This window comes from Candidatus Rokuibacteriota bacterium, assembly GCA_030647435.1.
Taxonomy (GTDB): Bacteria; Methylomirabilota; Methylomirabilia; order Rokubacteriales; family CSP1-6; genus AR37.
In genome coordinates, this window is sequence record JAUSJX010000060.1 from 1 (window position 1) to 56,973 (window position 56,973).

Annotated in this window: 53 protein-coding genes and 3 tRNA genes (1 of these 56 only partly in view); 37 read left to right on the top strand and 19 right to left on the bottom strand. The window is 64.6% G+C overall.

Features of this window, described 5'->3' with window-relative positions; genetic code table 11:
* The 4 genes from Q7W02_10670 to Q7W02_10685 form a co-directional block, all read left to right on the top strand.
* A partial coding sequence (locus Q7W02_10670; GenBank protein MDO8476632.1) for a DUF222 domain-containing protein occupies nt 1–968 on the top strand: 968 nt, incomplete at its 5' end.
* Between the two features lie 269 nt (nt 969–1,237).
* Nucleotides 1,238–1,408: a hypothetical protein gene (locus tag Q7W02_10675; GenBank protein ID MDO8476633.1), complete on the top strand. Its 171-nt coding sequence runs from the start codon at nt 1,238–1,240 to the stop codon at nt 1,406–1,408.
* Between the two features lie 175 nt (nt 1,409–1,583).
* A complete protein-coding gene (locus tag Q7W02_10680; GenBank protein MDO8476634.1) occupies nt 1,584–2,921 on the top strand; it encodes a Rieske 2Fe-2S domain-containing protein in 1,338 nt (445 codons plus the stop codon).
* Between the two features lie 8 nt (nt 2,922–2,929).
* Nucleotides 2,930–3,706 carry an SDR family oxidoreductase gene (locus Q7W02_10685; protein ID MDO8476635.1) on the top strand — a complete coding sequence of 259 codons (777 nt, stop codon included), beginning with the start codon at nt 2,930–2,932 and terminating at the stop codon, nt 3,704–3,706.
* Nucleotides 3,707–3,769: 63 nt separating this feature from the next.
* Here Q7W02_10685 and Q7W02_10690 read toward each other — a convergent pair whose 3' ends face one another.
* Together Q7W02_10690 and Q7W02_10695 are read right to left on the bottom strand one after the other, a co-directional pair.
* Complete coding sequence (locus Q7W02_10690) at nt 3,770–4,606, bottom strand: alpha/beta hydrolase (protein ID MDO8476636.1); 837 nt, start codon at nt 4,604–4,606, stop codon at nt 3,770–3,772.
* Between the two features lie 40 nt (nt 4,607–4,646).
* Nucleotides 4,647–6,056: an amidase family protein gene (locus Q7W02_10695; protein MDO8476637.1), complete on the bottom strand. Its 1,410-nt coding sequence runs from the start codon at nt 6,054–6,056 to the stop codon at nt 4,647–4,649.
* Between the two features lie 195 nt (nt 6,057–6,251).
* Between Q7W02_10695 and Q7W02_10700 the strand changes: the two genes are divergently transcribed.
* From Q7W02_10700 to Q7W02_10720, 5 genes are all read left to right on the top strand, one after another.
* Complete coding sequence (locus Q7W02_10700; GenBank protein ID MDO8476638.1) at nt 6,252–7,844, top strand: ABC transporter substrate-binding protein; 1,593 nt, start codon at nt 6,252–6,254, stop codon at nt 7,842–7,844.
* Nucleotides 7,845–7,898: 54 nt separating this feature from the next.
* Nucleotides 7,899–8,840 (top strand): ABC transporter permease, encoded by a 942-nt coding sequence (locus Q7W02_10705; GenBank protein MDO8476639.1) that lies wholly within the window; start codon nt 7,899–7,901, stop codon nt 8,838–8,840.
* A 26-nt stretch (nt 8,841–8,866) separates the two neighbouring features.
* Nucleotides 8,867–9,697, top strand: a complete 831-nt coding sequence (locus tag Q7W02_10710) for an ABC transporter permease (protein ID MDO8476640.1) — start codon at nt 8,867–8,869, stop codon at nt 9,695–9,697.
* Nucleotides 9,698–9,750: 53 nt separating this feature from the next.
* Nucleotides 9,751–9,824, top strand: a tRNA-Gln gene (locus tag Q7W02_10715).
* Nucleotides 9,825–9,845: 21 nt separating this feature from the next.
* Nucleotides 9,846–9,921: transfer RNA gene (locus Q7W02_10720), tRNA-Glu, on the top strand.
* Nucleotides 9,922–11,641: 1,720 nt separating this feature from the next.
* Here Q7W02_10720 and Q7W02_10725 read toward each other — a convergent pair.
* Together Q7W02_10725 and Q7W02_10730 are read right to left on the bottom strand one after the other, a co-directional pair.
* On the bottom strand, nt 11,642–11,932 hold the full coding sequence (locus Q7W02_10725; protein MDO8476641.1) for a hypothetical protein: 291 nt from the start codon (nt 11,930–11,932) through the stop codon (nt 11,642–11,644).
* A gap of 176 nt (nt 11,933–12,108) precedes the next feature.
* Entirely contained in the window at nt 12,109–12,453 is a 345-nt protein-coding gene (locus tag Q7W02_10730; GenBank protein ID MDO8476642.1) for a helix-turn-helix domain-containing protein, read from the bottom strand.
* 400 nt (nt 12,454–12,853) lie between these two features.
* Here Q7W02_10730 and Q7W02_10735 point away from each other — a divergent pair, with 400 nt between their 5' ends.
* The 8 genes from Q7W02_10735 (at nt 12,854) to Q7W02_10770 (ending at nt 17,732) form a co-directional block, all read left to right on the top strand.
* Nucleotides 12,854–13,447 (top strand): hypothetical protein, encoded by a 594-nt coding sequence (locus Q7W02_10735; GenBank protein MDO8476643.1) that lies wholly within the window; start codon nt 12,854–12,856, stop codon nt 13,445–13,447.
* A gap of 215 nt (nt 13,448–13,662) precedes the next feature.
* Nucleotides 13,663–14,214 carry a hypothetical protein gene (locus tag Q7W02_10740; GenBank protein ID MDO8476644.1) on the top strand — a complete coding sequence of 184 codons (552 nt, stop codon included), beginning with the start codon at nt 13,663–13,665 and terminating at the stop codon, nt 14,212–14,214.
* On the top strand, nt 14,211–14,375 hold the full coding sequence (locus Q7W02_10745; GenBank protein MDO8476645.1) for a hypothetical protein: 165 nt from the start codon (nt 14,211–14,213) through the stop codon (nt 14,373–14,375). Before Q7W02_10740 ends, Q7W02_10745 begins: the two co-directional genes overlap by 4 nt.
* Nucleotides 14,368–15,090 (top strand): hypothetical protein, encoded by a 723-nt coding sequence (locus Q7W02_10750; protein MDO8476646.1) that lies wholly within the window; start codon nt 14,368–14,370, stop codon nt 15,088–15,090. Before Q7W02_10745 ends, Q7W02_10750 begins: the two co-directional genes overlap by 8 nt.
* A 3-nt stretch (nt 15,091–15,093) precedes the next feature.
* The gene (locus Q7W02_10755; GenBank protein MDO8476647.1) at nt 15,094–15,399 is read left to right on the top strand and encodes a hypothetical protein; all 306 of its coding nucleotides are present in this window, start codon (nt 15,094–15,096) and stop codon (nt 15,397–15,399) included.
* 22 nt (nt 15,400–15,421) lie between these two features.
* Complete coding sequence (locus Q7W02_10760) at nt 15,422–16,543, top strand: tetratricopeptide repeat protein (GenBank protein MDO8476648.1); 1,122 nt, start codon at nt 15,422–15,424, stop codon at nt 16,541–16,543.
* 123 nt (nt 16,544–16,666) lie between these two features.
* Nucleotides 16,667–17,116, top strand: a complete 450-nt coding sequence (locus Q7W02_10765) for a hypothetical protein (protein MDO8476649.1) — start codon at nt 16,667–16,669, stop codon at nt 17,114–17,116.
* Between the two features lie 187 nt (nt 17,117–17,303).
* Complete coding sequence (locus tag Q7W02_10770) at nt 17,304–17,732, top strand: hypothetical protein (GenBank protein ID MDO8476650.1); 429 nt, start codon at nt 17,304–17,306, stop codon at nt 17,730–17,732.
* Between the two features lie 171 nt (nt 17,733–17,903).
* Here the strand turns inward: Q7W02_10770 and Q7W02_10775 are convergent, their stop codons facing one another.
* The gene (locus Q7W02_10775) at nt 17,904–18,212 is read right to left on the bottom strand and encodes a hypothetical protein (GenBank protein MDO8476651.1); all 309 of its coding nucleotides are present in this window, start codon (nt 18,210–18,212) and stop codon (nt 17,904–17,906) included.
* Between the two features lie 579 nt (nt 18,213–18,791).
* On the opposite strand from Q7W02_10775, the gene Q7W02_10780 reads away from it, so the two are divergent.
* The 4 genes from Q7W02_10780 (at nt 18,792) to Q7W02_10795 (ending at nt 22,705) form a co-directional block, all read left to right on the top strand.
* Nucleotides 18,792–19,496, top strand: coding sequence for a haloacid dehalogenase type II (locus tag Q7W02_10780; protein ID MDO8476652.1), 705 nt, complete (start codon nt 18,792–18,794; stop codon nt 19,494–19,496).
* Nucleotides 19,497–19,586: 90 nt separating this feature from the next.
* A complete protein-coding gene (locus tag Q7W02_10785) occupies nt 19,587–20,249 on the top strand; it encodes a hypothetical protein (protein ID MDO8476653.1) in 663 nt (220 codons plus the stop codon).
* 17 nt (nt 20,250–20,266) lie between these two features.
* On the top strand, nt 20,267–21,304 hold the full coding sequence (locus Q7W02_10790) for a DNA methyltransferase (GenBank protein ID MDO8476654.1): 1,038 nt from the start codon (nt 20,267–20,269) through the stop codon (nt 21,302–21,304).
* 108 nt (nt 21,305–21,412) lie between these two features.
* Nucleotides 21,413–22,705, top strand: a complete 1,293-nt coding sequence (locus Q7W02_10795) for an asparagine synthase-related protein (GenBank protein MDO8476655.1) — start codon at nt 21,413–21,415, stop codon at nt 22,703–22,705.
* On the opposite strand, the gene Q7W02_10800 is transcribed toward Q7W02_10795, so the two are convergent.
* The 6 genes from Q7W02_10800 to Q7W02_10825 form a co-directional block, all read right to left on the bottom strand.
* On the bottom strand, nt 22,689–24,797 hold the full coding sequence (locus tag Q7W02_10800; protein ID MDO8476656.1) for a hypothetical protein: 2,109 nt from the start codon (nt 24,795–24,797) through the stop codon (nt 22,689–22,691). The genes Q7W02_10795 and Q7W02_10800 overlap by 17 nt on opposite strands.
* Nucleotides 24,798–25,915: 1,118 nt before the next feature.
* Nucleotides 25,916–27,706, bottom strand: a complete 1,791-nt coding sequence (locus Q7W02_10805) for an ATP-binding protein (GenBank protein ID MDO8476657.1) — start codon at nt 27,704–27,706, stop codon at nt 25,916–25,918.
* On the bottom strand, nt 27,703–28,731 hold the full coding sequence (locus tag Q7W02_10810; protein ID MDO8476658.1) for an SIR2 family protein: 1,029 nt from the start codon (nt 28,729–28,731) through the stop codon (nt 27,703–27,705). Before Q7W02_10810 ends, Q7W02_10805 begins: the two co-directional genes overlap by 4 nt.
* Before the next feature lie 195 nt (nt 28,732–28,926).
* Nucleotides 28,927–29,451, bottom strand: coding sequence for a hypothetical protein (locus Q7W02_10815; protein ID MDO8476659.1), 525 nt, complete (start codon nt 29,449–29,451; stop codon nt 28,927–28,929).
* 67 nt (nt 29,452–29,518) lie between these two features.
* Nucleotides 29,519–30,550 (bottom strand): hypothetical protein, encoded by a 1,032-nt coding sequence (locus Q7W02_10820; GenBank protein MDO8476660.1) that lies wholly within the window; start codon nt 30,548–30,550, stop codon nt 29,519–29,521.
* A gap of 300 nt (nt 30,551–30,850) precedes the next feature.
* Nucleotides 30,851–31,066, bottom strand: a complete 216-nt coding sequence (locus Q7W02_10825; GenBank protein MDO8476661.1) for a tyrosine-type recombinase/integrase — start codon at nt 31,064–31,066, stop codon at nt 30,851–30,853.
* A gap of 737 nt (nt 31,067–31,803) precedes the next feature.
* Here Q7W02_10825 and Q7W02_10830 point away from each other — a divergent pair.
* From Q7W02_10830 to Q7W02_10850, 5 genes are all read left to right on the top strand, one after another.
* A complete protein-coding gene (locus Q7W02_10830) occupies nt 31,804–32,562 on the top strand; it encodes a nucleotidyltransferase (protein ID MDO8476662.1) in 759 nt (252 codons plus the stop codon).
* The gene (locus Q7W02_10835) at nt 32,559–33,275 is read left to right on the top strand and encodes a hypothetical protein (GenBank protein MDO8476663.1); all 717 of its coding nucleotides are present in this window, start codon (nt 32,559–32,561) and stop codon (nt 33,273–33,275) included. The genes Q7W02_10830 and Q7W02_10835 overlap by 4 nt, the downstream gene beginning before the upstream one ends.
* 232 nt (nt 33,276–33,507) lie before the next feature.
* Complete coding sequence (locus Q7W02_10840) at nt 33,508–34,800, top strand: HEPN domain-containing protein (GenBank protein ID MDO8476664.1); 1,293 nt, start codon at nt 33,508–33,510, stop codon at nt 34,798–34,800.
* A 53-nt stretch (nt 34,801–34,853) separates the two neighbouring features.
* The gene (locus Q7W02_10845) at nt 34,854–35,360 is read left to right on the top strand and encodes a winged helix-turn-helix domain-containing protein (protein MDO8476665.1); all 507 of its coding nucleotides are present in this window, start codon (nt 34,854–34,856) and stop codon (nt 35,358–35,360) included.
* The gene (locus Q7W02_10850; GenBank protein MDO8476666.1) at nt 35,347–35,871 is read left to right on the top strand and encodes an IS630 family transposase; all 525 of its coding nucleotides are present in this window, start codon (nt 35,347–35,349) and stop codon (nt 35,869–35,871) included. Before Q7W02_10845 ends, Q7W02_10850 begins: the two co-directional genes overlap by 14 nt.
* A 443-nt stretch (nt 35,872–36,314) precedes the next feature.
* Here the strand turns inward: Q7W02_10850 and Q7W02_10855 are convergent, their stop codons facing one another.
* From Q7W02_10855 to Q7W02_10880, 6 genes are all read right to left on the bottom strand, one after another.
* Nucleotides 36,315–39,200, bottom strand: a complete 2,886-nt coding sequence (locus tag Q7W02_10855) for a GAF domain-containing protein (protein MDO8476667.1) — start codon at nt 39,198–39,200, stop codon at nt 36,315–36,317.
* The gene (locus Q7W02_10860; protein ID MDO8476668.1) at nt 39,197–40,867 is read right to left on the bottom strand and encodes a response regulator; all 1,671 of its coding nucleotides are present in this window, start codon (nt 40,865–40,867) and stop codon (nt 39,197–39,199) included. The genes Q7W02_10855 and Q7W02_10860 overlap by 4 nt, the downstream gene beginning before the upstream one ends.
* A complete protein-coding gene (locus Q7W02_10865; GenBank protein MDO8476669.1) occupies nt 40,867–41,322 on the bottom strand; it encodes a response regulator in 456 nt (151 codons plus the stop codon). The genes Q7W02_10860 and Q7W02_10865 overlap by 1 nt, the downstream gene beginning before the upstream one ends.
* 1,365 nt (nt 41,323–42,687) lie before the next feature.
* Complete coding sequence (locus Q7W02_10870) at nt 42,688–43,389, bottom strand: PIG-L deacetylase family protein (GenBank protein ID MDO8476670.1); 702 nt, start codon at nt 43,387–43,389, stop codon at nt 42,688–42,690.
* Nucleotides 43,386–44,564, bottom strand: coding sequence for an MFS transporter (locus Q7W02_10875; protein ID MDO8476671.1), 1,179 nt, complete (start codon nt 44,562–44,564; stop codon nt 43,386–43,388). Before Q7W02_10875 ends, Q7W02_10870 begins: the two co-directional genes overlap by 4 nt.
* A gap of 29 nt (nt 44,565–44,593) precedes the next feature.
* Entirely contained in the window at nt 44,594–45,082 is a 489-nt protein-coding gene (locus tag Q7W02_10880; GenBank protein MDO8476672.1) for a MerR family transcriptional regulator, read from the bottom strand.
* A gap of 446 nt (nt 45,083–45,528) precedes the next feature.
* Between Q7W02_10880 and Q7W02_10885 the strand changes: the two genes are divergently transcribed.
* Together Q7W02_10885 and Q7W02_10890 are read left to right on the top strand one after the other, a co-directional pair.
* Nucleotides 45,529–46,722: an IS4 family transposase gene (locus tag Q7W02_10885; GenBank protein ID MDO8476673.1), complete on the top strand. Its 1,194-nt coding sequence runs from the start codon at nt 45,529–45,531 to the stop codon at nt 46,720–46,722.
* Between the two features lie 530 nt (nt 46,723–47,252).
* Nucleotides 47,253–48,587, top strand: coding sequence for a methyltransferase domain-containing protein (locus Q7W02_10890; protein MDO8476674.1), 1,335 nt, complete (start codon nt 47,253–47,255; stop codon nt 48,585–48,587).
* A gap of 386 nt (nt 48,588–48,973) precedes the next feature.
* Here the strand turns inward: Q7W02_10890 and Q7W02_10895 are convergent, their stop codons facing one another.
* Both Q7W02_10895 and Q7W02_10900 read right to left on the bottom strand, forming a co-directional pair.
* Nucleotides 48,974–50,125 (bottom strand): transposase, encoded by a 1,152-nt coding sequence (locus Q7W02_10895; protein MDO8476675.1) that lies wholly within the window; start codon nt 50,123–50,125, stop codon nt 48,974–48,976.
* A gap of 2 nt (nt 50,126–50,127) precedes the next feature.
* Entirely contained in the window at nt 50,128–51,000 is an 873-nt protein-coding gene (locus Q7W02_10900; GenBank protein MDO8476676.1) for a site-specific integrase, read from the bottom strand.
* 303 nt (nt 51,001–51,303) lie between these two features.
* Here Q7W02_10900 and Q7W02_10905 point away from each other — a divergent pair, with 303 nt between their 5' ends.
* From Q7W02_10905 to Q7W02_10945, 9 genes are all read left to right on the top strand, one after another.
* Nucleotides 51,304–51,630 carry a GYD domain-containing protein gene (locus tag Q7W02_10905; protein MDO8476677.1) on the top strand — a complete coding sequence of 109 codons (327 nt, stop codon included), beginning with the start codon at nt 51,304–51,306 and terminating at the stop codon, nt 51,628–51,630.
* Between the two features lie 75 nt (nt 51,631–51,705).
* The gene (locus Q7W02_10910) at nt 51,706–52,092 is read left to right on the top strand and encodes a nuclear transport factor 2 family protein (GenBank protein MDO8476678.1); all 387 of its coding nucleotides are present in this window, start codon (nt 51,706–51,708) and stop codon (nt 52,090–52,092) included.
* Nucleotides 52,093–52,140: 48 nt separating this feature from the next.
* Nucleotides 52,141–52,545, top strand: a complete 405-nt coding sequence (locus Q7W02_10915) for an ester cyclase (protein MDO8476679.1) — start codon at nt 52,141–52,143, stop codon at nt 52,543–52,545.
* A gap of 215 nt (nt 52,546–52,760) precedes the next feature.
* On the top strand, nt 52,761–54,311 hold the full coding sequence (locus tag Q7W02_10920) for an N-acetylmuramoyl-L-alanine amidase (GenBank protein MDO8476680.1): 1,551 nt from the start codon (nt 52,761–52,763) through the stop codon (nt 54,309–54,311).
* Nucleotides 54,308–55,048 (top strand): ribonuclease PH, encoded by a 741-nt coding sequence (gene rph, locus Q7W02_10925; GenBank protein ID MDO8476681.1) that lies wholly within the window; start codon nt 54,308–54,310, stop codon nt 55,046–55,048. The genes Q7W02_10920 and rph overlap by 4 nt, the downstream gene beginning before the upstream one ends.
* A 25-nt stretch (nt 55,049–55,073) precedes the next feature.
* Nucleotides 55,074–55,658, top strand: coding sequence for a non-canonical purine NTP pyrophosphatase (locus tag Q7W02_10930; protein MDO8476682.1), 585 nt, complete (start codon nt 55,074–55,076; stop codon nt 55,656–55,658).
* Between the two features lie 39 nt (nt 55,659–55,697).
* Nucleotides 55,698–55,774 (top strand) — tRNA-Pro (locus Q7W02_10935).
* A gap of 101 nt (nt 55,775–55,875) precedes the next feature.
* A complete protein-coding gene (locus Q7W02_10940) occupies nt 55,876–56,286 on the top strand; it encodes a hypothetical protein (protein ID MDO8476683.1) in 411 nt (136 codons plus the stop codon).
* Between the two features lie 261 nt (nt 56,287–56,547).
* Nucleotides 56,548–56,973, top strand: the 5' portion of a protein-coding gene (locus Q7W02_10945; GenBank protein ID MDO8476684.1) for a carbonic anhydrase. It continues 48 nt past the right edge of the window; only the first 426 of its 474 coding nucleotides appear in the window; its start codon is at nt 56,548–56,550; its stop codon lies off the right edge, out of view.

Here is a 56,973-nt window from a genome sequence, read left to right on the forward strand (position 1 = left end):
ATGTCGAGCGGATCGTGCGCGGCTGGCGGCGGGTGGATCGGCGGGCCGAGGCGCGGGAGAGTGCGCTGCGGCATGCGGGCCGGGCGCTGCACGTCTACCAGGATGAGGACGGCATGGTGGTCCTCAGGGGGCGGCTCGAGCCGGAGGTCGGGGCGCTGCTCCTGCAAGCCCTCGCAGCCGCGCGCGAGGCCCTCTACCAGCGGGCCCGGGTACCGGACGGGGCGGTTGGGCCCGGCGACGTTTCCGCGGAAACGCCCACGCTGGCCCAGCGGCAGGCCGATGCCCTGGCCCTGCTCGCCGAGACGGCCCTGCACCATGGGCTCGATCCCGGCGCCCCGGGGGAGCGCTACCAGGTGGTGGTCCACGTCGACGCCCCCGTGCTGGCCGATCCGGATCAGCCCGGCCAGTCCGTCCTCGAGGACGGCGCGCGCGTTTCCGCGGAAACGTCCCAGCGCCTGGCGTGTGACGCGAGCCGGGTGGTGATGCGCCATGATGATGCCGGGCGCCTGCTGGAGATCGGGGCCCGGACCCGGACGATTTCCCCCGCCTTACGGCGAGCGCTCCAGCATCGGGACCGGGGCTGCCGCTTCCCGGGCTGCGGTGTCCGCTTCGGCCAGGGGCATCATCTCCGCCACTGGGCCCACGGGGGCCCGACCACGCTGTCGAACCTCGCCCTCCTCTGCCGCCGGCATCACCGCGCCGTCCACGAGGAGGGCTATCAGGTCGCGCGCGGCCCCGACGGCGCGCTCCGCTTCCGGCGGCCGGACCGCCGCCCGCTGCCTGAGGTGCCACCGCCTGCCGCGGTGCCCGGTGATCCCGTCGAGGCTCTCCGCGCGTGTCACGACGCGCTGGGCCTGCGCCTCGACGCGCGCACGGCATGCCCCGGCTGGCTCGGGGAGCGGCTGAATGTGGGCTGGGCCATCGACGTCCTGCACCCTCTCGCCCAGAGACCGAGCCCATGCCGATAATCCGAACAGGCATTGCCCGGGGTGCTGCTCGAGGCGGGTGGGGCGACGGCGGAGAAGCTGCTGTGCCAAGGCTCGGTCCACGCGCGGATGATGAGGTCGTGCGTCTCGCGATAGCGCCAGCGTACAGAGGCAGCCGCGGCTCCACGCGGACGCCGTCCGGGTCGTGGACGAAGACCGATCTCCCGTTGCGCCGTTCCAGGGGTCCCTTGACGATGTCGATCCTGGCTTGGTGCAGGTGCGCGACGAGGTCGTCGATCGAGGCGGCCTCCATGGCGAGGCAGAAGTGGTCCACGCCGACGGCAGTCTCGGGAGCGGCCGGGACGAAGTCGGCCCGCGCGAAGAGATTGAACTCCTGGCTCCCGGCCTGGACGACGGCCGACCGCAGCCCGTCGGCGTTGGGCCCGGACCTTCGCAGCACCATGAGCCCGAGCGCCTCGTAGCAGCGAAGGCTCCTGTCCATGTCGGTCACCTTGAGGCCGACATGATCGAGGCCCGTGGGGCGAGCCATCGGGAGGTCTCCTCGTCGCAGGGGTGGAGTCATGTCGTCATCCCGACGTCCAGGTGTCGCATGGTATTCTGCCGACACGAGTATCCAGCCCCAGGAGGTTCTACCCAATGTTGACCAGGGAAGAGAACGAGCTCCTCACGAGGACGGGACCGGGGACGGCGATGGGCGCCCTCCTTCGGCGGTACTGGATTCCCGTCGTCCAGTCCGGCGAGCTCGAGGCCGGCGGCCGCGTCAAGCGGGTCAGGCTTCTCTGCGAGCCCCTGATCGCCTTCCGGGGCAAGAGCGGCCGGCCCGGGCTCATCGGCGAGTTCTGCCCTCACCGCTTGGCGTCCCTCTACTTCGGGCGCGTGGACGACGACGGGATGAGCTGCGTCTACCACGGCTGGAAGCTGGGCGCGGATGGTCGCTGCCTCGAGATGCCCAGCGAGCCGCCGGAATCGAGCTTCGCGTCGAAAGTTCGCCACGTCGCGTATCCGTGCGAGGAGCGGGGCGGGGTCATCTGGGCGTATATGGGAACGGCGGGGGGGCCCGCGAGCCCGCCGCCGCCGCTGCCGCAGCTCGAGTGGACCCTCCTGCCCGAGTCCCACACGCTCATCTCCAAGCGCGTCCAGGAGTGCAACTGGTTCCAGGCGCTCGAGGGCGGGATCGACTCGAGCCACATCTCGTTCCTCCACGCGCCGATCAGCCACACCGACACGGAGATCGCGCGCGAGCTCGACCGGGCGAGCTTCGGTATCGGCGAGGCCGTCCAGACGGCCGACCGCGCCCCGCGCTTCGAGGTGGCGGACACTGACTACGGGGCGCTCATCGGCGCGCGCCGGTCGTGGCCGGACGGGCAGCACTACTGGCGCGTGAGCCAGTTCCTCATGCCGTTTTACACGATGCCGCCGACCGACCGCGACGAGAAGATGACCCAGTCGCACATCTGGGTGCCCATGGACGACACCAACGTCGTCAACTGGATGGTCACGTGGCACCCCGACCGCGCGCTCACGGACGAGGAGCGGGCGCTCCACATCGCGGGCAAGGGCGCGCACGTCTGCGATTACGCGCCGGCGACGTCGGACGCCTACGGCGACGTGCGCACCGCGGCCAACCGCGACAACGACTACGGGATGGACTGGGAGGCGCACCGCACCCGCATGTTCTGCGGCATCCCGGGCTTCGGCGTGCAGGACCAGGCCGTCCAGGAGAGCCAGGGGCCCATCGTGGACCGCACGCAGGAGCGGCTGGGGACCAGCGACACGGCGATCATTCATGTCCGCAGGCGGCTCATGGGCCTGGCGAGGGCGCTCCACGAGCGAGGGGAGCTGCCCGCCGAGGCCAGCCCGGAATCCTTCTGCGTGCGCTCGACCTCCTTCCTGCTGCCCGCTGGGGCCAATTGGGTCGAGGGCGCCATGGGGCGCGTTGTCGTCAAGCCCGGCGGCCACCTGACCCTGGCCTGAGCGCACGCATGGCTTCGCGCATGGCCGGCCGCGTCACCATCGTCACGGGCGGGGGAGGCGGCATCGGAGAGGCGACGGGCCGGCTGTTCGCCGAAGAGGGCGGGCAGGTCGCCCTCGTGGACAGCGACAGGGCCGCTGTCGAGGCGGCCGCGGCCGGCATCGCCAAGGCGGTGCCCGGCGCGCGCGTGTCGGCGATGGTCGCCGACCTCAGCAGCGAGGCGGAGGCTCGGCGCGTCGTGGATCACACCCTCGCGGCTTTCGGCGCGCTGTATACCCTGGTCAATGTCGCCGGCGTCAGGCTCTACACGCCGCTGGCGGCGGCTGATGCTGCGGGCTGGGAGTACATCCTCGGCGTCAACGTTCTTGCCACGGCGTACTGCTGCAAGGCCGCGCTGCCGTCGCTGCGGCTCGGCGGGCGCGGCTCGATCGTTAACGTCTCGTCCGTCTACGGCGTCAAGGGACGGGCAGGTATGGGCCAGTACGACACGACCAAGGCCGCCGTGCTCGGATTCACCCGCGCGCTGGCCGTCGAGGAAGCGCCCCACGGCATCCGCGTGAACGCGGTGTGCCCGGGCGGGACGATCACGCCCTTTCACATCCGCCGCGCCGCCGCTCAGGGCGTCTCGGAGGCCGAGTTGCGCGCGCAGCGCGCGGAGGACAACCTCCTCGGGCGCTGGGCGGAGCCGCGGGAAGTCGCCTACCCGATTCTCTTCCTGGCCTGCGACGAGTCCTCCTACATCACCGGCGCCACGCTCATGGTGGACGCCGGCAAGTCCATCCTTTAGTAAGCAGTCGGGCGTGGGGCCGGCGCGCTCGTCATTCGCTACAAGCTCAGGAAGTACGGGCTGTCATAGGACGAGGCACCAGCCCTCGATGGCTTGGCGCATGGCCTCGGGCTGCTCGGTCGGGATCCAGTGCCGCGCTTGCAGGCAGACCACCCGACAGCCCTCGAGCCGCTCCACCAGACGCAGGGTGACCGCGGGGTCGGTGAAGCCGCCGCCAGGGGTGACGAGGGCGAGCGCAGGGGTGCGGATCGCCTCCATCTCGGGGGTCGGGCCGGTGAGCGCGATGAGGTCCTGCAGGTAGACGGCGGTCGCCGTTGTGCGCAGGTCGAGCAGGGGAGAAGCGTAGCGCGCGAGAGCCTCGGTCGAACCGGCCTCGGCCATGAGCGCGCGGGTCTCGCGGTCGAGCGCCTCGAGATCGAGGGGCGCGAGCCTTCGGCGGTGAACGCCGAGGGCGTTCACCGCGAGCACGAGGCGGGCAAGCAGGATACAGAGCCGACGGAAGCGGACGAGCCGCCGCATGCCTCCGATCAGGGCCTCCTGGAACACGGGCTCGATCAGGATGAGCCCCGCCGCGCGACCGGGCTGGCGGACGGCGAACTCGGTGGCGATGCCGGCCCCGAGGCAGTGCCCCGCGATCACCGCTCGAGGGTAACCCTCGGCGGTGAGGACGCCGGCCAAGTCGGCGCACCATTCGGCCATCCCGATGTGCCCGCGGTGAAGCGAGAGACCGTGGCCGCGGAGATCGAGGCGCAGAAGGTCCCACGAATCCCTGAGCGTGGTCCGCCCGACGAACTCCGTCCACCGGGTCATGTTGCTGCCAACGCCGTGGAGCAACACCAGGAGCCGGCGCGGCGCGCCCGGCTGCCAGAGCCGGTACCCGATGGCCGCGCCGTCGGGCATCGTTAATCTCCTGAGTGTGTCTCCAGTGCGATCGATCGCGTTATCCGACCGGGTCGATGGGCGTGGGAAGGCCGCGCTGGGCTTCGATGACCTCGGCGGCGTCGAGGCAGAGGTCCTCGCGGTAGCGCCCGCCGATCACCTGCACGCCGAGCGGCAAGCCGCCCCAGAGGCCCGTCGGCACCGAGACGGCTGGAAGCCCGAGGAGGTTGACCGCCACCAGCAGCCGCTGGGCTCGCAGGACGTCCCGCGTCCTCTCGAGGCTCTCGACGTCGAAGCCGACGGTGAAGGGCGGCTCGGTCGAAACCGGGCCGACGACGAGCGGGTAGCGCTCGAAGAAGAGCATCCAGTCGCGCACGTGCTTGCTCCGCTCGCCGAGGGACTTGAGGTAGGCGTCGAGCCCCAGGTCCGGCCCCTGCTCGAGCGTGAGCTCCGTGCACCGGATGACGTCGGCGTCTCCGTGCTTGAGGATGTAGGGCAGGGTGACGTGGCGTAGCTCGGCGCAGATGAGCGCGGCCCAGCAGGCGGCGGCTCCGGCGACGTCGGGCGGGTCCACCTCTTCGACGGCATAGCCCGCTTCGGCCAGGGCGTTCCCGGCGGCGCGAACGGCCGCCGCGACGTCGGGATGGACGCCCTGCTTCCCGGGATCCACGGAGAGCGCGACGCGGATCGGGCGCACGGTGGGAGGACCCTCGAGCGGCGCCGGTACCCACCACGGATCGCGCGGGTCGCGCTGGGCCATCGCGGCCAGGCCGAGGCGCACGTCGCGCACCCGCCGCGCGAGCGGACCCTGGACGGACATGAGCTGGAGCGCGGGCGGGCGCTCCTCCGTCGCCGTCTGGTTGTAGGCCGGGACGCGGCCGAGCGTGGGACGGATGCCGGCGACGCCGCAGCAGTAGGCCGGATACCGGACCGAGCCGCCGAGGTCGTTGCCGTGGGCCAGGGGAGCGATGCCGCTCGCCAGCGCTGAGGCCGCGCCGCCGCTCGAGCCCCCGGGTGTGCGCTCGCGCGCCCAGGGGTTGAAGGTGCGGCCGCGGAGCGCATTGTCCGTGTGCCACCGGAGGCTGAAGCCGGGCGTGTTGGTGCGCCCGATGATGACAGCGCCGGCCCGCGCCCAGTTGGCGACGGGCGGGCTGTCGCTCTTGGCGATCACGTCCTTGAACGCGACGATACCGTTGGTAGTAGCCTGGCCGGCCTGGTCGATGTTCTCCTTGATCGTGACCGGGACGCCGTGGAGCACCCCCACGACCTCGCCGCGCTTGACCGCGACGTCGGCGGCATCGGCGGCGCCCAGCGCCTGTTCACCCAGCACCCCGGTGACGGCATTGATCGCGGGGTTGACGGCCTCGAGACGCCCGAGCACCGACTGCACCGCCTCCCGGCTCGAGATCGTCCGCATCCGGATGGCGGCGGCCAGCTCCACAGCGTCCCAGCGCCACAGCTCGCGTTCCATCGGCATGCCTCCTCAGGGGTGGCCCGCGCGGGGCGCGCGAATGAGCGGTATGGTACCACCCGGGGGCCGGAGGCGCGGCCGCGTTGACAAGACCGACAGGCCTGTGGTTCCCTCTTCGCTGTCGGCAGGAGGATGGACGGCGTAGCCCACCCCCCGGCGTGAGCCCAACGTTTCGAGCGTTCCAAGGAGGAGCCCATGAAGTTCCTGCGCCGTTCTGCAGCCGCGTGTGCGGCCGTTTCCGTGCTGTGGTGTCTCGCCGGCGCTCCGCAGCCCGCGGGCGCTCAGACCGTCCTCAAGGTCGTCATGCACTCAGACCTCAAGATCGTGGACCCGATCTGGACCACCGCCTACATCGTCCGCAACCACGGCTACATGGTCTACGACACCCTCTTCTCCACCGATGCCAAGGGCGAGATCAAGCCCCAGATGGTCGGCAAGTACAACATCAGCGCGGACAAGCTGACGTACACCATGACGCTCCGCGACGGGCTCCTCTGGCACGACGGCAAGCCGGTGACGGCCGAGGACTGCGTCGCCTCGATCAAGCGCTGGGCCCAGAAGGACACGATGGGGCAGAAGATGATGTCCTTCGTGAAGGACCTCGTCGTGGTGGACGCCAAGACCTTCAAGATCGTCCTGAAGGAGCAGACGGGACTGGTGCTGCCCGCGCTCGGCAAGCCCAGCTCGAACGTGCCGTTCATGATGCCGAAGCGCGTGGCCGACACGCCCGCGAGCGAGCAAATCTCGGACTTCACGGGCTCGGGCCCCTTCGTCTTCAAACGGGACGAGTGGAAGCCCGGCGACAAGACCGTCTACGTCAAGTTCGCCCAGTACAAGCCGCGGAGTGAGGCCGCGTCGGGCCTGGCCGGCGGCAAGGTCGTCAAGCTCGATCGTGTCGAGTGGCGGGCGATCAGCGACCACCAGACGGCGATCAATGCCCTCCTGGCGGGCGAGATCGACTATATCGAGTCGCCCCCGCACGACCTCCTGCCGGTGCTCAAGAAGGACGCCAACATCAATCTGGTGACCGGCAACCCGCTTGGCAACCAGTACGCGTTCCGCTTCAATGTGCTCGCCAAGCCTTTCGACAATCCCAAGATCCGGCAGGCGGTGATGATCGCCTTCAACCAGAAGGACTTCCTCGAGGCCGTCATCGGCGATCCGGCGTATTACAAGGTCTGCAAGGCGCTCTTCCCGTGCGGCTCGCCGAACGAGTCGTTCAAGGGCATGGAGGGCTTCCTCGACTCGAACTTCGAGAAGGCCAAGGCGCTGCTCAAGGAGGCGGGCTACGACGGCACGCCCATCGTGCTCATGCACTCGACGGACCTGGCCGTGCTGGCGAACCTCGCGCCGGTGGCCAAGAACCTCATGGAGAAAGCCGGCTTCAAGGTAGACATGCAGTCCATGGACTGGCAGACGCTGGTGGCCCGGCGTGCGAAGAAGGACCCGCCGGCGCAGGGCGGCTGGCATGCGTTCCTGACCTCGTGGGTCGCCGCGGACCTTCTGAACCCGATCGGTTCGGGCTTCATCAACGCTTCTTGCGACACCGCCATGTTCGGCTGGCCCTGCGACAAGGAGCTGGAGTCGCTGCGGGACCAGTACGCCCGCGAGACCAACCCGGCCAAGCTCAAGGGCATCGCCGAGGCGGTGCAGGTACGGGAGACGCAGTATCCGACGCATATCTGGCTGGGGCAGTGGTACGGGCCTGCCGCCATGCGAAAGAACGTCACAGGCCTGATCCTGGCGCCTGCGACGGTGTTCTGGGGCATCGAGAAAACGGGCCGCTGAGCGACCCCGTGCGCCCCGCCGGCCGTTAGCGCGACCGGCGGGGCGCTCCGTCCCATGCTGGGCTATATCGTCCGCCGTATCCTCGCCACGATCCCGGTCGTCACGGTCGTGGCGGTCTTTGTCTTCCTCCTCCTCCGCCTCACGGGTGGCGACCCCGCCGCCATCATCGCGGGTGACAGCGCCACCACACAGCAGGTGGCCGAGATCCGGGTCAAGCTCGGTCTCGAGCGGCCCATCGTCCAGCAGTTCGCCATATGGGTCGGCCGAGTCGCCCAGGGTGATTTCGGCGAGTCCTTCTTCTTCAAGAAGCAGGTCGCCGAGCTGATCCGGGACCGCCTCGAGCCCACGGCGGCGCTGGCGCTCTGCACCGTCCTGCTCGCGGTGACTGTCGCCGTGCCGCTCGGCGTCGTCGCGGCCGCCCTGCGAGGGACGTGGATCGACCGCGCGGTGATGGGGTTTGCTGTGCTCGGCTTCTCGGTGCCGGTCTTCGTGATCGGCTACCTGCTCATGTACCTCTTCGCCATCCAGCTCGCCTGGCTGCCGGTGCAGGGGTACCAGCGGCTCGCCGAGGGATTCTGGGGCTTCCTCCAGCGGCTGATCCTGCCGAGCGTCACGCTGGCCGTGATCTACATGGCGCTGATCGCGCGCATCACGCGCACCAGCGTTCTCGAGGTGCTGGGCACCGACCACGTCCGCACGGCCCGCGCGAAGGGCCTGGGCGAGGGCGCCGTGCTGCTGCGCCACGTGCTCCGCAACGCCGCCGTGCCCATCGTCACCGTCATCGGCCTCGGCGTGGCGTTCCTGATCGGCGGCGTCGTCGTCACTGAGTCGGTCTACGGCATCCCGGGCCTCGGCCGGCTGACCGTGGACGCGGTGCTGGCCCGCGACTACCCGACCGTCCAGGCCGTCATCCTGCTCTTCTCCGTTGCCTACGTCCTGATCAATCTCCTCGTGGATCTGACGTACACTTTTCTCGACCCGAGGATCCGGTATTGAAAGCGGTGCAGAACCGGAGTGTGCTGATGGGCGGGGCGATCCTCGCCGTCATCCTGCTGATCGGCCTCACGGCGCCGTTCCTCGGCACGCGCGATCCCGCGCAGATCGACCCGGCCTCGCGCAACAAGCGTCCCGGGGCCGTTCGCGTTCTGACGGGCGCCGACGGGCGCCAGGTGTCGACGACCTACTGGATGGGCACGGACAGCCTCGGGCGCGACATCTACAGCCGGGTGCTGTACGGCGCCCGCGTCTCGCTGCTGGTCGGCGTCACCGTGGCCCTCATCAGCGTCACCGCCGGTCTCGTGATCGGCCTCCTCGCCGGCTATCTCCGCTGGCTCGACGGTTTCGTCATGCGCATCATGGACGGGCTCATGGCGGTGCCCGCGATCCTCATCGCCATCGCGCTGGTGTCGCTCTCCACGGCTGGTCTGCGCGCCGTCATCGTCGCCATCGTCATCCCGGAGGTGCCGCGCGTGGTCCGGCTCGTGCGCTCGGTCGTGCTGTCGATCCGCGAGGAGCCCTACGTGGAAGCGGCGATCGCGCTCGGCGCGCGCACGGTCCCGCTCATCGTGCGCCACGTCCTGCCAAACGCGCTGGCGCCGCTCATCGTCCAGGCGACCTACGTCTGCGCCTCCGCGATCGTGATCGAGGCGATCCTGTCCTTCCTGGGCGTCGGGATCCCGCCGGAGACGCCGACCTGGGGCAACATCATGGCCGAGGGGCGCGCGCTCTTCCGCCTCTTCCCCCACAACATCTTCTTCCCGGGCATCTTCCTGGCGGCGACGGTGCTCGCGGTCAACATCATGGGCGACGGCCTGCGCGACAGCCTCGACCCGAGGCTGCGCAAGCGGCTCTGAGGGGCTGGCTTCTTGACAGGCCCGAAGGGGCCGTCATACACTGCCCGAGGGCTTGGGAGATCGTCTAATGGTAGGACGCGGGGCTCTGGACCCCGTAGTGGAGGTTCGACTCCTCCTCTCCCAGCCAACCGCCTCGTCCCGCCGACGTGGCCCCATCGTCTAGAGGCCCAGGACACGGCCCTCTCAAGGCTGAAACACGGGTTCGAATCCCGTTGGGGCCACCATAGGAAGTGGGCCACGTGCTGGCCGCCAGCAGCCCGCCGAACGTGCCGTCGCCGGTGAACGCGTAACCCCGCGTCCCGGCGACGAGCACGGGCGTGCAGTCGACGCGATCCACCAGAAGTGTCTGGAGCGCCTCACGCGCCTGTGCACCATGACGGCGGAGCACGCCCCGCATATCGTCCGCGCGGGTGCGTAGCTCGCGGGCCACGTGGTCGCGATCTACCGAGATGACCGCCGTCGGCTCCGGTAGCGTGGCGAGCTGCTCTTCTAGGATTTTTCTTCGAGTCTCCTCACCGCGGAGCGTGCTGAGCAGGGCCTCAGGGGCAGCGTCACCGGGGCTCCCGTGCGCGATGGCATCGGCAAGCCGCTGTTCCCGACCCCGCGCCTCGGCGATCTCGCTCTCCAGCATCGGCCGCCGGTCTGCTGTCTCCGCAGCGGTCTCCGTCAGCCGCGCAAACGCCTGCGCCACGGCGGCCTCCACCAACTCGGCATCGAGAGCATGGACCATGGCGCCCAGTACGGCCTCGTCGAGGATCGCTTGCGGGAGATGAAGGTTGTTCGAGCAGATGGCCGGGCCCCGCTTCGAGTTGTGGGCGCACCCGTAGAAGTAGCCCCGACGGCGGCCGTGGTGACGGCTCATGGCGATGATCGGCCCGCCACACGAGGTGCAGCGGGCGAGCCCACTCAGCAGGTACGGCGACGGCGGCGTCAGCTGCGGAAGGGGCTCCGCCTCGGTCAAGGCCCGGATCTGGGGAACAAAGACGCTCGCCCGGCGATCGAGCGCCGCATGCGCGGCCTCCCAGAGGTCCTCCGAGATGATCCGGCAATCAGGCAGCTCAACGTCGACCAGGTCTGCGGGCGGCCGCGTCTCCTGCGTCTTCGTCCCCCGCCGGTGGGCCTTCTTGGTGCGATTCCAGAGGCCCCGGCCGCGGTAAAGCTCATTGTGGAGCATCTCGCGGATGGCGGTCGGCGCCCAGCCATGCTCACCACCGCGGGGAGGGGAGACCCCTTCCTCATTGAGCTGCTTGGCGATGCGCGTGATGCCCCAGCCCGCGGCCGACAGCTCGAAGATGCGGCGGACCACGGCGCCCTGCGCCGGATTAATCACCCGCCGCGCTGGTGGCCGGTGTGCCCCACCGCCCAACCCGGGCGTGCTGGCCCGGACGTTGTCGTAGCCGTAGACCTTGCCGCCGGTGACAAAGCCGCTCCGCGCCAAGCGCGACAGGGCGTCGTGCGTCCGCTGCTGCCCCCGCTCCCGCTCCATTTCGGAGGCGAAGCTGTGGAGCGAGAGAAGGATCTTCTCGGTGGCCGAGTCGAGCGTGCGCTCCCGATCGTCGAGGTAGTAGAAGATCCGTACTCCGGCATCGAGGATCTGCTTGATGACGTAGGCCGTCTCGATCTGCTCCCGCCCGAGCCGGCTTTCCTCACTCATGATGAGCACCTGGAAGGGCGGGTGCGGCCGGAGCGTGTTCAGGAGCCGCGTCAGTCCCGGTCGCTTCCGAAACTCGGCTCCACTGATCCCATCGTCCACGAAGATGTACTCATCCCGGACGACCCAGCCGTGCGCCAGCGCATAGGCCCGGGCATGCTCGGTCTGCCGGGTCACCGACCGCTGCTCGTCTGTTACGCCGACCTGTTCCGTCGACTTTCGGGCAAGGACGGCGGCCACCACCGGGCCGGCCGCTGCCAAGGGGCGGGGACTCGACCGACCCGTCCGTGCACTCATGTCGAGATCTCCTCGGGACCGGGCTCATACGGGGGCGTCACCACGTCTCGAATCAAGGCCGAGGCGAGCGCGTCCACGACGGCCGTGCGCACGGCGTCGGGCCAGAACTGCGACGGCACAAACGTCACGGGGCGTGCCCTGTACCGCGCCGGCACCTGCCACGCGCCCAGCGGTCCGAGGACGATGGCCGAAGCACAGACAAGGCTCACATAGATGGACGACACCGGTATGGGAGCGCCATAGATGTCGTCCGCCCGTCCACCGTAGATGCTCTCCTGTATCTGCATGGGTATCTCCTCCGTATGTCCGTGGTATCTCCCATATCCTATAGGGGATACACTCTGCCATCCCATAGGGGGAGGGATCCCCGTCGAGACCCCCCGGTCAGGACCCCCTGTCAGGACCCCCTGTCAGGACCCCCCGCTACACCCCGTCGGGCCAGTGATGGCCGCACGCGGAGATCTCACTCCCTCAGCCGCCGCCGACCCTTCCGGCCAGGCCGCGATGCCTCCTCCTTCAGGTACGCCTTGATCGCGGCCAGGGAAACCCGGATATCGCGACCGCGCTGGATCGCGTCGAGCCGCCCATCCCAAATCGCCCGGTAGACCGAAAAGACATGCCGCACGCCCAGGGCCGCCGCAGCTTCCGGGACATCCAGCCAGTCACTTGGGCCAACCTCACGTTCGTAGACCTGCCCGCGCCAGACTCGTTCAATGCTGCCGCCCGACCTCGGCCCCGGGGGATTGTCCCAGTAGAACGTGATCCGCGGCCGTCCGGCGACCGGTCGGGGTGCCCGGCGTCGCGCCATGGCCCATATGTATACATCAAAATAACTCGAACGCAAGCCTCGCAGGACATATGTATCTCCGTGACACGCCTTGGGTCGCCCGCACTTGGGCCGGTGGGATGCGCTACTTCAAGGCTCTGCCGGCTGGTTCAAATCTGGCTGGTTCAAATCGCGGGCTGGATTTGAACCAGCGACCTTTGGGTTATGAGGGGAATCCCTAGCGCGACGGCACCCAACGCCCCCCAAGCAAATCCGCGAAACGCCTAGCTCTCAACGCTATCTGCTTGGGGTGTGATTGGGCAGTGTTGGGCGTCGCTTTCGGACAGTTTTCGGACACCCTCTGACTCTGCTAGACTCCCCGTCGGTGTGCCGATAGTGGCACTGAGGCCCTCAAACGCCCGCCTCGCAATGGAAGGTGTTGATGAGCAATCGGCGCGCTCAGTTGTTGGGACTCTTCACCGGCTACCTCCTGCTTTCCGTGTTGGTGATGGCCTGCTCGCGGAGCGGGGATATAACAGGAACCATCTTTGTAACCATGAAATCTGGGGATGTTAAGCGGGGTGCAGATGTTGAAGTAGTCCTTATTGCCCGCTCAGAAAAGTTTGACCAAGAATGGACGCGATTGAAGAAGGAATCTCGTGAAGAGTCCTCGAAGGCACAGGCAGGTTATGACGCCGCGTACCAAGCATACTCAAGCTTGAGGTATGACAGTGGCTTCTTGAAGTCCTACGGCGACAATTGGGCCGCCTGGGCCGCCAGGCTCTCTGAAGTACGAGCCACGTATCTCGCCCGTGCTCGCCCGATTCTAGCGGCCGCGGTGGCGAAGTCCACCCGCACTGACGTCAACGGCACCTATGCCTTCAGGACGGTGCCGAGAGGTAAATACTATTTGTATGCGGAATATAAAGTCTTCGATAACGAACTTAGCTGGCTCGTACCAGTTGAGATCACTGGCGAAGAGCAGAAGATGGACCTGTCAAATAGCAACTCCGGCGCACTCCTTTCTACGCGCTGAAGGTCCGGTCGGGCGTCCAGCCCTTGCGTTCGGCATACAGGGGAATCTTTAGCGCGGTGCCGCCCAGAGCGCCCCAGAGAAACTCGCGAAACTCCTGACGCCCGCCTTTTCGGCTATGGGCCGCTCTGGGCCTTGTTGGGGCCTACTCTCGGAGAACTCTCGGAGAGTTTCTGACTCTGCTAGACTCCCGCCCAGCCTGTAAGGAGGGCTCCGGTATGAAACCGACCCGATCAGCCGCCTTCCAGCAGCTTCGAGAATTCCTCGAACACGACATAGAGCACACACTGGCGATGGGCCACGGCGGCAATTACATGGCCGCCCTGGTCTTGATGGTCGGTGCCGAAGCCCTCAGTCTCCTCGTGGACGGCGACGAAAATGATGTCCCGATCAAGCTGCTCGCGCGGAACGAGGTGGATAAGTTTATGGCCCTAGACGTGATGACCGCGCTTCGCGACGGCATCGCGCACACGTACGAGACCAAGTACGTCAAAGTCGGGGCCGAGTTGATCGAGATGGTGGTGAGTTGGGGGGAAAGGCAGCATCTCACGCTTCGGGTTGACCCCCTCGGCTTGTATGTCAACGTCCGCACTCTGTGGGGTGATTTGCGTGAAGAGTTAGGGGCCGTCGAGGCACGTCTCAAAGCTAATGCGGAATGGGCCGGACAAGTGCCCAAGAAGTCTCCGGGGTGGATCAGAGAGGCGACGAAGGATTCCCGTCCGGGCTGGGAGAAGCTACTTCAATCTTACGGGAAGGGGGTCCAACCTTGAGGGCCGCCATCTACACCGGATTCCTCTTCGTCATCCTCTGCACCCTGCTCGCCGTCGCCACGTCGGCCTCGGCGGAGTGTACGTGGTTGCTATGGCAGGAGGACCAGGACAATATCCATCCTTCGACGGCCAAGAAGCTGATGGTCGGTTGCCGTGCCTGACCCACGCTCCCTCCTGCCCTTCGCGGAACTTGCAAAGCCGAGAACACCCGCCGAATTGGCTGCGTGGGTAGACGAGACAATCGCCGCGATCGCCGAAGTTGCGGACGCAAGAAAACCCGCCCTGATGCACCAAGGACCCTTCAAGAAGTTCTATGAGGAGATTTATCCGCTGAATCTGTTCGTCAAGCACCGCTACTCGGGCCGGGAAGACATCCTAGTCACTCCCAATCCAGACAACCGATCTTTCGACGCCGTAGTCCGTGACGGCTCCGTCTCGCCACCATTGAAAGTCATGGTGGAGATAACGCAAGCGTGGGACCCTCAAGCGCATCTCCGCATGGAGTATTTCGTGACGCACGGAGGCGTACGCCTGTGGTCGCCCGTCATCAGTTCGGGCAACAAGCGGAACCGGAACACTCACGTCGAGCTAATGGCCGTTGATCGTGAGGAGCACGTGCGACGCGAGTGCGCCTGGATCAAGGAGGCAGCTGAGGGCAAAGCAAGCAGAACCGACCACTACGGTCCCTCCCATGTGCTAGTCATCGCCTTCGACGATTGGTGGAAGCCCAGTGATGGGGACATCGGCGAGCTGAGAGTATTCGTCACCGAGCATGTCCTTCCCTTGCCTCTGAACTTTTCGGCGCTGTACATTCTTGGGATGTCGGGTAGAACGTACCTACCATTCTCCCTGACCAGCTCGGGCGGCAACGGCTAAGCGATGAAAACACTCCATGTCCTCATTCTCGCCGGGTCCATCCTCGGCGCGTCGTGGATACTCAAGCCTGTCCCACTGGAACAGGTGAGTCAGGCTGAGCTACAGCGCCGGGAGGAACTTGAGCGGTTGATTCAGGAGCGATCCCTTGACGCGAAGCTAAGGAACTGTGCCGCTTCTCTAGGGAAGACCGTTGAGACTCTTGATCGGGACGACCCGAAGCAGGCGACGGCCTTTGACAAGTGTGTGTGGCCGGAGGAGTCGCGAGGTCCCATCCGCAGAATGTGGGACAAGATTTGCGGCCTGCGGTGAGCGACCTAAAAAGGAACAATCTATGACCACCCGCAAGCCCTACATCGTCGTCACCCTGCTCTTCTGCATCCTCGCCGTCGCGACCTTGGCCCATGCTGGATGGGAGGAGGGCCAGAAGGCCTTTGCGCGGCGCGACTACAATTTGGCCCTCCGAGAATTTCTGCCCCTCGCCAAGGGAGGGCACGCGGAGGCTCAGCTAAATGTCGCCTTCATGTATAACCAGGGTCTCGGAGTCCCTGTTGACCATGTTGTGGCTATTCAGTGGTACCGGAAAGCCGCTGAACAGGGATTAGCAGAGGCCCAAGCGCAACTGGCCGCCGTCTATTCGCTGGGCCTCGGGGTCCCGCGGAACTACCCTGAAGCCGTCAAGTGGTCCATCAAAGCCGCCGAACAAGGACACCCGCAGGGCCAGTTCAACCTCGGTGCATTCTATACGTACGGACTTGGTGGGCCGAGAGACTATAAGAAGGCAGCATTCTGGACCCGCAAGGCCGCCGAGCAGGGTGATGCTGCGGGCCAGTTTAATCTCTCTGTGCTCTACGAGGACGGGCTGGGCGTTCCTCGAGACAAGGTTGAAGCCCTGATGTGGCTCTTGTTAGCTCCGCAGCAGGTCGGGGATCCCTCTATCAGTATGCCGGCCCGTGGCGCGCCCGATATTGCTTCTCAGGCTCAGGCCGCTGGCAAATCCTTGGCGGCTCGAATGAGTCCTGCTCAGATCGCTGAGGCGGAAAGGCGCGCACGGGAGTGGAAGCCGAAACCGGAGGCGACCCTGAAAACGGGCCTCCCCCTCTCTGCTCAGAGCGAAGGGCAGCAGCCAACAATCTCGGAGAAACTCGAAGAGCGCTACTTCACAACTCTTGACGATTGGGTGGCACGCGGCGGTCCAATCGACGACGTTCAAAAGACGGTGGTCCCGACGTGCGGGAAACTCGTGATGTGGACAGGGTCAGCAAGCGAGAAGATCGGTTTCTTGGCATCACAACGGGACGAGTTCGATTTCCGCGTCGACGTCTGCATGACGATGACCGTAAACCGCGTTCACAAGCAGCCCAACTTTGAGAAGCCGGAACTAGTCGAGTCTATCTGTGACAAGAGCGGCATCCTGCTCTTCACCAAACTCTGCAGGCGAAGCGGCTTGCGGTAGGTGCAAGGAGGAGGCATGAGCGAGCGCGCCTTCCATCACACGAAGGAATGACGGAGCCACCATGCGGACCCGCGTAGGCGTTGGAAAGGACATGCAGCGATGAAAGGTTGGCGCAGACAGGCGGTGCTTTACCACCTCTACGACATTCTCGTCGTGAAGTATTGGGCCTGGATCCTCTTGGGGTGTGTCCTCCTCGGCCTCGCGGCGACGGGCTATGTGGCATGGGGATGGGCACTCTTCGGGGTCGCCCTCATTTGGTACTGGATGAGTAAGAACTACGGGGCGAGGCAGTCGAACCACCTGAGCTTTTACATCGTCTACCTTCTGCTGGACGACGACATTCGTGAAAAACAGAAGAAAAGATTCCGTGAGTGGATTCGCTCGGAGAAGGCCCCGGGCGCGATGGCTTTGTCCATGCGGGCTATAGCCGCCATTCAACGGTCCGCCGACGTATTTGCCGTAGGTGACCCTCAGCAAGGCGTGGGCGGCTCGGCCCTTCAATCCCACCACATGATCTGGAGGGTAAAGAATGAGCCCGATACCGTCGACCCGCGCGGGCCGACGGGGAAGTAAGCAAGCCATGCGGCCCCATGCGCCGGTTGAAGTCGCTGTCCTAGCCTTCTTCGAAGAGCATCGGCGTTGCGGTGCGCTGGATAGCGGCGTCGCGGGCACACGAGTCTGGGTGCAGCGCCTTCATGGTGCACCCGCTTCGCGGTGTACCAGCCTTTAACGAATTGCGGTGACAGGAGCGGCGAAACCCATGTTCATCAACTCATTCGTGAGCGCGATTCTCGTGGTGCTCGTCGCGGGCGGCTGCGAGCAGGCCTGGACATCGAAGGCGACCGTGCTCGGACGCTGGATCGAAACGCCAGAGAGTCTGCGCGTGAAGTGGCAGAATGACCCATATTCGCATGAAGTTGAACTGTTCAAAGACGGCACCGGCGCTTCGATCCTGAGAAACCAGGAGTACATGAGCGGGCCACACGTAGTCCGGGCGGGTGAGGTTACAGAGTCTTTCACGTGGTCACTGTCCGACGATGGCAAACGGATCAAGACGGAGACCCAGGTGCGCGGCCAGGCCCCGGGGGTTCGGCGGGTGGTCGTGCAGCGAATCGTCAAGCTAACCGGCAATGAACTTCAGGTCGACGAGGTCGGGATGCTCAAGGGCAGCTTTGTGAGAGGCCAGTAAGCCTCTCCATCTTTCATTTTACGGGAACGATTCATTACCTGAAGATGCTAGGCGGGCTAGGATCAACGACGTGGTACTCCTGCATTCCTCCCCAACGCCCAAGGGGCTAGCCGACGCCCGGCTAGCCCCTTGGTGCTTCCGCTGCAACCTGTGGGCCTTAGTCCTCTCGAATCAGGAACTCTTCAGGATTCGCGCGAGCGTCTCCCGGTCGAGCGGAATATCGACTAACTCATTCCCCACCTGCACTCGAATGCGCCCCAGCTTCAAACGTTTTGGAGTTTTTCCTGTCCTTTTCATCTTCGCCATATCCGCAAGTCCCTTCATGTACCAGCGTGCGGCGCGCTTGCCTCCTCGATGCCGGATCACGTCCGCAACTTCGGAGGCGTAGGGGACGCCTCGTGGAACTAACCCATCCTCCCGCAATTCCTTGCACACGTGCTTCACACCAATCACGACATGACCCATTGGCGAAACGCTCATCGTTTCCTCCTGCGAGTTTGTTCGCTTCAATTGGGCGGACGACCCGCCCGTCACTAGTTTCGGACAGTATTCGGACACCGGAAGCACAAAGGGTTGGCCGATGACCGGCCAACCCTTTGTAAACAATGGTTGCGGGGGCCCGCAATCACCGAAAGCGAACAACCTGACCTTCGGGGTCGACCTCGTCTGACAGGTAGTGTGATAAGTGTCACGACGTGCGGGTCTGTAAAGTGCCACGACCTCCGGGTCGGGATGATCGTGGAAGACTGACGACCGGGGGAGAGGCCAGGGATCACGAAGGCCCCGGGAAGCATGACACCAGCCCATGGTGGCCGAGGTGCGTCGGGGCCGGTCGATGCGTCAGGAGGCGCAATACCGCTGCCACGTCGTCGCTTCTACGAGTGACCCGCAGGTCGTGACACATGCACACAAGCCATCTTCCAAGTGACCCGGAGGTCCTGACACCTGGCCGTTTGCTGTTAGAGGCGTGACACCGTGCCCGTCGGCGCGACGCGTCGCGTGATCGCATCATTTATATGTGCTGAACCTCATGTCCTGAACCCGGCGCATACTCCTGGCGTGGCGACGATCGACTTCGCGAGCAAGCAGGTCCTGAGCTTCGACTGCTACGGCACGCTCATCGACTGGGAGACCGGCATCCTGGCGGCGCTGCGACCGATCCTCTCGCGTCACGGCGTGACCGTCGACGCCGACCGCATGCTGACGCTGTACGGCGAGATCGAGTCGACGGCCGAGCACGGCCCGTACCGGCCGTATCGCGAGGTGCTCACGGCGGTCGTGTCCGAGCTGGGCACGCGGCTGGGGATCACGATCTCCGGCGCCGACGCCGCGCGCTTCGCGGACTCGGTCGGCGACTGGCCCCCGTTTGCCGATACGCGCGCCGCGCTGGCCGCGCTCAAGCACCGCTTCAGGCTGGCGATCATCTCCAACGTCGACGACGACCTCTTCGCCCGCACGAATCAGCAGCTCGGCGTCGAGTTCGACTGGATCGTCACCGCACAGCAGGTCGGCAGCTACAAGCCGTCGCCCAACAACTTCCACCACGCGCTGGCGCGCTTCGGCCTGCCGAAGGCCGCGATCCTCCACGTCGCGCAGAGCCTCTTTCACGATCACGTGCCGGCGAAGCAGCTCGGCCTCGACACGGTTTGGCTCAACCGCCGGCACGGCAAGGCCGGATTCGGCGCGACGCCGCCGGCGACGGCACGGCCGGACCTCGAGGTCCCGGATCTGGCGACGCTGGCGCGCCTGGCGAACGCGACGTAGCGCCGAGCATCGCTGTCGCGCCGCTCATTGCTTGACGAGGGGGCGGCCGTCGCCCTAGGCTCTCGCAACCAGGGAGGAGCGCCCATGCCAATGCTGCCGCTGATCCTGCTCGTGCTCGCCTTCATCGCGGCGCCGCTCGGCGACACCGCGTTCGCGCAGTCGAAGTACAAGGAGGCGCCGATCCTGGCCGAGCAGGTGAAGGCTGGCAAGCTGCCGGCGGTGGACCAGCGGCTGCCGAGCGAGCCGCTCGTCGTGCCCACGGTCGAGCGCACGGGGCAGTACGGCGGCGTGTGGCGCCGCGCGTTCCTGGGCCTGGCGGACGCCAACAACTACGTGCGCGTGGTCTACGACGCGCTGGTGCGGCACTCGCCCGAGCGCGTAAGTAACATAAAGCCTGTTCTCCGACGCGGCGTCCCCGGCGGAGGTCACGCTCCTCAAACACACCCTCGCGAGTCAGCCGATCCGGGGCAGGCCGCAGCGGCTGATTGCCGATCCCGGCTACGACAGCAATGCCGTGCGGCGCCTCCTCAAGCGGCGCCACATTCAGCCGATCATCCCCGCCCGCCGGAACAATACGCAGGCCACGGACCAAGACGGTGGTTGCCTCCGCCGCTATCGGCGGCGCTGGATTGTCGAACGCACGATCGGCTGGCTCGGCAACTTCCGCAGACTGACGGTGCGCTATGTCCGACGTCAGCGGAGAGGACGCCGCTCTCTCCTGATCTTTATCGTGCTAGACTCGTGGGCGCCTAACGCTCTGACTAGTTAAGATGCCTTTTCAATATCTGCGCCCCGAGAAGATCGCCGCGCTGTCCGTCCGCCAACTCGGGCGCTACAAGGACGCGGCGTTTGACCACTGGCGATCGAAGGGCTTCCCTTATCCGAAGCTGTCCCGAAGCCAACTCGAGCAACAGTACCGTCAGTTCGCGATGTCGTGCCGTTCGGTTTTCGGCCGCGGCCGCTCCATCACCTGGTCGCCCCTCGGACTCGGCATAGCAAATTTCTTTCACCCGCACATGTGGGCGGTCAAGTGCCAGTACTTCCGCAGTCCAGTGCAGGTGTTTCGCAACGACACTCTACTTGCTCACTGCATAGACCGGTCGCTTCGCATCAACACCGACCGCACGCCTCTGAACGCGAACAACATGAGGGTGATGCTTGCAACGTTTTCCAACACCAAGCGAGTTTCGAATTTTCGGCCGACTGCGGCCCGCGCTCTGTACCAGCGCTATTCGCGAGATGGAGACATCATCGTCGATCCCTCTGCAGGTTTCGGCGGCCGGCTGCTGGGCGCGTTGCCCCTGGACCGCGAGTACATCGGCATAGAGCCCAACACCCAGTCCGTGAAAGGGATGAGCCGCCTGCTCGACGCTCTCTCCGGCCATCCGCTCACCAAAGGCCGCGGACGCGTCCTCCAAGGTCGTTGTGAAACGTTGTTGCCTAAGTTGCCGGGACGCTATGCCGCCATGGTGATCAGCTCGCCACCCTACTTCGCGCGGGAACGATACGGTCGCGGCCGGGAACAGAGCTGGGTTCGCTATCCTGAGTACGAAGAATGGAAAACCCACTTTCTCGCCTCACAGATGCGCGAGATTCACCGCATCCTCCAGCCGGGTGGGTTTTACTGCCTGAACGTCGAGAACACGGAGACACACGCGGTTGCCGATGACGCAATTGCGATCGCGCGACAGTTCTTTCGACCTTTCTTCGTGTACAAGCTCATGATTGGGTGTGTGCCCTATCATCGGAACGGACAGCGCGGCGGGCATCGATCGGAGCGACTTCTAGTCTTCCAGAAGGGCCGTTAGACTATGTGCGGTTTGTTCGTCTCAACGTGCCCGCTCAGTGCCGCGGCCCACGTACGCGTCACGCATTTCGTTCAGAGGCGCGGAACGCTACCGGTCCGCTGGCACACGATGCCGAACGGCCACGTTCTGGCTCACTCTCTTCTGCCGATTCGCGGCCGGGCGCCTCGTCACCAGCCAGCGGTAGGCCGCCGCGGAGTTCTCGCGTTTACGGGCGAGCTCTGGGATGTGACGCAGAACCGTTCAGATACCGATGTGGTCCTCGCTCGACTTGAATCGATCGGCCCCAGGAAAGCATTCAGATCGTTCCACGGCAACTGGGCGATCGTCTACCTATCCAGCCATGACGGCTACATCCATTTCGCAACGGATCGGCTTGGTGAGCAGCCTCTTCACTTTGCCTACGACGGCACCCGTCTCAGTGTCGCTACCGAGATCAAGACCCTCGTGGCTGCCGGGCATCCGTTCGAAGCCGTCAGGCCCGTCGTTCCGGGCATTCACTACACATACTCGGGAGAGCTTTTCGAAACCACGTACAAACCTGGCGGCTCCGACGCGAAGTACAAGAGCTTCTGCAAACGCGTGCTCCGCAGACGTATTGCTGAGGCTGTCCGTTCGCAAGCCGCGGCGCACGACCCTCGTCACGAAGTGGTGATTCTCCTCTCCGGCGGTATCGACTCGACGATCATAGCTTTCGAGGCCGCCAAGTCGGGAGTCACGCGCGCCTTTACCGTTGCTGTCGACGCCCGTGCCCCAGACGCAATCAACGCGGCGCGAGTGGCTCGCGAGTTGGGGCTCGACTGGGAGCTCGTGCTTGCACCCCCAGCGTCGCCCACCAGTGCAGTCGCTTGCGCGGAAATCGCTAATCGCAGCATCGTCGAAGAGCTCTGCATGCACCTCCATCTCGCCGCTCGCCTGCAGGAGCTCGGCATCCACATTGCGTTGACGGGATCCGGGGCCGACGAGCTCTTCGTGGGCTATGGCCATCTCCTGGGGCGTGTCCCTCACCACGCTCTTCAGGAACGCTTCCTGTCGACGTACTACCGCTTCGATCTGCGGGCCGTAAACAAAATCTACGGCGGGTACCAGGTAGAGGTCAGAAACCCATTCCTGTCGAGACACCTGGTCGAATACGCTCGTAGAATTCCAGGAGACGTGCTGATCGGTCCGTCGCGCGCACTCAAGTGGCCGCTCCGCGAGACATATCGCGACGTACTGGGCGCGTTCTCGACACGCCCAAAGCTCATCGCTCGAGAAACCATGGGCGTTAAATCGCTTTTCCAGAAGCGGTTTGGACTCTCACCCTACATCTACCGTCCACTGCTGAAGTCGCTGCTGCGCAGCAGCGCGGCAACCCTTCGCGCGATCTCGTGCGCACCGACGCGAATCAAAACAAAGCGGTGACCAGCGCATGGGTAGCCAGATTCGAGGCGGCCACTTCCTTCTCGGCGGTTGCGATGCGGACGGCCCGATCCTTCGCCCACCAAGTCGTGTGGCTGTCATAAAACGCCTTCGCATTCTTCAGCGACTCGAGCGAATTCTTCCGCTCGAGGAGGAACTCGGCCTCCTTCTCTTTCGCCTCGGTTTTGCTGGAGTGAAAGCCGCGGATCTTTTGGATGGCCCATACTGCTTTTGCCCAATGCAGTTCCCCGGGATCATCCGAGCGCGCGTTATGGAGCAACTGGTCGATTTCTGCGCGTTTTGCATCCCTCCCGTCCCCCGACAACGCCGACCACTCCCACATTGCTACTCGCGCTGACACCAGCAAGAGACCCTCATCATCGTCCCGCAGGGCCAGTGCCTTGTCGACATGCTCCCGCGCGAGTTTCAGATCGTTCCCCGAACCCGCCGGTTTTGCCGCCAGTCTTCCGTAGATCTGCGCGAGCTTGTAGTGACCCCAGTAGTCGTTCGGTTTCAACTTGAGGGACTGCTGGAAGTAATCCGCGGCCGTCGAGAGGTCGCTCAGGGCCGAGCTGAACGACGGCTCCGCATAGATTGCCCCCAGATTCTGCAGCACGGTGTACTGCCGCGGCTGTGCCGCGTTCGCCGACTCCAATTCGCGGATTGCTTGATCACACTCGGTCCGGAACTGCGCCTCATTTGGCGCCTCAAGCAGCGCCTGACGATATCGTGTATATCCCTGCGCGCTCATGATCAAGCGTTGCAAGGCACGCCGCTCCGCTGTCGCGCTGTGCGCGCCCGACGTCCAATAGGGAATCGCATGTTGATCCGCGTCCTGCGCCTCTGTGAGAAATGCGCGGTGCGTGCTTGCAACCGCCGCAACGAATTCCTGAAGCGGCATCGTGGCCGTCTTGATGGCCTGTTGTGAAGCTGCGGCACGGGCCTCATTCAACGCGTCAATGGTCGCTCCACTGACCTTTTGCTTACGCTCAACGAATGTCACCAGATGACCAGTAACGTCTGCGAGTTGCGCCGCGGCGTATGCGGCGAGACTCTGCACCTTGCGTGCCTCGTGCGCGCCAGCGGAACCCGCCTGCAGGTCGCCCCGAATCAGCCCGCGCAACGCACGAAGGTGCTTCAAAGACGTTGCGGCTCCATCAAGGGTATATCTGAAGAAGTGCGACTGTGACCGGTTGAGCTCGAGCTGATACCGTCGCGCCTTCTCATCGGGGCTCAGGCCTGCCAGCAACTGCTTGTCGAGCGGTGCGTCCGTCCGGAGCAACCGCCCGTAGATGCGTATGGCCTGCTCTTCCTTTCGATCCTCGGCGAGGGCGAGGGCCAGCAGGGTCAGCCCCTGCTCGAATTGCGGCATCTCTTGCTCGACGATCCGAAGATTCTCAATTGCTGCCACGAGATCGGATTGCTTCTGGCCCTCCTGATAAAGCCGCATACGCTCGGCCCCGCGAACGAAGGCCTCCAGCGATTGAGCGTCTGGGAACTCGGACGCCTTCCCCGGCGTCTGCTCGCCGAGATCGAACAGTACGCGGAAGACCGCCGCGTCAATGAGCACACTCTTCGCGTCATCGCCCTTCGATGCCTCGAACGGCTGCGAGAGTCGCCACTCGCGCTTCGTCTTGCCGTGCAGCTGCAATCGCAAAACGACGTAGTGAGTCTGACCGCTGGTCTCCCCTTCGACGGAGAGCAACTTGTAGGGCGGATTCAGGAACTTCTGCATCACCCCGAAGACATCTCCCGCCTTTACCCCGGCAATGGAGACATTCAGATCGGCGAGTTTCTGCTCAGCCCGCCAAAGATGGTCCGGCAGGAAGAGCACTTGCTGCGCTTGGTCCTTGCCGGCAGGGAGAGTGGCCCACTGTGAAAATCGCTCACGGAACGTGTGCGCCAGCGCATCCTCCGATTTGCCATCCCAATACACCTCGTGTACGTAAATCTCCGGCGGGGGGCTGATGTACTTCAGCAGGACACGGGCAACGTACCAGGTAACGGCCAGTCCGATGATGAGTACTAGCAGCAGCGCAAGGACATACGGAATGGTTCTGAGAACGGCCGCAATCGATTCGATCACTTCTGACATGACCCATCCCGCCTTGGCATTCCTTCTTATTATCATCTCATTTTGTCTGGTAGCAAAGGAGCGTCAATCGTACCTACTTTGCCGAGAGTCAACCACTGTGATTGCCCGGGAGCAGCGAATGCAACCATCGTGTCGCAATCGAGGCGTGAAGGAGATAGTGCAGAATGCGCGAAGCGTGGCGTCGTCGTGCCGAGCGTAGGAAACATTAAGGCCCCCCCTGAACTTCGCCCGGTTTCGTGGACACCCCGGATCGCACGAAAGTACGGGAGGAATCGTGTCACCCGCCCCGGCGGCTGCGCCCACGGCGCCTCTGCCCCAGCCACCGCCAGCCCCAGCGCCACGGCTATGCCCGGCGCCATAGCGTATCGGACCCACTGTCGCGCTATGCCTTCAGTTGTTAGAAGACATTTCAAAACCGTTCCTCGGGTGTTCTGACGATGCCGAGGGCCTTGATTTTATGGGTTGCCCCGGTACCGCTGCCGAGGCCGCACGCGGTTTTCAAATGGCTTCTAGTGAAATCACGAGCATTCCTCCTCCGACGCCCCGTTGCTTTTCGACCCTCTTCCAAAGTCTGCACCGTCGATTTGGCAAGATCATATACCCTTCCTTTGTCCGTGGGCGGTCCGCGTACTGCGTGTCTTGGTTGCGTCACACTTTTGTCGGGATTCAGCCCATCACTCCAAGCCGGAACTCCAGCGTCTCCTGCCGACCTGGTGTCGCCTACGTGTCCACGAATCAAGTGATTCTTGAACTCGCTGGCTGGATCCGCTAAGCCTCGTAACTCCAACCCTCGAGTGCAGCCAAAGCCCGGCAGTCATATGAACGCCGGGAGTCCTTGGTCGTAGACTTCAAAATCCTCCAGGACATCCGGTCGGCAAGTGCCTGTCCCTACAAGGGTCTGATTGTGGTTAAAATCGGAGGTCTAAAGGAAATGATTGTAAATAACGGCTAACGACTGACGGCTCAGCGGCGCGCGCACGCGCGTCCGCTGCAACCGCTGGTTCGACGGCTACCCAAAAATGGATCGAGAGGATGGGAAAGCTGATGCGGATCCTGCAAGACCGATACTTCGAGGCGCCGAAGCCAACGCCCAGCACCCCCAGCGGCAAGCTGGCGCTTCAAGCGAGCGTTCCCGCTGTGCGAGATTGCCGGCGCAGCGTTTCGACTGCTGCCACAACTGCGGCAGAGTCCGGAGCCTTTTCGCCCCACTCCTGCCAGAAGTTGCGGGTCTGGCTCAGCGGCTCGATGGTTGGGAACTTCAGCTTGATTCGGGCGGGTAGGAGGATCGCGTCGCCCAGTAACAAGGCTTCGCCGGTGTCGAGCAGCGGCAAGCCATCGAGGACACCCGCCAGGGAATCAGGCATGAGGCGACGGACGACATTCTGGTCCTGATCGTTGGTCAAGCGCAGGATAAGGAAGTTATTGCACTGGCTGAGGATGGTTCGGCTCACGTCCGAGGGGCGCTGGCTCACCACAAGAAGGGAGACGCCGTATTTTCGGCCTTCTTTAGCGATGCGCTCGAAGGAGTAAAGGGCCTGTTTCTCGACTGCGTCCGCGTCTTCACGGACCGGCAAGTACAGATGGGCTTCGTCGCATACGAAGACGAACGGCGTCCGCTTGTCCGGCTGCATCCAGAACTGAACATCGTAAAGGAGTCGTGCGAATACGCCCGTGACAACGGGGAGCACGTCCGACGGCACTTCGGAAAAGTCCACCACCTTGATGCCGTGTTTTCCCTCGCCCGGGGCAAGCAGCTTTGCGATTTGCTTCGCGAGCCAGTGGTACTTGAGAGCAGCCTCTGGCGGCTTGAACATGAAGCCATACCGGCGGTCCTCCGCTTTGGCTTCGAGGCGGGAGATGAACCGCGTCAGTTTCCCGTTCCAATCTCCTTTGATCTCCGCTTTCGTCGTCCCAGGCTTCGTGCCCGTGTCGTCTTCTCGCAGCATTACGAGGAGATCGGTGAGCCTGTAGGGCACGGGCGAGTCCACGGTGAATGTTGCACGGACCGTCTCCTGCTTCTCGTCCTTCAGGGTCTTGTCCTTAAAGTCCCGCACATGAGTTGTAAATCGTGCTGCCTGGTTTGGCGCGTTCTGATCGCTGCGGTCCAAGATCATCGAGAGCATTTCGTCCCGGTTCAGGAGCCAGTACGGTAGGAAGAGTGCGTTTTCCGGTGGCTTGGCGAGATCACCCGGACCTGCGATCTTGAACCCGGCGGCAATAGGGATTGGCATTGTGCCGTCCTCACGAGCGGGCGGGTTCGCGAGCGAGGCGTACTCGCCGTGCATGTCGAACACGATGATGTTCGCGTGCTTGCGGGCGTGTGCACGTTCCAGGATCAACGACACCGCGCAACTCTTGCCCGAGCCGGTACTGCCAAGGATCGCCGCGTGCCTCTGAAAGAAGCGATCGCCGTTCGCGATCGCGGCGGCTGAGCGGTCGATGGCGAAGTAGCCGAGCTCGAGCCGCTGCGTCTCATCCAGGTCCTTGCCCAGTAACCCCATGAAACGCTGAAGGTTGCCGCCCTCGATGAGAAAACAATCGCGATCGATTTGTGGGAACGAATCAGCGCCCCGCTTGAACCGGTTGCGGACAGTTCCCTCGATGGTGCGGTAGGTGCCGAGTAGGACGGCCCGGAGCGAATCGTCCGGCACGACCTCCACCGCGAGCGTCGTGGGTGCCATCGGATCAGGCGACGCTGTCTGCTCACGGAGCTGCCGGGTGACACGCTCCGTCATGCCAATCAGGAACTCCTGAGCGATCGTCCCCTGAATTGCGACAAGGCTCCCGACGGCAGCGCGTGGCAAGAGTGCGGCGTTTTCCACCGCGATGAGTACGCGGCTTGTGTCCACGGAGGCGACCTTGCCGAGCTTGCTCGGCGCGTCAAACGTCAGAATGGGTGCATCGCTCATGTCAGTAGCTCCTTTGCCAGAACGCCCAGATCCCACAAGTCGTGCCCCTGATGCTCGAACCGGAGTCCCTTTGTCACCATCGCGACTCCCGCCCATGCCGGCGGTTTCGAGAGGCAAACGCAGCGCGGCGATTCCTCCGCCAGCTTCGCGACCTTCGAGCTCGCCGATTGATTCAAGATCAGCGTGGGCGTGCCGTCCTGAATCCGTTTTACGAGATGGGTTTGCAGGTGATCGTCGTTGAAGCCGTACCCCACGACCAGTAGACGCCCGGCCCGCTTGATGTAGTCGTTGGCCAAATCGCGATGCTTGTCAAAGGGCGAGTTGTAGCCAGCCCGGTACTTGTTGACGCCGGGAGTGATCATGAGACGTTCCGCGTCCAGATCCAGACTGCAACGACGCGCGTCGTTGCCGGATTGGTACCAGTCAAAGCTCCCATGCGGCTTCAGGACGATCGCACGCGGGAAGTGGTCGAGGACGGTGGTCTTGGCGCGTGTTGTGATGCCCCGGCATGATCCCATGCAACTTCGGGCATGGTCGAACGCCCCCGCGTAGTGCCCGACGGCTGTGGTGTCTACATGGAAGCCCGCCATCTCGCATGCCACCTCGATGAGCCGATCATAGTTGGGTGTCAGGATCGGCAGCCCATTCGTCGGCTTCAACACCTTGGCCAGGAATGTCGTCAGGCGAAGGGAGCGATCGCCTCGGAGCACCGCACTCATGACTTCGCGTTCCTTCGGCATCAGGAGTTCGCACGTCCCTTGTGCGATCCAGACCTCAAGCGTGTCGGATGGCGGGTGCTTAAGCAGCGCCGCTTCCAATCCTTCCTCGGCAACCAGCACGGCCTTGATCTGATTCCACAGTGTCGCGTCGGTTCCCGTCAGCACGCTTCCGGCGTTGCTGAGATGCGTTGCAAGCGCGGGCATTCCCGGGATCCCCTCAGCGGCGGACAGCCCGGACCCGATCACCAACGCGAGACCGTCGGTGAAGTGCTCCTGCACGAATGTGACCAGTGCGCCGTAGTCCATCTTCGTACTCAATGTCGCGACCGTCTCAAGAGCAGCATCCTGCCAACTCGCGCCTCACAAGTCTCGACGAAGCCAACCAGGCGTAGAGCGACGTTCCTTGCGGTTGTTCTGTCCCTCGCACGCTTGGGTTCATCGGGGCGACAGCAGAAAACGAAGCATCACTCTTGAAGCGTTCGGTGCAAGGCGTGGTTAGGCTCATCTGTTACGGCCTTTGGGCGGTTGGAGTTGATAGATTCTGCAACCATATCTTGTCTTCCTGAGGTCTGCGTATACTGCCTTGCCACGTTCCTCGAAACGACCGGTGGTTAGTTCTAGAACCTGAACGTGCGACTTGCGCCCGAAGACACATAGCAGAGCCATCGAACCTGGCTTGGCAGCAAGGAAGGCCCGAAGCTTGTCAACATCACGCTTTATGTCTGGCTTCTTTGATTTGACCCACTTAACTTCAATCGCAAGACGGAGCGAATGTTTTACGGCATAGAAGTCGAGGCGCTTCTTGTCACCTTGGTCCGGTTGCTCAATCCCTGGACACTTGTATTCGCACTTCACGGTGTAGCCTCGAGCCATCAGGATGCGGAGTATCGGCTCGTAAAGGGCGTATTCGCTGAACGCTTGATTCATCTCGCATGCCGCGAGGTAGCTTACGTAGGCGCTGAGCCCGCGCTTGACTCGGAAGAGGACATTCGTTGGCTCGGAGTTCTTGCCCGTGGTCGTTGTCATGTTCGCGAGGCCTAATGTTGTCGCTCAGCGGCCGGCGCGCCGGTCCGCTGAATCGGCTGGTTCGGCACTACGGAGTCCCCGTGATGTTCCACGCAAGCCATTTGAACGCCTGTTCCACCATTATCGCTCCGGAGACCGCCGACACGACACTCAGACTCACGCAGCTCCAGAAGAATTCCCATCCCACACGCAGGCGGCTAATGTGCCGTCGCATGACAAGCGCGGCGTTCATCCACCAGATGCCCCAAAAGGCAACTACAAGGAAGGCGAGAAGGAGTAAGTACGCGGGCCCGGTTCTCCAACTGTCCATGGTCCAGCAGACCGGCGTGCCTACACCTATGCCAACGCTGTACCAGCGGCGCACCAATCTTCGATGGCTAAGCTCAGGCTCAGTCGTCGTGGGGCTAGAACGAAAGTCGAAGATCATCGCATGGTATTGATAGCCAACAACCGTTCCGAGAACAAAGGTGGCTGACGCCATCAGCAAGGCGGCCACGAGCGCTCGTGCCGTTCTCGCCACCAGTTCCGGGACGTTCTTTCTTATCGTTGTGACGTTTGGACCGTCCGCTACCAACGAGGGCTGCGCGGAGGACTTCGTCTGTATCGTCGCTTGCTTGTCGGCGTTTCTGTCGACCCCAATGGTGGGCGGTGTCTTTGTCTCCCTGGTCGATAGCGTCTCCATTGTGCTTCTAGACGCAGCACCGTGTTCAAGAGAGCGCAGGCCACCGTAAAAAACCGTGACGCTGCCGGTAAGGAATGCGGCAAGCGAAAGCCACATGAAAAGGATGCTCCAATGGCAGACACACGGTTCTCGCAGCTTCTTCCCGAAGATTTCACAAGGAGGTGGCCGATATTGGTGTTGTTCATAAAGCAGGGAGCAAATGCGTCGGAGTCGGTTGTGGACGACGGCAGCAATCAAGCCTGCCTGAAAGGTGAGCAAGGCGTAAAGAATCCCACGCGCAAGCCACTCGTAGCGCGGCTTATCGAGCACGGTCGGGAGAAAGGCCAATAGAGCAACGGTCGCACCACCGTTGATCAGAAGCAGCCCTTTGACATTCTCTGTGTCGATTTGGGCGCGTATCTCTAATCCCTTCGTCATGTCAGCACCGAACTACAATTCGGCCACTGGATAGGCTGACCTGCATAATAGGGCAACCCCTGCCAGCCCCTGCCGCGTCTACCGGTCGAGGGACTACCGCGTCGAACAGCGCCCGGCGCTTTCGTTGCCGCCCTTTGCCCGTGTCCGGAGCGACCCTCGCCGCTCCGGATAGGCTGCAGAGCGCTACAGCCTATCCCGCTGCATTTACCCCGCAAGGCCGCCAGGCGGCTCATGGGCCGACCATCCGGTCTGCCGTGCTCCGGATGCTGGCGGGCCTGCGGTTCCGGACGTGCGTGTAGGTCATGGTGTGCCGACGTCGCGGTGCCCCAGCAGCTCTTGGAGCGTGCGGATGTCGTGTCCGTCCTCGAGGGGATGCTTCACGAACGAGTGGCAGAGGGTGTGGGGCTGGCGCGCTTGGGGAAGACCCCCCTGCCAGACCGCCGCGTGCCTGAGTGCACGCTGCAGGACGGTCTCGTGCAGGTGGTGGCGGGGACGCTGCCCGGTGACCCAAATCAAGGTGGACCCCGGGGCGGCTGGACTCGCCCTCGACTGCGTATACCGCCGATCGCGGACGGGCCATGCCGGCGCCCTCCTTTAGGTGTGGACGCGGGCCGACTATAGCTTGCGGCGGACGGAGTGGCAAGGAGCGGCACCAGCTGTATGCGAGCCGGGATGCGGGGCTCGGGTGGGGGGCTGGTGAAGCCGCTCCGCATGGCCGGACAAAGCTCTCGCGAGGACCGCCGGTCCCACCCGTTGGGGCGACGAAGGCTCTCCGGCGAACTGAGGCTATGCTGTTACCTTGAAGCGGAAGTCGAATGACCTGTTTGCCGGCAAGTGGTTGCGGGCCCCTGATTTGAATCAGCGAGGGGCAAAGAATGTGGCACCCCATTCTAGGGGACTGAAAGTCGCGTTTGAATCCCCGCTCGAGGATCCTTAGGGGCTTGGGCACGTGATTCTGGCGTTCCGAAAACCTCGGAGCCTGGGCCGCGTCGCCGCAGTGGAGTTGTGTGGACTTGGGGAAGACGGAAGGGCCGTGCAAGAACCACTTGATTGATGGACGAGCCGAATCCCGACTGGAGTTTCGGTCGAAGGTGTTGCCAACGGCTTGGTTGGTAACACCGGCTGGTACCCAACAGGGTTCTACTTGACGTTTCACCTGCCTCCGTCGTAGCGTGCCAACGATGCCATATGGGCGCCACCGGTCGACAACTTCTGGCCCCTGACCTGCCGGACGGCTCTCTCACGGAAAAGCTATGACACCGGATGAGTACCTGCAGGGTATCCTAGATCGTGAGGCGGTCAACACCGGTCCACTATCCCCGGTCCGGGGCGTCCAGGCGGTGATTGCCCCGATCATCCGCGAGTGGGCCGGCGCCATGCTCCTCAGTGTTCAGCCGAGCGGTTCCTTCATGAAGGGCACCGCGAACAAGAGCGGGACTGATATTGATCTTTTTATCTCCATTTCGGAACAGACCCCCGACACGCTGAAGCAGATCTATGGAAAGCTATTTAACAGAATGACGGAGAGGGGGTACAAGCCCACGCGCCAGAATGTTTCAATCAATATCCGGGTAAATGGCTACTCCGTGGACCTTGTTCCCGGCAAGCGCCAGGATACCTACAGCGCCGATCACAGCCTGTACCGACGCAAGGCCGACACTTGGACTAAGACGAACGTGCTGACGCACATCAAGCATGTCACCGACGGCGGCCGACAGAAGGAAAGCCGCATCATTAAACTGTGGCGCGCCAAGAACAACCTCGACTTCCCATCCTTCTATCTGGAGTTGACAGTCATCAACGCCCTGGCGTTGCAGCACGGGACTCTCTCCGGCAATGTATTGAGGGTTTTTCAATACCTCAGTGACGCCTTCCAGAATGCGCGCATCGTGGACCCTGCCAACACCAACAACATCATTTCCGACGATCTTGCCGTCGCAGAGAAAACCAAAATCAAGGCAGCAGCAGCGCAGGCCCTGAAGGCAGCCAACTGGAGCCAGATCGTCATATGACCTGGTTTCTAGCCCAACTTCTTGCTGGACTCCACGACGATATCGAGCGGCGCCTGGCAATGGCTCGCGAGGCCTTCGGCCACGCGGGCACGAAGGGCGATGCCAGCGAGAGCGTCTGGATTCAGCTCTTTCAGACCTACCTGCCCAAACGCTATCAGACGGCGAGCGCCCACGTCGTCGACAGCAAAGGCACGTTCAGCGACCAGATCGACGTCGTGCTGTTCGACCGGCAATACTCGCCTTTCATCTTCCATTTCGAAGGCCAGATCATCGTTCCCGCGGAGAGCGTCTACGCCGTCTTCGAAGCCAAGCAGACAGTCAACGCCGCCCAGATCACCTATGCCCAGCAAAAGGTTGCCAGCGTCCGGCGTCTTCAACGGACGAGCCTTCCCATACCGTACGCCGGCGGCACATACGACCCAAAACCTCTCTCACCCCTCATCGGCGGCCTTCTCACGTTTGAAAGCGACTGGAATCCCGCTCTTGGCCAGCCGCTCGCCGACGCGCTCGCGGGCGGCGATCCGGCCGGTCGGCTCGACGTGGGCTGTGTTGCCGCCCATGGCACGTTTGGCTGCGATGCTCAGGGTTGCTACAGCTTCGTCCCTCACGGCAAGGCCGCGACCGCGTTCCTCTTCGACCTTATCGCCCGGCTTCAGAGCACCGCCACCGTCCCGATGATAGACATTCGCGCCTACGCGCAATGGTTGCCCTGAACCTCAATTCTTCCCGGGCGCGCGGCCACACGCGACCGTTAGACTGACACCGGGAGCGCCAGGAGTTAGCATGTCTCTGCGGGCTCAAGAACCATGGGGTCGCGCCTTCGCGGTTCTCCCGTTCCTTAAGACCAGCACACCGGTCCGCCTCGGGAGTTTCACGTTTAGATCAACCGACGATACGACTGATCTCAGCGCGGAGGATTCCGCCCATCTTGCTGAGATCACCCGCATGCTCTTTTTGAAGGATGACCTCCGAATCCGATCCGCCTCCTACACACTCTTGCCGGCACTCGATCTTGATTGGGGCGACCAATCCATCAAACAGTTGGAGCACATCCAAGCGATCGTCGCTTATTGCTACATTGCCCCGCACCACATTTCCGGCGATCCGTTCCTGCACTTCGAGCACTCGAGCCTCGTTATCTTCAGCCCTCAACCAGTATCCATTTACCTCGTCCGCCCAGAGCATCATGTGGAGCAAGTCTCCACGGGCCCGGCACTCACGCCAGACTCTTCGGGCCACGTGCCAGGCTATCGGGGGCTGTACAATTTCCAACACCACTTTTGGGTCGCTGCCGGATCACGCGTGTATCCACCGGTGCCACACCTCAGCCTGAACATCAGCCAGAATCTAAGCTTCGACTGGGCTCAATCCTTAGCCGAAGCGCCCCACTTTCATCTCCTCCCAGAGCTGCTTACCCAGCCACTGAGTACGACCTCGGATCGCGTTCTTACGGCCATATCCTGGTACAATCGGGCTAACGCTCTCGCGAGTGACCACGCTACAGCGATCGTAACCCTTGCTGTCGCCTTTGAAGCACTCCTGGGTCTGCCCAAGGAAGCCAAGACGGACCGCTTCACCGATTCCATTTCACTTCTGCTCGGGCGCATCTCGAGACTCGATCTGTGGGCACAGCAGTTCTACAATGCCCGTTCGGACATTCTTCATGAAGGACGCACAAAGCTCTTACGGTTTATGCCAATCAAGACACAGGACGCCACAAATGCGCCACTCTACCACTCCCTTTTAGGGTACGGCCGGCAGATCTTCCAACTTTGCGTGGGAACCTTATTGTTTGGCGCACATCTCGGAGTGCGCGCCGGTCTCCCTGACAAGCTCGTGACGAACCAGGAGCGCTTCCAACAAATCTGTGCCACGCTTGATGACGTGACCTTGACTATAGCTGACAAGTTCGCTGGTATCGCGGACGCCGTTGACCTTGCACATCATTACCAATTCGTACCAGAAGCCGGACTCCGCGTCGAAACGATGATCGGAGCTGTGCAACGGACCGCCCGAGCGCTTCTATCATGCTCTGAGCCCCTTGAGCCAGAGATGAAGGAGTCTCTTGAGAAGCTCGCCGTGACGCCAAAGTCTCTCGATTGGTACGAGGCTCTCGACGCCCTCCGAGCCCTGAACGAAGTAACCGCTCGGATAACACAGGCCCCACGCGGACCGAAAGCCATAACACTGCGACTGACCAGTCTAGTCTGGCGGTACACGTTTATGCACTACTATTGATCTTTCACTAAATAATGCATACGATTGGCCTGTGCTTCACTATGCTGGTCGGCATGAGACCTTTTGGCACTGCCGGGGAGTTGGAGAAGCGTCGACGCCGGGCGATCGCCCTACTGCAGGCGGGCAACCCATATCGCGAAGTCGCACGCGTGGTCGAGGCGTCCTTGAGCTCCGTCGTTCGATGGAAGCAAGCGTATCGTCGCGACACACGGAGAGGGTTACGCGCGCGGCCCACTCCAGGCCGCCCGCCACGGTTGACGACGGTCCAGCAGGCCCGCCTCCGGCAGGTGCTGCTTCGAGGCGCGCGGGCCGCCGGGCACACGACCGAGTTGTGGACCCTCAAGCGCATCGGCAAGGTGATCGAGACGCAGTTCGGCGTCCGCTACAGTCGGGTCGGCGTCTGGAAGCTCTTGCGGCACGGCCTCGGCTGGAGTTGGCAGAAACCAGAACGGCGTGCGCTCCAGCGAGACGAGGCGGCCATCGCACACTGGAAGACGAAGGTGTGGCCCCATATAAAAAAACGCCGCTCGACGTGGGGCCCACCTCGTGTTTCTCGATGAAAGCGGCTTTCTGTTGATCCCGAACGTGCGCAAGACCTGGGCTCCCGTGGGGTGTACGCCCACGGTGCGACACAGCTACAAGCGCGACAAGCTGTCGGCCATTTCCGCCGTGTCGGTGTCCCCCCAGCGCGCCCGCGTAGGGTTGTACATGCACGTCCATTCCGAAAACATCACAGGGGCGGAGGTTATGTTGTTCCTTCGCCACCTCCTTCGGCACCTCCGCGGGCCGGTCGAGCTGCTCTGGGATGGCGGCTCGATTCACAAGCGCGCCGACGTGAAGGCGTTCCTGCGCCGGCATCCGAAGCTGATCGTTCACCGGTTCCCTGCGTATGCCCCAGAGCTCAATCCCGACGAGTTCGTCTGGACCAAGATGAAGCATGACTTGGCCAACGGCGGACCTGAAGACATTCGTCACTTGGATGCTCAACTGCGGCGCTCGTTCCGTCGGCTCCACGGTTCCCAGCAACTCCTGTGGTCGTGCATCCTCGTGTCCGATCTGCCGTGGTCGTGAGTCATGTATCCATTATCTAGTGAAAGATCAATAGTCTCCCAGGCCCCTCGGGAGCGACGAGGACCACAAGTCCATTCTCATCAAGGGCGGCAGTAACCCGAAGGCGATTTGTAAGCTGGTGGGACTTCTCCTGACCTTCGACATCCGGGTTATCGCCCTCGGCCGTTAGGTTCGGTCCCCTAGTCGTTGCTGGTTGCGGGGGCCCGCAATCACCGAAATCGACTCGCCTCACCTTCGAGTTGGACGTCGTCTAATTGCTGATCTCGCCGGATCTGGTCCCTGAGGCCTCCCACTTCACCTCACTGCGTGGGAATGAGGCAGGAATCGTCGCGGGAATCTCGTGGGAATGCGGGAATCGGACTGGGTTTTCGCCGGGCCGGTGCCGGACCCAGTTGGTTCCGAACCTGAACCTAGAGGCCAGCTACCGCCTGAGGGTTCTCCACTCAGCACTGGGGCTCGCTTGCGGGCCCCTTGGGCCAGGTGAAATGGAAGGTCGCCCCGTGGCCCTTGGCAGATTCCACCCAGATCCGTCCCCCCCTCCCCTGGACGATCTTCTTCACGATCGCCAGTCCTACCCCAGTCCCATCTACCTCGACCTCCTTCAGGCGCTGAAAGACCTCGAAGATGCGCTCGTGATAGGCCGGATCGATTCCGATCCCGTTGTCCCGGACGTAACACTCGACGAGCGTCCCCCGGTCCACGGCCCCCACCTCCACCCGCCCCTCGGACGTGTCGCCGAGATACTTGACGGCGTTTCCCAGCAGGTTCCTCATCACCTGCTCGATCTGCGTCCGGACCCCCCAGAGGGTTGGCAGCTCACCACGGATCAGCTGGATGCCCCGGTCCCGGATGGCGGTGGCCAGATCCGCGGCCACATCGTCCACCACCTCGGCGAGGCTCACGGCCGTGGCCGCCCTGGCCTCCCGCCCGACGCGCGCCAGGGCCAGGAGGTCCGCGATGAGGCGCTCCATCTGCTGGGTGTTGGCCTGGATCCGCTCGAGGTAACGCGCCGCTTCCCCTGGAAGCTGCTCCCGGTACTCCTCCAGGAGGAGGCCCGCCATCCCCTGAATGGTGACCAGGGGGGCCTTGAGATCGTGGGACACGCTGTAGACGAAGGTGTCGAGCTCCGCGTTCTTGCCCTGCAGATCGGCGCGCGCCCGCTGGCTCTCGTCGTAGAGCCGCGCGTTCTCTACCGACAGGGCTACCTGGGCGGCGATGGTCATGGCCAGATCGACCTGGGCCGTGCTCCAGTGATGCGGCCGCCGGACGTCCTGAAGGCTCAGGGTCCCGATCACCTCGTCCTTGGCGATCAGCGGGACGACGAGCGCCGCGCGGATGCCGAACGCCTCGACCCAGTCTGGCGCCAGCAGATCATTGTTCCGCGCGTCCTCGACCAGGACCGGCTGCTTGAGGCGAATCGCCTGGGCGTAGGCCGGCACCTCTTCCATGCGCTGGCCGCGGAACGCTTTGAAGCGCGCCCACAACTCCGGGTCGGAGTGGCCATCGGCGAACTGCGACATGACAGGGAGGAGGTGTCCGCCGCGCCAGAGATAGATGGAGCATCGCTCCATGTCCAGAGCCCGAGCGGTCTGCAGGGCGATCTTCTTGAGCAGCGGCTTGAGCTCGAACGTCGCGGTCGCCGCCTGGGTGATCTCGACCTGCGCGGCCAGCCCGGCCGCCCGGCTCCGCTCGTCGGCGTAGTGGCGCGCCGTGTCCACCGCCAGGGCCACCTGCGCCGCGATCGTCATGGCCAGGGCCAGCTGCTGCTCCCCGACCGGGCTAGGGTCGGTCCTGTCCAGGTGCAGGGCGCCGATCACCGTGCCCCGGCGGATGAGCGGGACGACCAGCACGCTCGTGACCGCAAAGGTCTCGACCCACCAGTCGGGCACCAGGGGACTGACCCGCGCGTCCGGCACCACGACCGGCGCGGCGGATCGCATGGCCTCGGTGAGCGCCGGAATCTCCTCGATCCGGTACTGCTCGAGGCTCTTGAAGGCGGCCCACAGCTCGGGCGCCGCCCGGCCGTCGGCGAACTGCGACATCACCGGCTGCACCCGGCCGTCGCTCCACAGGAAGACCGAGCAGCGGTCGAACCCCAGTACCTGTGCCGTCCGCCGGGCGATCTCCTTGAGCACCGGCTCCAGGTCGAGCGGGGAGTTCAAGACCTCGGCGATCTTCAGCAGCGCCGCCGTCTCCCCGAGCTGCCGCTCGGTCTCCTCGAAGCGCCGCGCGTTCTCGACGGCGATGGCCGCCTGGGCGGCCAGTTTGGTCAAGACGGCCTGATGCCGGGCCGTGAACGGGCGCGGGCTGCGGTTCACAACCCAGAGCACCCCGAGGATCTCGCCTTCGCGCAGGATAGGAACGGCCATGTTGGCGACGAAGCCCTCCTGCTCGGCCTGTGGGTTGTAGTCATGGCTGAGGCAGGGATCGCTGAGGTAGTCGCTGGTGACGAACGGCTGCCTGGTCTCTAGCACCTTCCCCCCGATCCCCTTGCCGGGCCGGATGCCCACGCCCGTGTAGACGTCGGTGCGGGTCCCGACGGACGCGACGATGGTGGCGACCCCGCGGGCCCGGTCATAGGGAGCGATGAAGGCCATGTCGCTGCCGCAGCGCTCCTGCGCGTACTCGACGATCTTGCGAAGGACCGACCCCAGATCCAGCGACGAGGACAGGTCCCGGGTGATCTCGGACAGGAGCTCGGCCTCGCGTCGCTGCTCCGCCATGTCGGCATACAGCCGGGCGTTCTCGATGGCGATGGCAGCATACTGGGCCAGGCTCGTCAGGAGTCGCACCTCGCGCTCATCGTAGGCGTGGGGCTGGTCCCAGTAGAGGCAGACCGCCCCCAGCACCGTCTCGCGGCTAAGCAGCGGCACGCCCAGAATCGCGCGATATCCTTGCTGCCGGACCATCTCGCGCATCGTCGCCCCGGCCTCCGGCCACGGCTCGTCGTACATCGGAAGCGGCTGCGACTCGACGTCGGGGCTGAAGATGACCTGCCGTCGCAGGGCGGCGCTCCCGGCCGCCCCCTGGCCCAGCCTGAGCGGCCAGAACGCTTGGCTCGGCGACATTCCCCGGGCGGCCCGCGCCTTCAGACGCTCATCGAGGGGATCGAGCTCGAACACCGCGCAGCGCTGGGCCCCAACGAGCGTGATGGCCCGGTCGGCGATGGCCTCCAGCACCCCCGGCAGGTGCAGCGTCGAGGTCAAGGCCTGTGCCGTCTCCTGCAGGGCGGCCAGCTCCATCGCCTGGCTGTCGGCGGTCCCCAGGGGGCGGTCCTCGATCGCGGATGGGCCCGCGGGCTTGCCGTCCACGCCCATGGTCGCCGTCACCGCGGCCTGCCGGAGCTGACCGGCAGCCTTTCGGTCGCCGGCGCGCCCGCCAGTTCCCCGGAGTTGCGATCGTCGGCTTCCAGGCGCCCGCGCGCCCCTACGATGAGCGCCTTCAGCGCCTCCGGGCTGACCGGCTTCGCGACCGTCCCGATGATCAGTTCGGAGTCGGCCGGCGGTACATCCACTTGGTTGCCCCAACCGGTCACCAGCCCCACGGCCAGCCGGGGCCAGCGCGATCGGATGGTGCGCGCCAGCTCCCACCCGGTCATGCCCGGCATCCCGAGATCGGTGAGGACAAGATCGATCGTTGTGCCTCCGTCGAGCAGCGCGAGGGCCTCCCGGCCACTCGCCGCCTGGAGGACATCGTGGCCCTGACCGGCCACCAGGTCCACCAGCATCGAGCGCACCTCCTCGTCGTCGTCGACGATCAGAATGTGCTGCGGTGTCACCGGGGTCCGCTCCCTGCCTGACGCAGGACCGACTCCTTCGTCCGCGAGGCAGGCCGCCACAACTGGGAGACGGACCGTGGCCACCGTGCCTCGCCCCGGCGCCGACTGCAGGTCGAGTTCGCCGCCGTGGCTCTTGACAATGCCGTAGCTCACGCTCAATCCGAGGCCGGTGCCCTTGGGCCCCTTGGTGGTGAAGAAGGGTTCCAGGGCGTGGCCCCTGACCTCGTCCGGCATGCCCATCCCGCTGTCGGCCACCGCCAGGCAGGCCCGCTTCCCCTCCAGAAAGGTCCGGATCTCGATCCGCCCTCCCGCGGGAAGCGCGTCCACGGTATTGAGGACGAGGTTCATGACCACCTCCCTCAGCGCCGGTGGGTTGCCAGAAACCGGCCCGACAGTACCCGCCCGGAGGACCACCTCGATGGGGACCCCCCGGGCCTGGGCTTGGTCCTGCCAGCGCGGTTGCGTCATCTCGAGGACTTCGCGGGCCAGCGCGTTGAGGTCCAGTTCCTGGCGTTCCTCGGACGCGCCCATCCGCGCAAATCGCTGGACCCGCCGCACCACCTCCGCCGCGTCGCCCGCTGCCCGCGCAATCGCCTCAAGCGGTCGCCGACACGCCCCCACGTCCGCCGTCTGCAAGAGCAGCTGGGCCCGCCCGAGGACCACGGCCAGAAGGTTGTTGAGATGGTGGGCCGCTCCCGAGGCCATCTCGCCCAGCGCTCGCAGCGTGGCCCCCTCCACCAGCTTCTCCTGCGCCGCCTGCAACTCGGCCAGCGAGCGCTGCGCCTCGGCGTACAGCCGCGCGTTCTCCAGCACCAGCTCGTGCTGCTTCAGGACCTTCCGGATGACCGTCGGCAGCGTCGTCAGATACCCGCTGCTCTTGATCACATAGTCCGAGGCGCCCGCTCGCATGGCCTCCACGGCCACCCGCTCGTCCCCCTGCCCCGTGACCATCACCACCGGCACCGATTCGCCCCGCCGCCGGATCTCCGCGAGCACCTCCAACCCGCTCAGGCGCGGCAGGCTGTAGTCCAGCAGGACGAGGGCATAGGATTGCCGCGTCAAGGCCTCGAGACACGCCAGCCCGTCCCCCACGGCGGTGACCTCGAAGGACGAGTCCTGGCGCCGCAGGGTCCGGGCGACCACCTCGGCCTGATCGGCATCGTCCTCGACCAAGAGCATGGCGATCCGCTCGCCGGGTGTCACAGCGGCGCTCAGCATCACGATTCAGGGGCGGGCAGGAGGTTCGTCAAGACCCAGTAGAGCTTCAGGCTCCTGACCTTCTCCACGAAGTCGGCAAACCGGACTGGCTTGGACACGAAGCTGTTGGCGCCCGCCTGATAGCTCTGGCAGATCTCGTCCTCCCGCTCCGAGGTCGTCAGCATGACCACCGGGATCGCCCGGAGCGCCTCGTCGGTCTTGATCCGGCGCAGCACCTCGTGTCCGTCCACCTTGGGGAGCCGGATATCGAGGAGGATGAGCTCGGGGCGGGGAGCCGTCGTCGGGTCGGCATAGCGCCCCCGGCGGTAGAGGAAGTCCAACGCTTCCTCCCCGTCCTTCACCCAGAAGATCTCGTTGAGCAGGTTCCCGTCTTTCAGGGCCTTGAGCGTGAGCTCGGCGTGGTCCGGGTTATCCTCCACCAGCAGGATATTCACTTCCCTCTGCTGCCGTCCCATGCTGTCCTCCTCATTGATCGCTGGGTGCGCGCGTCTGGCGCCTCGGCGGTGAGCAGCCGGGGCCCCGGGCCTCTGTCCCGGTGAGATACACCTCTAGGCATATGCGTCCCCAATGAGGATCACGGCACGATCGATGCCACAACTCGCAAGGGCCCTAACTTCGCAAATCTATTCCCTTCTTCGAAGGGAGACTCCCGTGGGGGTGGCCCTTCACTCTGACGCGCCCTGTCACCGATTACCCATCCTTGGTCCATTGGCATGAGTTCATGACCGGCGGAGGCTAGAGCTGCGGTGCCTCCATGGCTTGGGCGGTGGAGGGAGTTATGGGCAGACAAAAGTGTAGAATCCGCCGCAGCCGCCCGCTGCCAACTCTTCTTTCTCCTGCCTGCCGTGAGTGGTGCAGCGCGGCCCGCCTCGTGCCACGCATCGAGCGGGCGCTCTCGTGTGTTCGGAGAATCCCGCCAGCTGAGGACCTCGCCAAGGTTGATTTCGGCCCGCCTCGCCCGAGCGTCATCGATCGTCGCCCGCAGGCGCATCCGGAAAACGAGCGTACAACGGTTGCCGAATCGCGTTTGGGGGACCTCTACATCGCCACGCCATCGGGCGGAGTTGCGGGCGAACTACAGGTCAACTCAGGTCCAACTCGAAGATCAACCAGGTCGATTCCGGTGGTTGCGGGCCCACGCTACCGTCTAGACCAAGTCAACCTCGAAGGCGAGGGTGTTCGATTTCGGTGATTGCGGGCCCCCGCAACCACCGACGTCGATTCACGGCGGGAGTTAGAGCTAGGCGGCGTCTCAGCGGCGGCCAGGTCGGTATCTCGATGCCCGACCTTTGGATCACTGCCCCAACGGTCGGGAGATTCAATAGAGCGCGCGACAGCGCTGAGGATTGATTATCCCGGTTCCTTTTCGGACCGAGGCGCGGATTGAGAATCCCAGGCTCCTTCAAAGCGCCGAGGATTGATTCTCCCGTGTCCTTCCGACTGGGAACCGAGGATTGAATATCCCTTGTCCTTCCCAAAAGGAGCCGAGGATTGGAAATCCCTGGGTCCTTCAGAGCGCCGAGGATTGATAGTCCTGTGCTCTTTCAGAGCGCCGACGATTGAGAATCCTGTGCCCTCTAGCAAGCGCAGAGGATTGATACTCCCGGGTCCTTTCGGGCGCAGTCGCACCGCATGAGGATTGAACGACCTAATCTCAAGGAGAAGGCCAAGGACTAAGAATCCTGGGCTTCTTCAGAACGCCGACCTGCTCATACGTGTAGGCGTTGAAGAACATGCGTCCGGCCGGCCGGTAGGTGAGGTAAGCAGGCCACGTTCTTGACGTTCGATCCCCGCGAGAACCTGGCCACACTCAGGCCCTTTCAGCCCGGAAGCACGATGTGGTCGAAGCCCTCCGCGTACGTATAGTCTTTCGCCTTGCCAAGGGCGGCCGCGTGCGCTCGCATCCGAGCCTCTACGACGCTGAAATCGCCAAGCTGGCTCGCGTGACAACTGATGGCCTTCAGCTTGACGTCCATGGTGCCCGTGATGTCCACGATCAGGCTGGGCTGCTCCCACTGGATCAGATACACCTCCCGTACCTGGTGAGGCTCGTACTCCGGGAGAAGTTCGGGAAACGAGAGGTGGTCTCTGGCAAGCGGGTAGACGCAGTCGAGCACCACGCCTCCGGTGATCCGGTGGTCCCGGTGCCAGCCCGGGAAGTTGCTGTATGTGCGGTTCGGGTTCTGCGTGATGATCAGGTCGGGCCGCCATCGGCGGATCTGCCTCGTGACGTCACGCCGCAGGTTGCGCGTGTCCTCAACCTCACCGTCTTCGTAGCCGAGAAACTCTACCTGCTCGACGCCGAGCACCCGGGCGGCACGCCGCTGCTCTTCCTCGCGAATCGGCGCCAGGCGCTGCGAGGTGATGGTGCGGTCGCCCGACCCCTTGTTACCGTTCGTCACGATGACGTACGTGACCTCGCGGCCGTCCTTGACCAGCTTGGCCACGGTCCCGCCCGCCAAGAACTCTGGGTCGTCTGGGTGCGCGGTCACCACCATGACGCGCCCAGTCGCTGTTGTCATGAGTCTCTTCGTTCTTTAGTGACGGCGACCGACATTGCGCTCGCTTGGCGGCGGCACTGCCACGCTGTCGCCGTCAGCAGTGCCGCTCCAAAGAGAAACGGCGCGGAGAGATCCACCCCATCCGCAAAGGCGCCCAACACCAGAGGTCCCAGGATTTGCCCACTATCGGTCATCATGCGGAGCCAGCCGATCGCCACGCCTTGTAGAGGTGGCGGAACCTGATCGCCGATGACAGCCGTCGGGATGGCGGCCACAATGCCCGCGGCCGCGCCGATCGCCAGGCTCCAGACCCCGAGCACCACCGGGTGCGTCAGGAACGTCACAGTGCCGAGCAATGCGGCATAGCTCAGCAAGCCGGGGATCAGCACGCGCATGCGCCCCCACCGGTCCGACACGTTGCCCCCAAGCCAGAGCGCGAGGAGTCGGCCGAGCACGCTCAGACTGATAAGGAGCCCGATAGCCTCCGGGCCGACACCTCCCCGGCTGGTCAAATAGAGAGGAAAGAGGAAGACGAGGACACCCGTCTGAATGGCGATCAGGGTCGCATTGATCGCGCCCATGAGGAGCACACCGGGTGTGCGCAAGATTGCTGTCAGAAGGCGCCAGTCGCGTGATCCTCGCGCCACCGGCGAGCAGTGGGTACCAAGCGACGCCCACCGCCCTACCGCCACCGCCGCTGCGAACACGCACGCCGCCTCGAACAGGAACGGGCTCGCCGCTCCGAGCCCCTGATACAGCCAGCCGCCCACAGCGCTGCCGAGCAAGAGCCCGGCCGTTTCGCTCATCAACAGCAAGCTGACCGCCCGCCCACGCCGCTGTACGGTCGGGACATTCACCATGGCCGTGGTCGCGACTGTCGCGAACATGGCCCAGCCCACGCCGCCCAACGCGCGCAAGCCCAGGAATACGGTGTAGGTGCCGGTCATGACGCTGGCGAGGTCTATGAGCGCGATCAGCAGCAGGCCCCAGATCATGAGAGGTCGTCCGAGGCGGCCGAGCAGGTATCCGGTCGGCACGCTCGTGATCCATTTCCCCGCGCCGAAGACCACCGGGATCAAGGTCACCATCCTGTAGTTCGCCGCGAACGATCGTTGGAGGTAGAGCGGCAGCGAGGGACGGAGGGCGCCCTGACCAAGGTTGAATAAGAACGCCGCAGCAAGCACCGCGACCGGCACTCGCTGCTCCCGGTCAACGGGAGGCTCGCTCACCCGGTACTTTCAGTGGCGTTCGCGTGGGCGGGGTCACCAACTTCCTCGATCTCCAGACACCGGCATCCTTCTCTGGGCCGCTCCCGTGGCGACGTCAACAGGCGGTGCAACACTTGTTCAAGCTGCTGCTGGAGCAGTCCGAGCTCGGCGGACTGGTCCTGCACGGCAGAGAGCTGCCGTCGGACCAGCGCCAGCAGACGAGGACGCACGGGCAGGCGTGGTCCCCCATCAAGGCTCACGATCACTGTTTTGATGTCACGAAGCGGCAGGCCCAATGAGCGGGCCCGTCGGATGAAGCGCAGCCGCTGCACGCCAGACTGATCGTACTGTCTATATCCGGCTGCCGTCCGGCTCGGGGTCGGCAGCACGCCAATCTGTTCGTAGTAGCGAATGGTCTTCGCCGCCACCCCAGTCGCCGTGGCGAGCTGACCGATGGTGAGAGCGTGTGCCATCGGCTCACCTCCCTGTTTGATATGGGCTGCCACGATAGACCTTCCAGCTACTGGAAGGTCAAGGAGAATTTAGGGATTCGTTACCCGGGGCGACCGGCCTGCTTGATCCTGGATAGGTAGCTGCGGGCATAGCGGACTTGGGTCCACCTAAGGCTGTACCACTCGCACCCCTTGGTGGTCGGGCACTTCTCCCTAAGAATCAGCCCGTCATTCCTCTCGTTTTGCGGATTCTCCGGAGAGAGCGGCGCCCGCACCCAAGCCCACTGGATCAGGTCCCGAGCTTCGAAATAGGCCAATAGTTAATGGAGCTGATCCGTGGGAACAAATGGTGTTCGATCAGTAGTGTCCCAACGTTTAGGGTTGGATGGTCTGTAAGCTGCTGATCAAACAAGCGTAATCAATGAATTGTCTTGGTCTCGATTTGAACTGCGACCGCCGGTTCTGCGACCCTGCGAAGCACAACTTCGCGGGGGTGATCGATGAACCAAGGCAAGCTGGTGTTCGCGCAACTGATGCAGCACCTTCCGCTGACGACGTTTCGCCGATGCGTGGTCCGGTATCGGGGCGAACGCAAGGTTCAATCGTTCTCCTGCCTGGACCAGTTCCTGAGCATGGCGTTCGCGCAGCTGACCGTTCGCGAGAGCCTGCGCGACATCGAAGCGTGTTTGCGCGCCCAGCACTCCAAGCTTTATCACCTCGGGATTCGCTCGACGGTGGCGCGCAATACGCTGGCCAATGCCAACGCGGTGCGCGACTGGCGCATCTACGCCGACTTCGCCCAGAGCCTGATCGCCATCGCGCGACCGCTGTATGTCGGCGAGCCGTTCGGCGTCGATTTGCAGGACACCGTCTATGCGCTCGACACCACGACTATCGACTTGTGCCTGTCGGTGTTTCCGTGGGCGCCATTCCGCTCGACCAAGGCGGCGGTCAAGCTGCACACGCTGCTCGATCTGCGCGGCAACATCCCGACTTTTATCCATATCAGCGACGGCAAGATGCACGAGGTCAACATCCTCGATCAGTTGGTGCCCGAGCCCGGTGCGTTCTACATCATGGATCGGGGCTTCCTCGACTTTGCGCGGCTGTACCGCTTCCACCAGGCCGGCAGCTTCTTCGTCACCCGCGCCAAGTCCAATACCAAGGCCCAACGGCGATACTCGCATCGCATCGACCGCAGCACCGGGCTGATCTGCGATCAGACCATCTTCCTCACCGGGGTCTACTCGCCGCAGGACTATCAGGCCCCGCTGCGCCGCATTCGCTTCAAGGACCCGGAGACCGCCAAGACGCTGATCTTCCTGACCAACAACTTCACCTTGCCGGCCTTCACGATCACCGAGCTTTACCGCTGCCGCTGGCAGGTCGAACTCTTTTTCAAATGGATCAAGCAGCATCTTCGCATCAAAGCCTTCTTCGGCACGTCGGAGAACGCGGTCAAGTCGCAGATCTGGATCGCGGTGTCGGTTTACGTCCTGGTCGCCATCGTCAAAAAGCGTCTCAAACTTCCCGCCAGCCTCTATCAAATCCTACAAATCTTGAGCCTGACCATGTTCGAACGAATGCCTTTGGATCAACTACTTGCGCACACCGTGACCGACGACATCGATATAAACCTGACGTATCACCTGGCGGGCGACACCCACGCGCATAGTTCAGCGCCCTTTCTGTAAGCCAGCGTTGGCACGCCGGAGGGCCTTGGTCACAGTCTTGTCGGAGACCTTGAGCACCCGGGCGATCGCGCACGCGGACATCCCAAGGCGGTGCAATTCGCGCGCTTTTTCAGCGATTTGCAGGTAGATAAAAGATGGCGCGGTATCGACAACTGCGAACCGGAATGGAACCTCGGCGAGGGTTCGAATTGGTTGCGATTGCGTCCACCATTTCCATGACCGCCCTGCAGGTCCTGGTTCAGTTCCAGGGCTTCCAGGGCGGTTTCGGATTAAGTAGCACGGCCGGCCGACCGCATCTTCCCGGCATGACCCGCCCGGCTCTCGACCGCCACGCCGCCGCCGGCCGGACTCAACGGTTCCGCATAGCAAGGGCGCCATTCGCGCGACGCGTATAGGCAAGCGGGCAATCTTCTGCGCTGATAACCTTCCCCGAAGCCATGGCGCGCGGGTTGCTAACCTGCGCGGCGCGCTGCGTCACCGTTTCTCGATGGTTCCGTCCATTTCACGTTAGGCATCTCGGAGGCTAGCGCATGGCGATCGGAGCGGATCTGCGCGTTGAGGAACGTCTCGTTCAACTGCTCGAGCATTTGGGTCTCCCGGAGGCCCACGTCGCCGCGTGCCGGCCTGAAGACTGGGAGGGCCTCGTATCCCGGCACCCCGACCGCGTGGCATCGCTCACGCTCGTGTGCCCCCACACGATGGACACGACGCCCCTGCGCCCCGTCGCGTCCCGACTCGTCGTGATCACGGGGGATCAGGGACCGTCGGTGGCGCGCATCCGCCAATCCCTGGCGACCATCCCCGATGCGACGCTGATCACGCTGCGCGACTACGTCGCTCAAGGCTGGTCCGATGTGATCGCCGATCGCCTCGAGGAGATTGGCACCGCGATGGGGGAGCATCTGCGACGCATGGATCGGCAGCGCCAGAGCCGGGCGGTGGCGATCCCCGAAGGCGAGGGCCACGTCGCGGGCCTCTCGTACAGGATCCGGGGGACGGGCCCGCCGCTCCTGCTGCTGCCCCTGGGGCTGGCCCCTTCGCAATGGGGGCCCCTGTTCGCGACGCTGAGTGCGCGCTATTGCACGATCACACTCGGTGGTGCGGCGTTGGGCATGGTCGCGCTGCTGGAAAAGCGTGGCCACTCGGGCTACTGGCACGTGGTACGCAGCCTGATCGATGCCATCGAGGTGCGGCCTGGCGAGGCCATCCTCGAGGTCGGGTGCGGCTCGGGAGTGCTCATCCGCCGGTTGGCGCGACAGACGGGAGGAGCCAACCGCATCGTCGGCGTCGACATCAGCCCTTACTTGTTGCGCGAGGCTACGGCGCTGGCCAGGCAAGAGGGGCTCGAGGCCGCAATCACGTTCCAGGAAGGCAACGCAGAAGCGTTGCCATTCCCGGACAGCAGCTTCGACGTCACGATGGCATGCACCGTCCTCGAAGAGGGAGACGCCGATCGGATGCTGGCCGAACTGGTGCGGGTGACCAGGCCAGGTGGACGCGTGGCCGTCATCGTGCGAACCATCGACATGCCGTGGTGGGTGAACGCCCCGCTGGGACCGGCGCTGAAGACCAAGGTGGAAGCCCCCGGCGGTCAGAAGGGGTCCGGTGTTGCGGAGCGAGGCTGTGCCGATGCCACCATCTACCGGCGGTTTCATGCGGCGGCACTCACCAACCTGAGCGTGTTTCCCCAGTTCCAGACCGTGATGCCGGCGGAGCCGCGATTGGCGAGCTTCGAGCAGCAACTCCTGGCCCCGCTGAGCGCGGAGGAGGCCCAGGAGTGGCGGAGTGCGGTGACACAGGCGAAGGCGGAGGGGACGTTCTTCATCGCCATGCCGCTCCACTGTGCGGTTGGGACCAAGCCCTGATGGAGATCACGAGCGCCTAACCGATAAGGATTGAGACGACCGCCGCGGTCGTTTCAATCCGATGTTCAAGAAGCCCGGTGTGCGCGTCGGGGGTCCGCGGGATATGGGCAATGCTTCGGAGCGGATGGACGGGAGCGAGCGCTACGACGACGGAGGGGAGCCCGAGGGACCCTTGGGCATGCGCTGGCCGGAGTTCACCAAGCTATTCGCGCGCCGGGTCCGGCGGCAGCGGAGCCGGCGAGGGCGTCACGATGGCCAAGGCGCGTGGTGAGGGGCACACCGAGGCCGTACCGGCCCGTGCGGGTCGCGGGCCGGGTCAGAGATGGGGCGCCTCGCTGCCGGCGGAGCGCTTGCGATGCGCGGACGCAGAGGGCGCGCCGCGCGGATCAGGGCCCCACAGGCAGGGCGCTGAGGGTGGACGACTCGCCGGCCCGCTGACCAAGCGAGGCCAGCCCGCCGAGCGCGGAGTCTCCGGCCAGGAGCAGGCGGGAGAATCGCAGTGCGCCCCCGCAGTGACGGCAGCGCAGGGCCGCCGGGGGCTCGCTCGCGGCCTCGGGGGCTGCCAGCGCAAACCCGCTGGCGATTTCGATACGAGCTTTGACGTCCTCGAGGGGCACCGAGGAGCTGGGCGAGAGGAACCCGTAGTAGCGCACCTTCATGAACCCGCGCGGGAGCACATGCTGGAGGAACCGGCGCAGGAACTCCATGATCGGGAGGGTCATGGTGCGCACCCGGTTGCTCTGCGGCTTTTGATACCGGAACCGCACGTGGTCTTCATCGACGCTCAGGATGCGGCGCTCCGAGATCGCCACTTTGAACACGTAGGGGGCGAGGTACTGCAGCGCCCTGCTGCCGTCGCCCGCCGGCTGGCAGTGGACGTTCCACTCCGTCGACCAGACCTCCCCCGGAATCTCCCCAAGCAGGCCGTGCGTGTCGATCCGGTCGCGAAACTTGGCCCGAACGATCCGCGACAATGCCCGCACCGGGAGATAGAACCCGGCCCGGGCCGGATGCCAGCGCCCGTCCTCGTGGCTCAACGCGCCGCCCACGACGACATAGTGAATGTGGGGGTGATACTGCACGGTGCGCCCCCAGGTGTGCAAAACTCCGAAGAACCCCGCCACATCCCCGCCGATGTGCCGGGGGTCGACGACCAGCGCCTTGATCGCCCCCGACGAGGCTTCGAACAGCGCCCCGTAGCCGATCTTCTGATGCCGACGCAGGAAGGCGCGCAGGGGCTCGGGCACGGTGAAGGTGAGCAGGAAGTGCTCGCCGGGCAGCTGGCGCGCGCGTTGCCGCTCCAGCCATTCCTGCCCCTTCCCCTGCTGGCAGCACGGACAGTGCCGGTTGCCGCAGGAGCGATGGACCACGTGCCGCTGCCCGCACCCGTCGCACACATACAGGGCCGACCCGGCGGCCTCGGTATGGCAGTCGGCGATCGCTGCGATGACTTTCTTGTGGGCCTTGGGTATGGCCGACCCGAACCGGTCGAGGTAGGCTGGCCCATGCGTCCGAAAGAGCTCTTGGAGAAGACCCATGGCTACAGGCCCTCCATCACCCGGTCGATCAAGGCATAGGCGTCCTCCGTGCCCTTGTGGGTGAGGTGCAGATACAGCATGGTGCTCTCCAGGCTGGCGTGGCCCATGTGCCGCTGGATCACGCGGGGATTGACCCCGGCCTCGAGCAGATGCGTGGCATAGCAATGCCGCAGGGTGTGCACCGACACCCCGCGCTTGGCGACCCCCGCGGCGCGCGTGGCGTGGCGGAAGGCCCCCTGCACACTGCTCTTGGCCATCGGCGTCGTGGCGGTCGCGGCCGCACGCCCGTTGCGGCCGCACGCGGGAAAGAGCAGGCGGGGATTGCGGTGGCTGCGCCAGTGCGTGCGCAGGATGAGGAGGGTCGCGTGCGGCAGCGGCACGAAGCGGTCCTTGGCGCCCTTGCCGCGATGGACGTGGATCATCAGGCGCTGGCTATCGATGTCGGAGACCTCCAGATACTGCGCTTCCTGCAGGCGCAAGCCACATGCGTAGACCGTGCTCAAGAAGGCGTGGTTATGCTTCGTCCGCACGCAGCGCAAGATCCCCCGCACCTCCTCGGGGCTCAGGATCGCCGGCAGGCGCGCCTCACTCTTGGCGCGCAGGATGTCGAAGAGGTGCCAGTTGCGCTGCAGGACGTGCACGAAGAAGAATCGAATGCCGCAGTAGCAGATGCGCATCGTGTTCGGCGACCAGTGGTCGACGTTGCGCCGCCGCAAGAAGTAGGCTTCGAGCTCGGGCTCGGTAATCTCGTCGGGCGGCTTGCTGTAGAAGGTGCTGAGCATCCGCACGGCTCGGGTGTAGGCTTCCTGCGTGCGTTCCCCTTTGCCGTTGAGCTGCAGGGCGTTGATGGAGCGCTGGTACCAGTCGGTCATCATGGGTCTCTCCTCCGCGGTAAGAGTTGGGGATCTCGCCGTGCGATACACGGCGCTCCCCGAGGAGAGCAGAGGGAGGCCGGCCTGGCTAGTCCCGCGGTCGGGACACCCGGATCGACGGACAACTACTCTGGCAGAAGATGACACCTGCCGCGAAGCGGCTTACTTGAACTTCAGCTTGCAGCGGACGGCGTATTCGCGCCGCCGCTGAACCTGGCGTTAGGCCCTGAGATAAGAACGAGAAGACACTCAAGCGAGTTGATGCTGCCTGTTTATTGAGAACCTGTATAGGAGGAGGGGACGATCATGCCGATCTATATGTTCCAGGAGTCCTACACCAGCGAAGCCTGGGCAGTCCAAATCAGGAACCCGCAGAACCGCATGGAAGTCGCGCGGCGGCTCATCGAAGCCCAGGGGGGCAAGCTGCTGAGCGCGTACTATGCCTTTGGAGAGGACGATGTCGTCCTGATTGCGGAACTTCCAGACAATGTGAGCGCCGCTGCAATCGCCCTGACGGTTGCAGGCGGTGGCGCGGCGAAGGCGCTAAAGACCACCGTGTTGATGTCCGTTGAGGAGGGACTGGAGGCGATGCGCCGCGCCGGTGGTACGGGGTATCGCCCACCGGGGAGCTAGCCGCTGGGGTTAGACCGCGCGCGTTAGACCTCGCATTAGACCTCGCGTTAGACCCTCGTCCAAGGAGGACGCGCCATGTCTCAGCAGCAATCGGTGTCCGTGGAAACGGTGAAGGCCATCCTGGATGGCTTCAATGCCCACGATCTCGACGCGATCATGGAGTTTTTTGCGGATGATTGTTCGTTGGACCTGCCACGTGGGCCGGATCCCTGGGGACAACGTTTTGTGGGTAAGGCCGCCGTGCGAGAGGGATTGGCGACGCGCTTCAAGGGTCTTCCAGATGTCCACTATAGCGATGACCGCCATTGGATCAGTGGGAATCTGGTCGTTTCGGAATGGCTGCTGACGGGCACAACGCCCAATGGGGCCAAAGTCAAGGTTCGTGGGTGCGACCACTACGAGTTTCGAGACGGCAAGGCGATTCGGAAGGATGCGTATTGGAAGATAGTTGAGAAGCCATGATGAGGTATTGGGTCTACGCCGGCGCTGGACATTTACGGAGGAACACGCATGACACTCGAAGAGCACAAGGCGATCGTGCGACGGTTCTTCGAAGAAGCCTGGAACCGCCAGAACTTGGATGTAGTCGATGAGATCTTCGCTCCGGCAGTGATCTTCAACGGGCAGTCGATTACTCGCGAGGCGCTCAAGCAGGCTCTGGCCGGCCGGCGTGTCGCGTTCCCCGACATTCAGGTTAGGGTTGACGATCAGGTCGCCGAAGGCGAGAAAGTCTCCACGCGTCGGACATGGCGGGCCACCCATAAGGGCACATATCGTGGGGTTGGCGCGACGGGTAAGGTCGTGACATGGACGCAGATCAGCGTGGTCCGCTTCTCACAAGGCAGGATTGTGGAAGATTGGACCGTCGCGGACGAGCTCAGCATTTTGCAGCAGCTTGGAGTGTTGCCCGCATGAAGAGGATCTGAGACGCGCGTCTCTCGCCGGGCTTGCCACGCTGGGAGGGAGTGTCCTCACGCCGCGCGGTCACTCGTCGGCACAGGCGCCGCCCGCTGGTGGTGCCCTGCTCTAGCCGCGCGCTGGAGCAGGCCGCCGCCTCGCCTACGCTCAACGCGGGGCTCCTTTTGCTTCGCCCCACGGGCCGGCCGTTGATAGAATGGCGGGAGCCTCACATGCGTCCCATCTTCGTGCGAATGCTGGCCGCCTTCATGCTCTGCTGCGCCGCCCTGGCGGGGATGTCTCCCGCCGAGGCCGCCTCCGCTCGCCCGGCCGCCGTCGAGATCAAGGGACCCAAGGGCGCTCTCGGCCAGCTGACCCTCCAGGTGATGGACGACGGCAGCTCTTACGTCGCGGCCGAGCGTCTGGCCGGTCTCCTCAAGGGCTCCTGGGCCGTCAAGGGCAAGACGGGCACGCTGACGGTTGCCAAGCGGAGCGCCCAGTTCAACCGTGACCAGTCGCGGCTGACCCTCCAGGGCCACCCTCTCGTCCTCGAGGGAGCCCCGCGCGTCACTGCCAAGGGCTGGCTCATCCCGGCCGACTTCCTCGACAAAGGGCTGGGCCGACTGGCTCCGGGCGTGAGCGCCGCGCGTCCCGCCTTGGCGGCAGCGAAGTCGCCCGTCACGCGCGTGGATTCGAGCGTGGCCTTCGAGGAGCTGCGCTATCGCTCGTACCCGTCCTTCACCCGCATTGTCGTCGAAGCGGCCGCCAGGCTCTCTTACCTCACTGCGGCCGGCCGCAGCGAGATCCGCGTGAGGCTGAGCGGCCTCAACGTGGCGGGCGTCCATCTCGAGGAGATCGGCGACGGGCTCGTCAAGGAGGCGCGGCTCGAGGCGGCCGGGCCCGATGGCGTGCTCAACATCGTCCTCGAGGGCCCCGCCGCCGAGGTGAAGACCGCTTCGCTCCAGGATCCCTTCCGCGTGGTCGTGGACATCTACCGCGCGAAGGAAAGCGCGGGTACTGGAGGCTCGCGGGCCAACAACGGGGGCGCGCCGCCGCTCAAGCGGATCGTGCTCGACGCGGGCCACGGCGGCCACGACCCCGGCGCCAGGGGGCCCGGCGGCGTCCAGGAGAAGGACGTGGTGCTCGATGTGACCCGGCGCGCCGCGCGCATGATCGAAGACGGCCTCGGCATCAAGGTGGTGCTGACGCGCAGCACGGATGTTTTCGTGCCGCTCCGCGAGCGGACCAACTTCGCCAACAAGCAGCGCGCCGACCTCTTCGTCTCCGTCCACGCCAACGCGCATCCGCGATCCGTCTCCGAGGGCGTCGAGACCTACTTCCTCTCCTCCGAGGCGACGGACAACGAGGCCCGGCAGATCGCCGCCATCGAGAACGACGTCGTCCAGCTCGAGAGCCCGCAGTCGCGCCAGAAGACGGATCTCCTCAAGAGCATCCTCTGGGACATGGCGCAATCCGAGTTCCAGCAGGAGTCGAGCTTTCTCGCCGAGACCGTCCAGGACTCGATGACCCAGTCGCTCCGCCTCACCAACCGCGGCGTCAAGCAGGCGGGCTTCTACGTGCTGGGCGGCGCCGCCATGCCGGCCATCCTGATCGAGATCGGATTCCTGACGAACCCGAAGGAGGAGAAGAAGCTCGCCTCCGGCGAGCACCGGGAAGCGATCGCCCGCGCCATCTACGCGAGCCTCGCCGAGTACAAGCGTCGCTACGACCAGCGCGTGCGGACAGTCCAAACGCAACCGGTCAGGAGTGGGGCGGCTAGATGACCGTCAGGCACGACGGCCGGGCCTCGGACCAGCTGCGCCCGGTCCGGATCACCCGCGACTACCTGCGCCACCCCGAGGGCTCGGTCCTCGTCGAGTTCGGAGACACCAAGGTCATCTGCACGGCGTCCATCGAGGAAAAGGTGCCGCCCTTTCTCAAGGGACAAGGTAAGGGCTGGGTGACCGCGGAGTACGGCATGCTGCCGCGCTCGACCAACACGCGCATGAATCGCGAGCGGAACGGGCCCTCCGGGCGCTCGCAGGAGATCCAGCGTCTCGTGGGGCGCTCGCTCCGTGCCGTGGTCGAGATGGCGAAGCTGGGCGAGCGCACCGTCTGGGTCGACTGCGACGTGATCCAGGCCGACGGCGGCACGCGCACGGCGGCGATCACCGGCAGCTTCATCGCCATGGCGGACGCCATCGGCACCGTCGTCAAGGCGGGGGCGCTGCCGAGCACACCCGTGCGGGACTGCGTCGCCGCGATCAGCGTCGGCATCGTCGGGGGCGCGCCCGCGCTCGACCTGAACTACGTCGAGGACTCGACCGCCGAGGTGGACATGAACGTGGTCATGACTGGTGCCGGCGCATTCGTAGAGGTGCAGGGGACGGCCGAGCAGACGCCCTTCGGCCGGGACAGCCTGGCCGCCATGCTGGCGCTGGCGGAGCAAGGCATCGGGCGCCTGATCGCCCTCCAGCGGCGCGCCGTCGACGCGCGCGGCGAGGCGTCCTTCGTCCTCTGAGTTGGCGGCCTCTAATCGGACGCTGGTGCTGGCCACGGCCAACCGCGCCAAGGCGCTGGAGATGGCCGCGCTTCTTGGAGACACCCCCTTCCGGATCCGGAATCTCACCGACTTCCCCGGAGTGACCCTGCCTCTCGAGGGCGAATCGTCCTACGCGGAGAACGCCCTCGCCAAGGCGCGCGCCGTCGCGGCGGCGACAGGAGAGATGGCGCTTGCCGACGACTCGGGAATCGAGGTGGATGCCCTCGGCGGCGGTCCCGGCGTGCTCTCGGCCCGCTATGGCGGCCCCGGCTTGAGCGATCCCGAACGCTGCGCGGTCATGCTGAGAGAGATGGCGTCAGTGCCCCGCGAGAAGCGGACCGCGCGCTTTCGCTGCCTCATCGCCATCGTCTGCCCGCACCGCCGCCGCGAGACCACGGTCGAAGGCGTGGTCGAAGGCGTCCTGCTGGACGCGCCGCGCGGAGACGGTGGCTTCGGCTACGACCCGCTCTTCTTCTACCCGCCGCTGGGGCGCGGCTTTGCCGAGCTCGCGGCCGATGAGAAGAACCGCGTCAGCCATCGCGCGCAGGCCTGTCAGCAGGCCCGCGCCTGGCTGCTTTCCGAGCCTTGAACGGGCTTCGGGCCGGGCGGTATACTCGCGAGGACACACCGGGGTGTGGCGCAGCTCGGTAGCGCACCTGCTTTGGGAGCAGGGGGTCGGAGGTTCAAATCCTCTCACCCCGACCAGTTCACGACTCGCCGGCGGCCGCAGGGTTTGTGGTCGCCGGCGGGTCTTCTTTGCAGCGCACGGCGCAGGATGACCTCGTGGTCTCGAGGAGGAGATGCCCATGCCAATCGTCAAGCGGGTGACGTACTTCAAGATGATGGTGCCGAACCGTCCGGGACAGGGGGCGCGGGCCCTCAGCGTGCTCCATCAGGCCGGCATCAACCTGGTCGCCTTCTCCGGCTTCCCACACCGGGGCGGCGCCCAGATGGACTTCATCCCCGCGAAGCCGTCCGCCTTCCGCAAGGTGGCCCGGAAGAACAAATGGAAGATCGCCGCCCCCAAGCGCGCCTTCCTCGTGCGCGGCGCCGATCGAGTCGGCGCGGGGGCCAAGCTCATGGCCAAGCTCGCGGCGAAGCGGATCAACGTCATCGCCATCGACGCTGTCCACGCCGGCAGCGGCCGCTACGGGGCCATCCTCTGGGTCTCTCCCGGCCAGTACAGCAAAGCGGCGCGCGTGCTCGGGGCCAGATAGGCACACGGCAGGGCGCGCCATGATGGAGCAGGGCGCGGGCCTGTCCCGGCGGGATCTACTGCGCCTGGCCGCCGTCGCGGCGGGGCTCGTGGTGGTGCGGGGTCCGCCGGCGCAGGCCGCGTCGCCGGGCCCCGGCGGTCCTCCCGCGGACGAGGTGCTCCAGCGGCTCCTCGAGGGCAATCAGCGGTTCGTGAAAGGGGAGGCGGCAGGTCCGCGGCGGCGGCCCGACGACTTCCGGCGCTCGCCGAGGGGCAGCATCCCATGGCCGTCATCGTCGGCTGCGCGGACTCGCGCGTGTCGCCCGAGCTTCTGTTCGACCAGGGCATCGGCGACCTCTTCGTGGTCCGCGTCGCCGGCAACGTCGTCAGCGGGGCGGGCCCGCCGGTGAAGGCGAGCATCGAGTACGGCGTGGCCGAGTTGGGCGTGTCGCTCGTCATGGTCCTCGGCCACACGGAATGCGGCGCCGTCAAGGCCGCCATCCAGCACATGAACGACCGAGATCCCTTGCCCGGCGCCCTCGGCCTGCTCGTGAACAGCATCCGGCCGGCCGTGGCCAAGACCAAGGGGATGCCGGGCGATCCGCTCGACAACGCGATCCGCGCCAATGTGGGCATCGGCGTCGAGCAGCTCCGGAGCCTTCAGCCCATCGTGGCTCCGGCGGTGAAGCGCGGCCGGGTCAAGGTCGTG

Bases quoted from the DNA above. Each gene is read 5' to 3' on its own strand.
- Q7W02_10805 (MDO8476657.1), bottom strand. From the start codon at position 27,706: ATGAGCGATGCACCCATTCTGACGTTTGACGCGCCGAGCAAGCTCGGC.
- Q7W02_10695 (MDO8476637.1), bottom strand. From the start codon at position 6,056: ATGGAACGCGAGCTGTGGCGCTGGGACGCTGTGGAGCTGGCCGCCGCC.
- Q7W02_10740 (MDO8476644.1), top strand. From the start codon at position 13,663: ATGAAACCGACCCGATCAGCCGCCTTCCAGCAGCTTCGAGAATTCCTC.
- Q7W02_10940 (MDO8476683.1), top strand. From the start codon at position 55,876: ATGCCAATCGTCAAGCGGGTGACGTACTTCAAGATGATGGTGCCGAAC.
- Q7W02_10910 (MDO8476678.1), top strand. From the start codon at position 51,706: ATGTCTCAGCAGCAATCGGTGTCCGTGGAAACGGTGAAGGCCATCCTG.
- Q7W02_10820 (MDO8476660.1), bottom strand. From the start codon at position 30,550: ATGACGAAGGGATTAGAGATACGCGCCCAAATCGACACAGAGAATGTC.
- Q7W02_10890 (MDO8476674.1), top strand. From the start codon at position 47,253: ATGGCGATCGGAGCGGATCTGCGCGTTGAGGAACGTCTCGTTCAACTG.
- Q7W02_10830 (MDO8476662.1), top strand. From the start codon at position 31,804: ATGACACCGGATGAGTACCTGCAGGGTATCCTAGATCGTGAGGCGGTC.
- Q7W02_10755 (MDO8476647.1), top strand. From the start codon at position 15,094: ATGAAAACACTCCATGTCCTCATTCTCGCCGGGTCCATCCTCGGCGCG.
- rph (MDO8476681.1), top strand. From the start codon at position 54,308: ATGACCGTCAGGCACGACGGCCGGGCCTCGGACCAGCTGCGCCCGGTC.
- Q7W02_10680 (MDO8476634.1), top strand. From the start codon at position 1,584: ATGTTGACCAGGGAAGAGAACGAGCTCCTCACGAGGACGGGACCGGGG.
- Q7W02_10705 (MDO8476639.1), top strand. From the start codon at position 7,899: ATGCTGGGCTATATCGTCCGCCGTATCCTCGCCACGATCCCGGTCGTC.
- Q7W02_10790 (MDO8476654.1), top strand. From the start codon at position 20,267: ATGCCTTTTCAATATCTGCGCCCCGAGAAGATCGCCGCGCTGTCCGTC.
- Q7W02_10885 (MDO8476673.1), top strand. From the start codon at position 45,529: ATGAACCAAGGCAAGCTGGTGTTCGCGCAACTGATGCAGCACCTTCCG.
- Q7W02_10730 (MDO8476642.1), bottom strand. From the start codon at position 12,453: ATGGCGCGACGCCGGGCACCCCGACCGGTCGCCGGACGGCCGCGGATC.
- Q7W02_10870 (MDO8476670.1), bottom strand. From the start codon at position 43,389: ATGACAACAGCGACTGGGCGCGTCATGGTGGTGACCGCGCACCCAGAC.
- Q7W02_10810 (MDO8476658.1), bottom strand. From the start codon at position 28,731: ATGGACTACGGCGCACTGGTCACATTCGTGCAGGAGCACTTCACCGAC.
- Q7W02_10760 (MDO8476648.1), top strand. From the start codon at position 15,422: ATGACCACCCGCAAGCCCTACATCGTCGTCACCCTGCTCTTCTGCATC.
- Q7W02_10675 (MDO8476633.1), top strand. From the start codon at position 1,238: ATGGCGAGGCAGAAGTGGTCCACGCCGACGGCAGTCTCGGGAGCGGCC.
- Q7W02_10775 (MDO8476651.1), bottom strand. From the start codon at position 18,212: ATGAGCGTTTCGCCAATGGGTCATGTCGTGATTGGTGTGAAGCACGTG.
- Q7W02_10690 (MDO8476636.1), bottom strand. From the start codon at position 4,606: ATGCCCGACGGCGCGGCCATCGGGTACCGGCTCTGGCAGCCGGGCGCG.
- Q7W02_10700 (MDO8476638.1), top strand. From the start codon at position 6,252: ATGAAGTTCCTGCGCCGTTCTGCAGCCGCGTGTGCGGCCGTTTCCGTG.
- Q7W02_10835 (MDO8476663.1), top strand. From the start codon at position 32,559: ATGACCTGGTTTCTAGCCCAACTTCTTGCTGGACTCCACGACGATATC.
- Q7W02_10865 (MDO8476669.1), bottom strand. From the start codon at position 41,322: ATGGGACGGCAGCAGAGGGAAGTGAATATCCTGCTGGTGGAGGATAAC.
- Q7W02_10845 (MDO8476665.1), top strand. From the start codon at position 34,854: ATGAGACCTTTTGGCACTGCCGGGGAGTTGGAGAAGCGTCGACGCCGG.
- Q7W02_10795 (MDO8476655.1), top strand. From the start codon at position 21,413: ATGCCGAACGGCCACGTTCTGGCTCACTCTCTTCTGCCGATTCGCGGC.
- Q7W02_10920 (MDO8476680.1), top strand. From the start codon at position 52,761: ATGCGTCCCATCTTCGTGCGAATGCTGGCCGCCTTCATGCTCTGCTGC.
- Q7W02_10915 (MDO8476679.1), top strand. From the start codon at position 52,141: ATGACACTCGAAGAGCACAAGGCGATCGTGCGACGGTTCTTCGAAGAA.
- Q7W02_10710 (MDO8476640.1), top strand. From the start codon at position 8,867: ATGGGCGGGGCGATCCTCGCCGTCATCCTGCTGATCGGCCTCACGGCG.
- Q7W02_10905 (MDO8476677.1), top strand. From the start codon at position 51,304: ATGCCGATCTATATGTTCCAGGAGTCCTACACCAGCGAAGCCTGGGCA.
- Q7W02_10840 (MDO8476664.1), top strand. From the start codon at position 33,508: ATGCTCTTTTTGAAGGATGACCTCCGAATCCGATCCGCCTCCTACACA.
- Q7W02_10770 (MDO8476650.1), top strand. From the start codon at position 17,304: ATGTTCATCAACTCATTCGTGAGCGCGATTCTCGTGGTGCTCGTCGCG.
- Q7W02_10725 (MDO8476641.1), bottom strand. From the start codon at position 11,932: ATGCAGATACAGGAGAGCATCTACGGTGGACGGGCGGACGACATCTAT.
- Q7W02_10800 (MDO8476656.1), bottom strand. From the start codon at position 24,797: ATGTCAGAAGTGATCGAATCGATTGCGGCCGTTCTCAGAACCATTCCG.
- Q7W02_10735 (MDO8476643.1), top strand. From the start codon at position 12,854: ATGAGCAATCGGCGCGCTCAGTTGTTGGGACTCTTCACCGGCTACCTC.
- Q7W02_10785 (MDO8476653.1), top strand. From the start codon at position 19,587: ATGCTGCCGCTGATCCTGCTCGTGCTCGCCTTCATCGCGGCGCCGCTC.
- Q7W02_10900 (MDO8476676.1), bottom strand. From the start codon at position 51,000: ATGATGACCGACTGGTACCAGCGCTCCATCAACGCCCTGCAGCTCAAC.
- Q7W02_10685 (MDO8476635.1), top strand. From the start codon at position 2,930: ATGGCTTCGCGCATGGCCGGCCGCGTCACCATCGTCACGGGCGGGGGA.
- Q7W02_10815 (MDO8476659.1), bottom strand. From the start codon at position 29,451: ATGACAACGACCACGGGCAAGAACTCCGAGCCAACGAATGTCCTCTTC.
- Q7W02_10895 (MDO8476675.1), bottom strand. From the start codon at position 50,125: ATGGGTCTTCTCCAAGAGCTCTTTCGGACGCATGGGCCAGCCTACCTC.
- Q7W02_10860 (MDO8476668.1), bottom strand. From the start codon at position 40,867: ATGCTGAGCGCCGCTGTGACACCCGGCGAGCGGATCGCCATGCTCTTG.